The following is a 57671-nucleotide window of genomic DNA, read 5'->3' on the forward strand; positions in this document are numbered from 1 at the left end:
ATGGTCGCCGACCGCTTCCAGCAGGCTGCAGCCCTCCACCGTCAGCGTGACGCCGCGTGGACCGCGCTCGAACAAGCGCCGTTCAAGGCGATCCTCCAGCTGGCGCATCTGGTGACTCAATGCGCTCACTGTGAGATTGGCCTGATCGGCGGCGCGCGAGAGATTGCCCAATCGCGCCACCTGCACGAATTGCTGCAACAGACTGAGCGGCACCCGACTCATCTTGAATATCCCTCAAACCTGGCTTGCGAATATATCGCTTTTGCGTGCCGGGACCGCCCATTACCTTGAGCACACCCCAACCCGACTAGGAACCTGCCATGCGCTCGCCATGGGTAGATCTGTTGTTCCTGCACGGCCACGCCAGCCCCGGCACGCTCAAATGGTTGCCCGACGAAACCGCCGCCTGCCGCTGCCAGACCGAACAGGTGCAGGTGGACGTGGCCCTGCTGCCCTTGCCGGCCTGCACGGAACATCGCGCGGACTGCGACCCCTGCTCGGCTTGATTCCCGCGCTGCGCGACCCAAGTGGGAAAGATCACGCATCATCCGAGGATCTTTCCCATGCAGCATCGCCTACTCGGCCGCTCCGGCCTTTCCGTCGCGCCGCTCGCTTTCGGCGGCAACGTGTTTGGCTGGAGCGCGGATGAAGCGCGCTCGTTCGAGCTGCTCGATGCCTTTGTCGAGGGCGGCTTCAATCTGATCGACACCGCCGACGTCTATTCGGCCTGGGCGCCGGGCAACCGCGGCGGCGAATCGGAAACCATCATCGGCAAGTGGCTCAAGCGCAGCGGCAAGCGCGCGCAGGTGGTGATCGCCACCAAGGTCGGCAAATGGGTCGAGCACAGCGGTCTTTCGCCGGTCAATATCCGCACCGCCGTCGAAGGTTCGCTCAAGCGCCTGCAGACCGACCATATCGATCTGTACCAGGCACATGCCGACGATGCCAGCGTACCGCTCAGCGAAACGCTGGGTGCCTTTGCGCGGCTGATCGAGGAAGGCAAGGTACGCGCGATCGGCGCGTCCAACTACAACGCCGACCGGTTGGCCGAAGCGCTGAAGGTATCGCAGGAGCATCGGCTGCCGCGCTACGAAAGCCTGCAGCCGGAATACAACCTGGTCAGCCGCAAAGGCTACGAGCAAGCGCTGGAAGCGCTGATCCGTGCGGAAAACATCGGCGTGATCGGCTATTACTCGCTGGCCAGCGGCTTCCTCAGCGGCAAATACCGCAGCGAAGCGGATTTGTCCAAGAGCGCCGCGCGCAGCGGCGCCGTGCGCAAATATCTCAACGACCAGGGACAGCAAGTATTGGCGGCACTGGACCAGATCGCGGCCGCGCACCAGGCCACACCGGCGCAGGTGGCACTGGCGTGGTTGATCGCACGCCCCGGTGTCACGGCACCGATTGCCAGCGCTACCAGCGTGACGCAATTGCAGGAATTGTTCGGCGCGGCAAAGCTGTCGCTCAGTGCAGCCGAGCTAGCGGCGCTGGATAGCGCCAGCGCGGCGTTCTAGCGCGCCGGCCATGCCGGCGGCTTGCGCAGGCGCACAGCCGCGTCATACGCCGCGTTGATTTCCTTGCAGCGGGCTTCCGCCAGTTGCCGGATGTCGTCGCCCATCTGCGCCACCTTGTCCGGGTGGTATTGGCTGACCTTGACGCGGTAGGCGCGCTCGATCTCTGCCAGCGCAGCGTTTTCCGGCACTTCCAGCACCACATACCACGGCGGAGTATCCGGCAGGCGCTCGGGCTGCCGCGCTTCCTCATGCAGCGGTTCCGTGGAGGGAGCCCCGTGCGGCGAGAGGTAATTGCTGACCAAGCGATAGCCGAACAGCAGGCCGGCGGCGATCACCACGATATCCACGGCGGTCATCGATGCAGTTCCTCGAAAGCGGCCAGGTAAGCCGTCAAAGTATGGGTCGCTGCGTCGCCAGGCTCGACGAAGCCCAAGCTGGTATGAATGCGCTGGCGCAGAATGACGGTCAGCTCGGCCAGGGCCGGCGCCGGCAGGCTTTTCGCAACCGTGCGCAAATCCACATCGAGCTTTTGGCGCAGGCCGATCTTGCGCACGATGTTCAGCGCGAACGGTGCGCACAGCAAGGCGTCCAGCGCGATCGCCGCCACCGCCCGGCCGGATAGATTCAAAGCTTTGCGATGGCGGTAGACCTGCAGCAACGCCAGCACGATCACGGCATAGACCAGCGTGATCCATGCCAGCAACACGTCGAGCCGGCCCGACACGAACAACACGCACGGCAGGCCGGCGCCGAACAGGATCAGCAGCACCAGCACCCATGGCGCCACCGCTGTCAGACCGATCCGCACACGGCGATTACGCATGGATTGCGGCTCGTGCGCATACACACCTTGTTGCGGCCAGCTCAACCGGAACAGCGGCTGATGCGGCAGCCAGGGCGATGGCAGCAACACATGCCGTCCGCCCAGCTCGAGCCCCGATCCGGCCGAAACCCGATAGCTGCCGCCCGCTCCGATCAACACAATCTCGTTGTGATAGAGCAGCAAGGCGGAGTCGTACAGATACAGCGCGACGACTCCGCCCAGCAACAGCAGCCCATCGTGCAGGCTCATCGTGCCTGCGGCTTTTTCTTGAACAGATTCTTGAACCAGGCCGTCAGCGCAACAAAGCCGGCCAGCACAAATTTCCACGCCGCCACCAGGAAGCCGCCGATCACCGTGAACAGGCCCTTCTTGGCCGCCACCGCCAATGCGCCGCCGGTAATCAGTGCCGCCAGCCCATACTCGGCCACGCGGTCGCCAGCGCGGTATTCGGCATAGCTCTCGCCTGCGGCGTATTGGAAACCGGGCAGCGCGCTCTTGAAGTCCGCGATCGAGGTTGCAAGCCGCTGCGGCTCCGTCACCACCACCACGTCCATCACGCCATGGCGGCCCAGCAGGCGCGTGTTGTAATTGACGACGTGCTCGTGCGTCTGCGCGTCTTCCAGCAGGATCGACCAGGCCAGCGATTTGATCTGCGTGTCGTATTCCGGCTTGGCGCTCCAGCCGAGCACGTTCAGCTCGGACCAGCCGCGCTCCCTGCGCTGCTTGTTGCCGGATTCGGTGCCGTCGCGATACGACTGCAGGATCGCATCCGGATCGAGCTTTTCATCGTCCTTGACGTAGCCGATGTCTTCGTAAGAAAAAAAGGCGATCCAGGCCAGGTTCTTCGGCGCCAGCGTATAGACGTCCGCATGCACCGGCGGATTGTGCAGAATTTCATTGAGCGAGCGGCTGCCGGCCGGCCCCAGAAAGGCGTAGCCATCCGGGACATTCAAGCTTGCGCGATCGCCGAGCTTTACCGTGTCGGGCCCCATCTGCCAGGGCAGCGAAGCCAGCGGATTGCGCTGGGCCGGTTGCGGTTGCTCCTGCGCCCACAGCGTTTGAGCGGCGCATGCCAAAAGCAGCGCCGTAAGCGCCATCAAAACCTTCTTCATTTCCTTCCCCTATGCCGAGTGGTTCCGTGCACCCCACGCCACTCTAGCAGGCCGCCAAGACGGCGTCAGGGCTACTGCTCGTCGGGTGCCTGCACCGTGTAGCCCTTGGCTTTCAGGTCGGCCAGATAACCGTCGGGTGCCAGCACTTCACCCATCGGCAGCAGGGCAAAACTCTGGGTGTTGTCGGCCAGCGCCTGCTGCGCGGCAGCCAGCCAGCTGCCCTCGATCCGCTGCGGCAGATCGTGCAAGCCCAGTTCCTCGGCGAAGTCGGCGTTCACCACCGCCACCACGCAGGACTCATGGCGATCGCGCAGGGCAAGTCGCTGCAACGTTTCCACATCGCCGGTCGACCAGGCATTAGCGCGCTCGGCGAGGCCGCCCATGTCGTTCTGCACCAGGTCCAGAGTCTGGTTGAAACAGCTGATATCGTGCAGGTTGGTCTGCTTGATCTTGTTCAAGGCATCGCGCGGATGCTCGATCACCAGCCGGTATTTCACCGACTCGTGCCGCACGCCGTGCGCATCGGCCATCTTCTCCACCGTCTTGCCGATATCGTTGGCATTGGTAAGGCCGGACTGATCCAGCGCCTTTTCATACAGCTTCAGCGCCACGAACAACGGGCGCCAGTATTCGATGCCACTGTCATGCCCGATGTACTTCTGTTTCAACGCCTGCCATTGCGCATACATCGCCGGCGGCAGGATCTGCTGCAAATCGGCCCCATCCGGATTCTTGCGCGCGCTATAGGCCGACGGCAGCAGCATCAGCTTGCCGAAAAAACCTACGTCCGCCTTGACGTTCGCCCCCGGCAAGCCCAGCAGCACCTGCGAATGCGCCAGCACATCCTCCACCTGCGCCGAATGCCACTCCATATGCTTGGGCAGCGGCGTGACCGTGCCCAGCACCCACATCACATGATCGCCCTTGCTCACCTTCCACAGGCCCGGGCCGGGCTGTACGCCGGTGACGGTTACCGCTTGCAGCAGGGGCGCGTGAATGCTCGACGAGGAGGGTGGTGCCGATTGCGCCCAGGCAGGCGTCACCGTCAGCAGTAACAGCAAGCCAGCAGCCATGGGAATGCGCATACGGAACTATTCCTCGCCTTGATCCGAAAACAACTGATTAGTTGGTTAGCCCTTATGGACCGCATCGTCAGGCCATAGTTGCGCCTCGTGCAGGACACGCAGCAGGCGCACCACGTCCTCGATCAGTTTATAGATAACGATGTAAGGGGTGCCTGGATGACCAGTTCACGTGTTCCACGTACCCGACCGGCCCGGCCGCTCTGAGGAAATCGGGCAAGCTGCTTGGTTTGTTTCTCTATCCGCTCATCGACGGACACCGCTGCATGGGGGGTTATCCGCTTCGATATAGCTGAAGATGCTATCGCGATCCATCGCGGCCAACTGCGTCCATTCAAGTCTCACACCTACCCTCGTCGTTTCTTGCGCAATGCCGCCGCTCGACGCTTGGCAAAGTGAGCATCCACATCCGCTGCCTTGATCGCCGGGCGCGGATCGTTCAACGCCTCCAGCACCTTGGCACGAAACCACGCATCATGCACTGACGGATCGATCGAAAAATCGAACGGCAAGGCACCTTCATTGGCCACTCGTGTAAGCAGAATGCGCACCGCGTCGGATACGGTCAGCCCCATGCTGTCGAGCACAGCCACCGCACGCGCCTTTACGTCAGCGTCAATTCGCGTCTGCACCAGCGCATTGGAAGCCATCACCGTTCTCCGTGACATGGGTCTTGGCAATTGTAATGCACTTGCATGACAACTCAAAAATCACAGCGACGATATCCCGCGTAATTCGCCGAAGCCGTGCCGCAAATGCAGTTGCGCACTGGATCGGCGATACAAACGAAAACGGGACCTTGCGGTCCCGTTTTCGCGCTCACCTGAAATCCGCCGACTTACAGCGCAGCCAGCGCCTGGTTGAAGGTCTCGCTCGGCCGCATGGCATCGGTCACCAGCTTGGTATCCGGATGGTAGTAGCCATGGATATCGTTGACCTTGCCCTGCGCGCCGTTAAGTTCGCCGACGATCTTCGCTTCGTTGTCGGTCAGCGCCTTGGCCAGCGGGGCGAACTTGGCCTTCAGTGCGGCATCGTCGTTCTGCTCGGCCAGGGCCTGGGCCCAGTACATGGCCAGGTAGAAGTGGCTGCCGCGGTTGTCGAGTTCGCCGACTTTGCGCGCGGGCGACTTGTTGTTGTCGAGGAACTTGCCGTTGGCCTGGTCCAAAGTCTTGGCCAGCACACGCGCCTTGGCGTTGTCGTAGCGGTTGGCCAGGTGTTCCAGCGACGCGGCCAGGGCGAGGAATTCGCCCAGCGAATCCCAACGCAGGCAGTTTTCTTCCAGGAACTGCTGCACGTGCTTGGGCGCGGAACCGCCGGCGCCGGTTTCGAACAGGCCACCACCAGCCATCAGCGGCACGATCGACAGCATCTTGGCGCTGGTGCCTAGTTCCATGATCGGGAACAGGTCGGTGAGGTAGTCGCGCAGCACGTTGCCGGTGACCGAAATGGTGTCCTGGCCCTTGCGGATGCGTTCCAGCGAGAACGTGGTGGCCTCGACCGGCGACAAGGTGCGGATATCCAGGCCGCTGAGGTCGTGGTCCTTTAGGTAACGCTCGACCTTGGCGATCACCTGTGCGTCATGCGCGCGCTGCTTGTCCAGCCAGAACACGGCCGGGGTATTGCTCAGGCGCGCGCGGGTGACGGCCAGCTTCACCCAATCCTGCACCGGTGCGTCCTTGGTCTGGCACATGCGCCAGATGTCGCCGGCTTCCACGTTCTGCTCCAGCAACACCTTGCCGTCGGTATCGGTGACGCGCACCACGCCATCGGCGGCGATCTGGAAGGTCTTGTCGTGCGAGCCGTATTCCTCGGCCGCCTGCGCCATCAGGCCCACGTTGGGCACGCTGCCCATGGTGGCCGGGTCGAAGGCGCCATGCGCCTTGCAGTCCTCGATCACCGCCTGGTACACGCCGGCGTAGCTGCGATCCGGGATGACCGCCTTGGTGTCCTGCAGTTTGCCTTCGGCATTCCACATCTTGCCGGAGTCGCGGATCATCGCCGGCATCGAGGCGTCGATGATCACGTCGCTGGGCACGTGCAGATTGGTGATGCCCTTGTCGGAATTGACCATCGCCATATGCGGGCGCTTGCTGTATTCGGCATCCACGTCGGCCTTGATTTCGGCCTGCTTGTCGGCCGGCAGCGCGCCGATGCGCGAGTACAGATCGCCGATGCCGTTGTTCGGATTGAAGCCGATGCTCTTGAGCGTGTCGGCGTGCTTGGCCAGCACATCCTTGTAGAACTCGGTCACCACCTGACCGAACATGATCGGGTCGGAGACCTTCATCATGGTCGCCTTCAGATGCAGCGAGAACAGCACGCCCTGCTGCTTCGCATCTTCGATCTGTGCGTCGATAAAGCTGGCCAGCGCCTGCTTGCTCATCACCGCGGTATCGATGATTTCACCGGCGGTGAGCTTGGTCCTTTCCTTCAGCACGGTGCTGCTGCCGTCCTTGCCGAACCATTCGATCTTGGCCACGGTGGGCTGCGCCACCACGGTGGATTTCTCGCTGCCGTAGAAATCGCCGCCGGCCATCTGCGCCACATGCGTTTTGGAATCGGCCGACCAGGCGCCCATCTTGTGCGGATGCTTGCGCGCGTAGTTCTTGACCGACGGCGGCGCGCGGCGATCGGAATTGCCTTCGCGCAGCACCGGGTTCACCGCACTGCCCTTCACCTTGTCGTAGCGGGCACGCACGTTCCAGTCGCTGACGTCCTTGGGTTCTTCGGGGTATTCGGGCAGCGCATAGCCCTGGGCCTGCAGCTCCTTGATCGCCGCCTTCAGCTGCGGCATGGAGGCGCTGATATTGGGCAGCTTGATGATGTTGGCGTCCGGCGTGGTGGCCAGCTCGCCCAGTTCGGTGAGGTCGTCGGAGATCTTCTGATCGTCCCGCAGGATGTCCGAAAACTGCGCCAGGATGCGGCCGGCGAGGGAAATGTCGCGCGTTTCCACACTGATGCCGGCGGTGCTGGTGTAGGCATTGATGATCGGCAGCAGGGAATGCGTGGCCAGATACGGGGCTTCGTCGGTCAGCGTGTAGATGATCTTCGGCGTTTGGGACATGGTCTGCATGGGCCTCTATGGCTACGGCATTCAAGGGGTATCGCGGCCGCGACGAACCGGGCGAAGGCGCCCGCGAAAGCTGCCCATTGTCGCGTTTTCAGCCCAAGGACGAAAGCGACACGGATCTGTCATGGAGAGCTTCCAGCATGGTCACCGCGCCGGCCAGGCCGGACGATATGGCGACTGGATCTTGGGACAGGCGCGCAAAATCCAAGTGCTTGCCCGGCTATCAGCGGCAAACGTACGCTTGCGTAGCGGCTCTCGCGGCGGCCCACTCACTCATCCAGAGGATCAGCATGTCCAAGCGTCTTGTCAGGATGGTTACCGTGATCGGCCTGGGCGCGCTGGCCGGGTGCGCGGCGCAGACCGACGTTCGCGGGGTCGCCTCGGCCCAGGTCATCGTGGCGCCGGCCAGCGATCATCCGGGCAATCGCGCGCTGAGCAGTGCGCAGGTAGCGGCGCTGTCGGCATGGATCAATGCGCGCGACGACTGGTCGGGCTATACCGCGGATATTCCGGATCATCCCATCCTCGAGGTGCAGATCCAGGGCGCCGATGGGCAAAGTTCGAATCTGATGGTCTATCAGCGCGACAGCGGCAAGATCACCGCCTATCTCTACCGCGGGCATCGCATCGCACCGATGGCACGGCATCTTTCGCCGGACGATCTGACGACACTGCAGTCGATCGTCAACAGTCCGTAATCTGCGCTGTCTTGTCGCGGCGTGCTGCGCATCCCGGACATGCGCCGGTGCATCGCGCTAGTATTCCGGCGCTATGCCTCGGAGGGGAGCCGCCATGAACGGATTGAGCCAGCGCATTGTCGACTACATCGCCGAACTGACGCCGCTATACACCTTCCAGTTCGCCGACGGCTGCGATTGCGCACTCTCGCTCAGCGACGGCACGTTGATGATGCCGGTGGACGAATCGTCCACCGCACGCGAGGAAGGATGGGTAGCCGTGCTGTGGCAGGGCGATGCGCAACGGCGCTCCGAAGTGCCCGGCCCCTTGCTGGCCTACCAGGCCGCGCTGCGTTGTGCCGAGCTGCACGGCATCGGCCGCCTGCCCGCCGAGGTGGCCGCACGCCGCCACCTGCTGCTGACCCGCCTGGGTGATATCTGCGGCGACCTGCTGCACATCGAAGCCGCCGTCCAGTTCTGAGCGCAGCAGAAACCTGCGAGCCGACATCCTGAACTTGCGCCGGCGGCAAGAAGCTGCGTGCGCAGCTGCTGCTGTGTCCGATTTTTCCAAGGCCAATAGAAAGACAGCCAAGCGTCAGCCAATAACCGGCGGCGTGACGTTTGTTCTATGCCTTTTGATATACCAAAACTAAATGGCGGATTAATTTCCTGCGTTTAACTTTCTTCTGGCTGACAAATACGTCCGCAATTAAAAAATTTCCGTCAATAAATAATAAATTAGATCTTTAGACACTCGATTTCGCGCGCCAGCTCGTATATCACTCATGCTCGAGTGCGGCGTTTATGTTCGTCGCCTTCACGTCAACGCAGCTTGGACTGCTTCACATGGCGTTGACGCTTGATGCACGTAACGAATGACTCACTTGCACGTAACTTACGGGCATAACTTTCTGATTTTCGTTTCGAATTTTCTTTACCAGCAACGAAAATCCTTACTGCTCGATTTTATGTGTGATTTTCGTGTATCAAGCACTTTACGGATTGCGGCAAACCCACATTGACGCAAATCCGGGGCAGTAAAAAACGGGGCAGGGATAAGCACACGTGTAATCACCATCACGTAAACCTGGGGAGTACGAACTTGAAAATTCAGCAGCAGAAAATCACACATGCGATACGCATGGCGTTGGTGTTGGGCAGCTATGGCTTGATATCCGTTGCGGCAGCGCAGACTGCCACGCCCGATCAACAAACGTCCCCCGCCGCGACATCGCAGCCAGCCACCCAATCGCAACCGCCCGCACCGCAAAACGGAACGCAGCCGGCGCCCAACAACAAGACCGTGACCCTGCAGGGCGTCACCGTTACCGGCTCGCTGATTCGCAGCGTGGACGTGGAAACGGCCCAGCCGGTCACCGAACTCTCGCATGAGGCGCTGCAGCAGCAGGGCTTCGTCAGTGTCGGGCAGATCCTGCAGAACGTGCCTTCGGTCGGCTCGGCCGGTACCAGCAACCAGAGTTCGCTGGGCGATATCGTCGGCCAGTACGCCAGCCTGCGTGGCCTGGGCGCGTCGCGCACCCTGATCCTGGTCGACGGCCAGCGCTACACCACCGACATCTTCGGCCAGACCGACCTCAGCACCATTCCCAGCTCGCTGATCGACAGCGTGGAAATCCTGCAGGACGGTGCCTCGTCGATCTACGGTTCAGACGCTATCGCAGGCGTGATCAATATCCACACCAAGAATGTGGATGGCCTGTACCTGGACACGTACAACAGCACCTATTCGCCGGGTGACTACGGCAGGCAAACGCAGTTCAGCCTCACCGGCGGCAAGAAGTTCTCGCGCGGCTCGTTCACCTTCAACATGACCGTGCAGAACATCAACCAGATCATGTCCAGCGACGGCTGGTTCAGCCATTACGGCTACGGCAGCTTCCCGCAGTATCCGCAGTCCATGCAGGCGTCCGACTTCGGCACCATTACCAGCGCCGTCAATGCCGCGGGCGGATCGCCTGCCGCGCTGGCCAATGGCCCGATCACGGTCAACGCCGGCCAGAACGGGATGAATATTGCGAACTACCATCTCAATACGTTCGGCGTGCAGTATCCGAGCCCGTATTTCAATAATGACTACGCCAATTCGGCGGGCCTGGAAACGCTCGAACCGGACAATCGCCTGCGGTCGTACACCTTGAAGGGTGACTTCAAGGTGACCGATCACATCACGGCGAACTTCACCGGCACCTACAACACCAACAATGCCACCGACTATATCGGCGGCTATCCGCTGAGCTCGCTTACGCCCGCCAACGGCGTGAACCTGGCCAATGCGCTGGGCCTGCCGGCCGGCAGCCTCGGCAGCGCGTGGTTCCCCACGCTGTCGCCGAACGCCTATTACAACCCGCTGCCCGGCTACAACACGTCCTTCAGCCTGCCACTGCAGGATCCCAACCGCGTGACCGTCAACAACATCAAGCAGTACGGCTTCCGCGCCGGCCTGCAGGGTGACTTCACGCTGGGCGAGAACGAGTTCAACTGGGATGCGGGCTATAGCGACTACCACTACATCCAGGACATGGGCGGTGGCGGCAACCTCAACCTAGTGCATCTGTACAACGCCATCGGGCCGTCCTTCATGAGTGCTGGCGGCCAGGTGCTGTGCGGCACCCCGGGCAATGTCATCGCCGGCTGCGTACCGCTCAATCCGTTCTCCGGCTCCGGCGGCCTGACCCCGGCCGAGATCAACTATCTCAACTACGACTTCTTCACCCACTCGCAGAGCCAGCAGCGCCAGATCCAGGCGAACATCAGCGGCGACATGTTCACCCTGCCGCAGTCGCTGGGTGAAGGCGACGCCACCTTCGCCTTCGGCGTCGACCATCGCGACGTTTCCGGCAGCGTCACGCCCGATATCTACACACAGGAAGGCTTGAACACCAACCTGCAGCAGAATCCGGGCGAAGGCTCCTACGGCATCAACGAAGCCTATGCCGAAGTCAACCTGCCGCTGCTGAAGGATCTGCCCGGCGCGCAGCTGTTCGACATCGACATCTCGCACCGCTTCTCGCACTACAGCAACTTCGGCACCACCAATAACAACTCGTACAAGCTCTCGTACAAGCCGATCGACGACTTGCTGGTACGCGCCAGCTACGGCACGGGTTTCCGCGCCCCGTCGATTTCCAACCTGTACGGCGGCACGATGCAGAGCTTCACCAGCTACACCGATCCCTGCGACGTGACCTACGGCTACACCTCCAATCCGGTGGTGGCGCATAACTGCGTGGCCGGTATCGACGGTATTCCCGGCGTCGGTGCGAACTTCCATCAGCTCAATGCGAACGGCGTGCCGGTCTCCGGTCCGTTCTCCACCAGCACCACGCCGTATTTCACCGGTGCCAACCCCAACCTGAAGCCGGAAACATCCAAGAGCTACACCGCGGGCATCGTCTACAGCCCGAGCTGGTTCAGCGGCTTCAACGTGACGGTCGATGGCTACCGCATCCGCGTCAACAACATCATCACCCTGCCCTCGGCCGAGAGCATCCTGCTCAACTGCTATCAGTTGAACGAAGCCGACCAGTGTTCGCAGTTCGAGCGTTCCGGCGCCAACGGCCAGGTGATCAACCTGCTGCAGGCGGTGGTGAACGAGGGCTTCGTGGATGAGCGCGGCACCGACGTGGGCTTGAGCTACCTGTTCCCGGATACGCCGGTAGGCAAGTTCAAGATCGATACCACCGGTACTTACATCAGCTCGCTCAAGGAAGAGAGCTCGCCAGGCAGCCCGGTCTCCTGGAATCTGGGCACCTACGATCCGATCCTCGGCCCGGTCTGGCGCTTCCGCGACACCACCAACCTCAACTGGAGCTGGAACAACTTCAGCGCCACCTGGACGGTGCGCTACTTCTCGTCGCTGCAGGAATCCTGCCACGGCGACAACGCGGACTTGCAGATGTACTTCCCGTGCACCGATCCCAACGGCAACGTGCAGGGCGCATCAAGCGGCCTGTATCGCCAGGGTGCGCTCGCTTTCAACGACCTGCAGGTCAGCTGGAAGGCACCGTGGAAGGGCCAGATCTCGTTGGGTGCCACCGACGTCTTCAACCGGCATGCCCCGCTGACCTACACCGGTGCGGAAAGCGTGATCGGCCCGCTGGGCCCGACCGGCACGGACGGCTATACGGCGTTCGCCTACAACCCGCAGTACGACATCGGCCGCGTGGTGTATCTGAAGTACTCGCAGCAGTTGTTCTGAGCAACCGGCTTCGGCCGGACCGCCCGATGATCGAGAACCCCGGCTACGCCGGGGTTCTTTTTTTGCGGCCGGGACCGGCAACAGCTGAATTGGCACTGCGAAATTCCGCGCAATTGGTGCTCGATTCCGCCTAGGTCCCGCGTATATCAAGGATTCAAGCTGCGGCGCCCCCACCACCGCAGCCAGGGGAACGTGCGCCCGAAAACCACGTGGTGCAGGCGTGAGCCGCACCTAACAACATCGGGAGACCACCGTGAATACACCACAGCTCAAGATCGCGCTGGCGATCCGTACCGCTTTGGCGCTGGCCGGGCTTGCCCTGACTGCCACCTCCACCGCACAAACCACGCCTGCGGCTCCCCCGCAAAGCACACCGCAGCAACCGGCCACGCCACCGCCGCCGCCCAACAAGACCGTCACCCTGCAAGGCGTTACCGTGACCGGTTCGCTGATTCGCAGCGTCGATGTGGAAACCTCGCAGCCGGTGACCGAACTTTCGCATGAAGCCTTGCAGCAGCAAGGTTTCATCAGCGTCGGCCAGATCCTGCAGAACATCTCCTCGGTCGGTTCGGCCGGCACCAGCAACCAGAGCGTGCTGGGCAATATCGTCGGCCAGTACGCCAGCCTGCGCGGGCTCGGCGCACCGCGCACGCTGGTGCTGGTGGACGGGCAGCGCTGGACTACCGACATCTTCGGCCAGACCGACCTGAGCACGGTGCCAAGCTCGATCATCGATCATGTGGAAATCCTGCAGGACGGCGCCTCGGCCATCTACGGCTCCGACGCGATCGCCGGCGTGATCAACATCATCACCAAGAAAGATTTCGACGGCGTGCAGCTGGATACGTACAACAGCACCTATGCGCCGGGCAACGACGGCAAGCAAAGCCAGTTCAGCCTCACCGGCGGCAAGAAGTTTTCGCGCGGCTCGTTCCTGGTGAACATCACCGTGCAGAACCAGGACGCACTGAATGCCAACGATCGCTGGTACAGCCAGTACGGCATTGAAAGCCTGGGGCCGAATTATCCGCAGACGCAGGGACCGTCGGACTACGGCCAGATCATCGGCGCCATCAATCCGCTGACCGGCGCGGCAGAGAACCTGCCGCAACTGCAAAATGCGCTGGGTGCGCCGATGATCGTGAATCCTGGCGGCGACGGCCGCAATATCGGCAACTTCCATCCCGATACCTTCGGCATCCAGTATCCCTCGCCCACCTTTGCACAGGACTACACCAACGCCGCGGCGATGAATACGCTGGTGCCGAACAGCCGCCTGCGGTCGTACACGCTGAAGGGTGATTACAAGCTCACCGACCACATCAGTGCCAACTTCACCGGCACCTACAACACCAACGATTCCACCGTGATGATCGGCGGCTATCCGCTGGGTTCGAACACCGTGGTCAACGGCAACAACCTCGCCGCGGCGCTGGGACTGCCTGCCGGCACCTTCCCGCAGAGCTATCTGGAAAGCCTGTCCGCGCAGAGCTATTACAACCCGCTGCCGGGCAACAATCTGCAATTCCTGCTGCCTTTGATCAGCCCCAATCGCGTGGCCGACAACAAGATCAAGCAGGCCGGTTTCCGCGTCGGCCTGGAGGGCGACTTCGCCCTCGGCGAGCACTTGTTCAATTGGGACGCCGGCTATAGCGATTATCGCTACGACCAGTCCAGCTTCGGCCCGGGCAATCTCAATATGGTGCATGCCTACCTGGGCTTGGGACCGTCCTTCATGGACGGGTCCGGCCAGGTGGTATGCGGCACGCCCGGGCATGTGATCGCCGGCTGCGTGCCGATCAATCCGTTCTCCGGTGCGGGCGGATTGTCGCCGGCGGAAATCAATTATCTCAATATCGTGGCCGGCACCCGTTCCTTCAGCCAGGCGCGCAATCTCAGCGCCAACCTCAGCGGCGACATGTTCACCTTCCCCGATGTGCTCGGCGCGGGCGATGCGACCTTTGCGGTGGGCGCGGACCACCGCGATATCTCCGGCGGCGCCACGCCCGACTTCTATTCGCAGCAAGGGCTCAATACCAATCTGCAGCAGAACGCCGGCGAGGGCTCGTATGGCATCAACGAGGCGTATGCGGAAGTGAACCTGCCGCTGCTGAAAGACATGGCTGGCGCGCAGTTGCTGGACCTTGACCTGGCGCATCGCTTCTCGCACTACAGCAACTTCGGCGATACCAACAACAACCAGTACAAGCTGTCGTGGAAACCGGTCGACGATCTGCTGGTGCGCGCCAGCTATGGCACCGGCTTTCGTGCGCCCTCGATCGCCAATCTCTATGGCGGCACCATGCAGAGCTTCACCAGCTATACCGACCCCTGCGACGTGAACTTCGGGCTTACCGGCAATTCGGCGGTGGCCGCGCGCTGCGTCAACGGCTACGGCGGCATTGCCGGGGTCGGCCCCGGCTTCACCCAGCTCACCGCCGGCGGCGCACCGGTATCCGGCGCCAACGCGATCGCCGCCACGCCGTTCCTGGCCGGCGCCAATGCGGCGCTGAAGCCGGAGACCTCCAAGAGCTACACCGCCGGCTTCGTGTACAGCCCGAGCTGGTTCGACGGCTTCAACATCACGGCGGATTTCTATCGCATCCGCATCGACAATGTGATCACCCTGCCCACCGCCAGCAGCATCCTCGACAACTGCTACCTGCTGGGCATCACACAGCAGTGCACGCAGTTCCAGCGCAATGGACAAGGCCAGGTAGTGAATCTGGTGCAGGCACTGATCAACGAGGGCTTCGTGGATGAGCGCGGCGAAGACATCACGCTGAGCTACCTGTTCCCCGACACGCCGGTCGGCAAATTCAAGATCGATACCAATGGCACCTACATCAATTCGGTACGCGAGCAATCCGCAGCCGGCGGCCCGGTGGTTTCCAACACGCTGGGCAGCTACGACACCGTGCTCGGCCCGCTGTGGCGCTTCCGCGACACCACCAATATCACCTGGCATTACGGCAGCTTCGGCGCCACCTGGACGATCCGCTACTACTCCTCGCTGACCGAATCCTGCCGCCAGGCCAATCCGTCGATGGACCTGTACTTCCCCTGCAACATGCCCGACGCAGACCTGGTCGATTCACCCACCGGCCTGCAGCGACAGGGTGCGCTGGCGTTCAACGATCTGCAGCTGAGCTGGGATGCGCCGTGGAAAGGGCATATCGCCCTGGGCGCCACCAATATCTTCAACCGGCGCGCGCCGCTGTCGTACCTGGGCGTGTTTTCCATTGCCGGGCCGCTGGGGCCGACCGGGACGGATGGCTATAGCCAATATCCGTACAACCCGACGTATGACATCGGGCGGGTGGTGTATTTGAAGTATGAGCAGAAGTTTTTCTAGGCGCGATCTGCCCCCTCCCCTACGTGTAGTAGAGGAGGGCTGGGGTGGGGTGAAGCCCACACACTCGCGGCAAGCTCGGACAACCCCACCCTGGCCCTCCCCTGCCTACGCAGGGGAGGGAGCAAGCGGCTCCTTACGATTCGCGCACCAGCGCCGGCTGATGCGGCTTGCGATGGCGATTGCGCCACGCGGCCCAGCGCTCGCTCAGGCAGGAGAAGATCACATACAGCGCCGGCGTGCTGAGCAAGGTCAGGCTCTGCGAAATCAGCAGGCCGCCGATCAGCGCGATACCGAGCGGACGGCGCAAATCGGAGCCTTCGCCCAGGCCTACCGCGATCGGTACCGCCGCCAGGATCGCCACCATGGTGGTCATCATGATCGGGCGGAAGCGCACCAGGCTGGCCTCGCGTGCCGCCTCCAGCGGCGACTTGCCGTGTTCGCGCTGCGCCACCAGGGCGAAGTCGATCATCATGATCGCGTTCTTCTTCACGATGCCGATCAACAACACCAGCGCGATCTGCGCAATCACCGACAGATCGGTATTGGTGAACCACAGTGCCAGCAGTGCGCCCACGCCCGCCGCAGGCAGGGTGGACAGAATGGTGACCGGATGGATCAGGCTTTCGTAGAGAATGCCCAGCACGATGTAGACCACCACGATCGCGCCGAAGATCAGCAGCAGTCCACCAGACTGCGATTGCTGAAAGCGGCGGAAATCGCCGCCGATGTCGAGCTTGATGTCACCCGGCATACGCATATTGTCCGCGGTCGCCTGCACCACCTGCAGCGCCTCGCCCATGCTGATGCCGGGGGCGAGATTGAAGCTCAGGTCCATGGTGGTGTACTGGTTCATGTGCGACACCTGGGTCGGCGCCAGCCCGGGCTCCTGATGCGCAAAGGCCGATAGCCGCACCATCTGGCCAGTGCTCGACGGCACCAGCACCTCGTCGATCGAACGCGGCGTGGCGGTCTGGCCCGGCAGCGCGTTCACCACCACCTTGTACTGGTTGAGATCGGAATAGATGGTGCTGACCTGGCGCTGGCCGAAGGCGTCGTAGAGCACCGAGTCGATGCCGCCGATATTGACCTGCAGGCGCGCCGCCTTGTCGCGGTCGATCACGATGTTCTGCTGCAGGCCGGCGTCGTCCAGGTCGCTGCCCACGTCGCGCAGCTTGGGGTTCTTGCGCAGCTCGTCCACCAGCTTGGGCAGCCATTCCTGCAGCTCGGTGGTGTCGTTGCCCTGCAGCGAGATCTGGTATTGCGCGCCCTGATTGGTACCACCGCCGCCGAAGCTGGGCAGGTCCTGGATCGCACGCAGGCGCACGTTCAAATCCGGATAGCGCGCCGCCTTCTTGCTCAGCCGGGTAAGCACGGCGAAGGTGTCGTCGGTGCGCCCTTCCGCATGCGTCTTCAGCTGGATGTCGAAGGTGCCGGCAGCGCCCTGGCGCGTGCTGCCCAGGCGCGAGCCGACCACGGCCACATCGTGGTCGTGCAGCAGCATGTTGATCAGGCGCTGCTGGCGGTTGGCCGAATCCTGGAACGATACCGTCGCGCCCGAAGTGGCGCGTCCGCGCAGCAGGCCGGTGTCCTGCGCCGGGAACAGACTGGTCTTGATCTGGCCGGACATGGCGATCAGCACTGTCAAACCGATCAGCAATAGCGGCGTCAGCGAGAACAGCAGCGCATGGCGCAGCGAGAAATCCAGCGACACCTGGTACAGCTTGAGCATGCCTTCGTGGAAGCGCTCCAGCGCCGCGCCGAAGCGCGACGGCTTCGCATTCGCCTCATCGTGGCCGCGCAGGAAATGCCCGCACAGGGACGAGGTCAGGGTCAGCGACACCAGCGCGGATACCACGATCGCCGCCACCAGCGTCAAGGTGAATTCCTTGAAGAACATGCCGGTGATGCCGCCCATGAATAGCAGCGGGATGAACACCGCCACCAGCGAAGCGGTAATCGACACGATGGTGAAGCCGATTTCGCGCGCACCGGCCAACGCAGCCTCCATGCGCGACATGCCCTGGTCGATATGGCGGATGATGTTTTCGATCACCACGATCGCATCGTCCACCACAAAGCCGATCGCGATCACCAGCGCCAGCAAGGTGAGATTGTTCAGCGTGAAGCCGAGCGCATACATGATCACTGCCGCGCCGGCCAGCGACAGCGGCACCGCTACCGCGGCGATCAGCGTCGGTGCGAGCCGGCGCAGGAACATCGCCATCACCAGCACCACCATCGCCAGGCTGATCAGCAAGGTGGCCTGCACTTCGTGCAGCGAGGCGCGGATGGTGGGCGTGTCGTCGAAATACGGCGTGAGTGTGGTGCCCGGCTGCAGGAAGCTGCGCAGCAACGGCACTTCGGCTTTGACGCGGTCCACGGTGCCGATGATGTTGGCGTTGGACTGCTTGTACACGTACATCAGGATCGCCGGCTTGCCCTGGAACCAGGCCGCCTGGTATGCGTCCTGCTGGCCGTCGTAGACATTGGCGATGTCCTTCAGCCGCACCGGCACGCCCTTGCCGTTGGTGGCGATCACCAGGTTGGCAAAATCGTCTGCGCTGTGCAGCGCATCGTTGGCCTGCACCGCCATGGTGGTCTTGCCGTCGGACAGGAAGCCCTGCGGTTCGAACACATTGGCGGCAGTGAGCGCATTGCGCAGCTGGTCGGGCGAAATGCCCATCGCATTGAGCGCGCGCACGTTCACGTCCACGCGCACGGCCGGCGTGGCGGCGCCGAGGATATCCACTTCCGACACGCCCTCCAGCTGGCGCAGGCGCTGCGCCAGCAGCGAGTCGGCCACGTCGTAGAGATCGCGCGCGGATTGCGTTTGGGAGGTGAGCGCGAAGGCGATCACCGGGTCGTCGTTGGGATTGGCCTTCTCGTAGCTGGGCGGGCTGTTCAGGCCGGTCGGCAGATCCGGCTGCGCGGCATTGATCGCCGCCTGCACATCGCGTGCGGCATCGTCGATATTCCGGCCGCTTTCGAACATCAGGAAGATCTGCGTGCTGCCCAGCGAGCTGGACGAACGCATGGTGTCGATGCCGGGCACCTGGCCGAGGTGGCGCTCCAGCGGCGCGGCCACGGTGGCGGCCATGTTGTCGGCGCTGGCGCCGGCCTGGCTGGCGGAAACGAAGATCACCGGGAACTGCATGTCCGGCAGCGCCGAGACGCCAAGCAGCGAGTAGCAGATCACGCCGATTACGAAGACCCCCATCGCCAGCAAGGAGGTGCCGATCGGGCGACGGATAAAGGGGCCGGAGATATTCATGCCTGGATCAACGTGCGAAGGGCGGATTGGTTGAGGCTTTTCCCTTCTCCCCGCTGGGGAGAAGGTGGCCCGAAGGGTCGGATGAGGGGCCAGTCTTGCGCAGACGGCGCCCCGAAGCACGCTCCGGATGCAAGCCGTCGCGAGCGTGCCCCCTCACCTCGGTCCTCTCCCCGGCGGGGAGAGGAAGACAGGCACGCCTCACGCCCGTGAGGCATGCCGCAGCTCGCGCCGTTCGCGGCGCTCGCGCAGCCAATCGGAGAAGCGCTCCATGTACAGGTAGATCACCGGCGTGGTGTACAGCGTCACCAGCTGCGAGAGCAGCAGGCCGCCGACGATCGACACGCCCAGCGGCCGGCGCAACTCGGCGCCGATACCGTTGCCCAGTGCCAGCGGCAGCGCACCCAGCATGGCGGCGGCGGTGGTCATCATGATCGGGCGGAAACGCAGCAGGCAGGCGCGATGGATTGCCTCGCGCGGCTTCATGCCGGTGCGCTGCGCCTCGATCGCGAAGTCGATCATCATGATCGCGTTCTTCTTCACGATACCGATCAGCAGCACGATGCCCACGATGCCGTCCACCGACAGGCTCATATTGCACAGGATCAGCGCCAGCAGCGCGCCCACGCCGGCCGGCGGCAGGGTGGAAATGATCGTGATCGGGTGGATGTAGCTTTCATACAGCACGCCCAGCACGATGTAGATCACGATCACCGAGGCCAGCAGCAGCAGCGCTTCGTTGCTGAGCGAGGAGGAGAACTCCGCCGCCTTGCCGATGAACTGCCCGCGTACCTGCGGCGGCGCATTGACCTGCTGTTCCGCCGCATGGATCGCGGTGACCGCCTCGGACAGCGAATAGCCCGGCGCCAGGTTGAACGAGATGGTGATCGCCGGCAGCTGCTGCTGATGGCTGATCACCAGCGGCGCGGTGGTGGTCTGCGCATTCACCAGCGAGGCCAGCGGAATGGTACCGCCCGCGCCGAGGATGATGCCGGTATTGGCCACACCGATGCCGGTGGTGGTGGAGGAGTTGCTCGAGGTCGCCTGGCCGAAGGTGGTGGCATTGCTGCCCGTCAGCGCGCCGCTGCCGTTGCTCTTGACCGTGATCTGGTTGAGCAGCGCAGTGCTGGAGCGGAATTGCGGCTCCACCTCCAGCACCACGCGGTACTGGTTCAACTGGGTGAAGATGGTGGAGATCTGGCGCTGGCCGAACGAATCGTACAAGGTGTCGTCGATGGTCTGCACCGGTACGCCCAGGGTGCTGGCCTTGTCGCGGTCGATGTCGAGCTTGAGCGCATTGCCCTGGTTGGCCAGGTTGTTGTCCACGTCGGCCAGTTCCGGCCGCTGGCGCATGGCCTGGGTCATCTGCGTGGCGTACTGCGCCAGCTCGTCCGAGTTCACGTCGGACATCGAGTACTGGTATTCGGTGGCGGCCACGCGCGTATCCAGCGTCACGTCCTGCACCGGCTTCAGATACAGCGCCACGCCCGGGATATTCGCCGCGGCGTTCTGCAGGCTGGCCACTACGTCATCCAGGCTGCCGCGCTTGCTGCGGTCCTTCAGCACGATGCTGAGCTGGCCCTGGTTGAGCGTGGGGTTGATCGAGCCGGCGCCGATAAAGGCGGCCACGCCGGCGACGTTGGGATCTTTCTGCAACGCATCGGCGACAGCCTTGGTGCGTTGTTCCATCTGCGGGAAGGCGACGTTCTGGTCGGCCTGCACCACACCGGTGATCATGCCGGTGTCCTGCTCGGGCAGCAGGCCCTTCGGGATCACGATGTACAGGAACACCGTGACTACCACGGTCACCAGCGCCACGAAGATCATCACGCGCTGATGATCCAGCACCCAGTCCAGCGAGCGTTCGTACAGCGCCACCGTGCGACCCCACACGGTGCGCTTGCCGGCGGCGGCGTGGCGCTCGTGCGCATCGTCGCCTTCGGGCAATGCATCGGGGCGTAGCAAGTAAGCGCACATCATCGGCGTCAGGGTCAGCGACACCAGCATCGAGATCACCACCGCGGTGGCCAGCACCCAGGCGAACTCGTGGAACAGACGGCCGGTAACGCCGGGCATCAGCAGCAGCGGCAGGAACACCGCGATCAGCGATACGGTCAGCGACAGCACGGTGAAGCCGATTTCCTTGGCACCGATCTCCGCCGCTTCCGGACCGCTCTTGCCCTGCTCGATGTAGCGCACGATGTTTTCGATCATCACGATCGCATCGTCCACCACGAAGCCAGTGGCGACAGTCAGCGCCATCAGCGAGAGGTTGTCCAGCGACATGTTGGCGAACGACATCACGCCGAACGTGCCCAGCAGCGACAGCGGCACCGCCACCGACGGAATGATGGTGGCCCACAGCCGGCGCAGGAACAGGAAGATCACCGCCACCACCAGCGCGATGGTCAGCAGCAGGGTGAACTGCACATCCTGCACCGAGGCGCGGATGGTGATGGTGCGGTCGGCGAAGATGTCCAGGTGCACATCGGCCGGCAGCACACTGCGCAGCTGCGGCAGGATCTGGCGGATCTGCGCCACCGTCTGCACGATGTTCGCGCCCGGCTGGCGGCGGATATCCAGCAGCACCGCCTGCTTGCCGTTGGCCCAGGCAGCGAGCTGGTCGTTCTCGACACCGTCCACCACCTTGGCCACGTCGGACAGACGTACCGGCGCATTGGTGGTGCTGTTATAGGAAATGATGGTGTTCTTGTATTCGGCCGCCGTCGCCAGCTGGTCGTTGGTGGAAATGGTGTACGACTGCGTCGCGCCGTTGAGCGTGCCCTTGGGTGCGTTGACGTTGGCCTCGGTGAGCGCGTTGCGCACGTCTTCCATGGTCAGGCCGAGATTGGCCAGCGCCGCCGGATTGACCTGGATGCGCACGGCCGGGCGCACATTGCCGGCGATCGACACCAGGCCCACGCCCTGCACCTGCGACAGCTTCTGCGCCAGGATCGAATCGGCCAGGTCGTTCACGTCGCGCAGCTGGCGGCTGCCGGAGGTGAGCATCAACGTTATGATCGGCGCATCGGCCGGATTCACGCGGTTATAGACCGGCGGATACGGCAGCGTGGTCGGCAAGGTGCCGCGCGCCTGATTGATCGCCGCCTGCACGTCCTGCGCGGCGATGTCGATATCGCGGTCCATATTGAACTGCAGCACGATGGTCGACAGGCCCGCGGACGAGTCGGAAGTCATCATGTCCAGGCCGGAAATCTGGCCCAGGTTGCGCTCCAGCGGCGTGGTGACCAGCGAGGCCATGGTCGCCGCGCTGGCGCCCGGATACTGCGTGGTCACCACCAGGCTGGGCGCTTCGATTTCCGGCAGCGCGGAGACGGGCAATTCGCGATAGCCCAGCACGCCGAGCAGCAGCACCGCCACCATCAACAAGGCGGTGGCAATGGGGCGGCGGATGAAGAGTGAAGAAAATCCCATGAGGAATACCGTCCAGCTAAATAGCAGCTCCCTCTCCCCTCCGGGGAGAGGGTTGGGGTGAGGGGCCGGGCTTGCCACGAGCTACATGGCATCCGGCGTTCGTTCGACCTTTTAGTTTTACGAAGGCATACATCGCGCGAGGTTGTCCCCTCACCCTGCCCTCTCCCCGGCAGGGAGAGGGAAAGGCATCGGTCGCATCAGCCGCCACCGCCGCCATTACCGCGACGGCCGCCGCCCTGTTTCTTCCACTTCTGCTTGTCGGCATCCGACGGCGCCGGCGCAGCCGGCACTTCGCCCGGCTTCAGCGCCTTCACCTTGCTGCCCGGCTTCAGGCGGAACTGGCCTTCGGTAACCACCTGGTCGCCATCGTCCAGACCCTTGCTGACCATCACGTGGCTGTCGCCGACTTCGCCGGCCACCGTCACCGGCTGCATGGCGACGGTCTGGTCGGACTGCAGCTTGTACACGTAGTCGCCATCCGGACCGCGCTGCACTGCCTGCGACGGAATCACCAGGCCGCCGGAGACCGTCTTCACGCGCAGCTGCACGTTGACGAACTGGCCCTGCCACAGCTTGGTGTTGGGATTGTCGAACTGCGCGCGCAGCTTGAAGGTGCCGGTGGCGGTGTCGATCTGGTTATCAACCACCTGCAGGAAGCCGGTGGTATCCAGCGGATGCGCATCGGTGCGGTCCAGCGCGATCACTTCCAGTTTGTTGGCGCCGTTCTGGAACGCATCGCGTACCGATTCCAGATTCTGCTCGGGCAGGCTGAAGATCACGTAGATCGGCTGGATCTGCGTGAGCGTGACGATCGAGGTGGTGGTGGTGACCACGTTGCCCGGATCGACATTGCGGATACCGGCCACGCCGTCGATCGGCGAAATGATCTTGGTGAAATCCAGCTGCACCTTGGCCGAGCGCGCGCTGGCTTCATCGGCGATCACGGTGGCCTTGAGCTGGGCCACGTTGTTGCGGTAGGTGTCGATGTTCAGCGCAGCCACATAGCCCTTGGACACCAGCTGCTGGTTGCGGTCCAGCGTGCTGATGGCGGTGGCCAGCGAAGCTTCGTCCTGCTTCTGCTTGGCCACGGCCTGGTCGTAGGCGGCCTGGTAGGTGCGCGGATCGATCTGGGCGATCACGTCGCCCTTCTTCACCGACTGGCCTTCCTTGAAGTTGATCGTCCACAGCTGGCCGCCGATCTGCGGATTGATGGTGACATTGTTGAGCGCCGTCACCGTGCCCAGTGCGGTGAGATAGACCGGCACGTTCTGCTTGGTCGTGGCTTCGACCGTGACCGGCACCGGACCATTGTCCTGGCCTGTGCCATTGCCCGACTGATCCGACTTCGCCCCCTCGCCATTGCCCTGGCCGCCCCGGTGATGGGCATAGCCGGCCGTGGCCTCGGGTTTGTGCAGCAAGCGGAATGCAACCCCACCCACTATCAACACGGCGATCACGATCAACGCGATCTTCCAAAAACGCGACATGTGAAACTCCTGAGATAGAACGGGGGGCCCACCCGACCCCGCCGTGCAAACAATGCACTGGCCTTACGCACTGGCCCTAAGTCTTGCGTGCAAGCATAGGGTTGGATCAACGAGGTTGGACAATGCCGGTTGACATAGGTGCCTTATGACCGATGGCAGGGTCCGCAATGACCAATCCGCGTTTCCGGCGCATTTCGCGGCACGACGCCGGATACACCAATGGGCAAGCGTAGCAGGCAAGCATGACTGCTTGCCTGCATCAGTCCACGGCAGCGGCCTGCATACCACTCCACATTAATGAGGCGGACTGCAGCGGCCAGCGGACCGGGTTTCAAACTTTCGGCGAGCTTCGTCTATACTCCGGGCTTCTTGTCCGCGGGGGCTCAATGGACCGCGGCGCATGGTCGCCCAGGGGGGCGGCAAGGCAGCTGCGAGGGGTCGCGGCGGCTTTCCAGACTAATCATTAGATGACTGGAGTATTGCGTGAGCGGTTCCATGAGCAAGTCCGATCAGAGTTTCCTGCGCCAGTTCTCACTGCTTATCGCCGGTCTCGGCGTCCTCACCCTGGTACTGATCTTCACCGCCTGGACGATCTACGAGCACGAGCCCCAGGAAATCGATCCGAACGCCGCACAACACCTCTCCGCCAGTCTGGCCCCGAATGGCGCCGTATATGCCGGCAACACCGGCCGCGCCGCGATGGAAGCGGCGCAAGAAGCTGCGGCAAAAGCTGCCGCCGCACAGGTCGCCTTCGGCGGCTCCACCGACGGCAAGACCATCTTCAACGGCGTCTGCACCAGCTGCCACACCGCCGGCGTGCTCGGCGCGCCCAAGCTCGGCAGCAAGGAAGCATGGGCGCCGCGCATTGCCGAAGGCATCAATACGCTGGTGGAACACGCGATCAACGGCTATCACGGCCCGGATGGCAACACCATGCCGCCGAAGGGCAACTATCCGAGCTTGAACGATGCGCAGGTAAAGGCCGCCGTGAGCTGGATGGTCGACCAGTCCAAGTAAGCCGCCGCATCGTCGCCGCATCCGCAACGCCGCCTCCGGGCGGCGTTGTCGTCTGTGCAGCCTGCGGCAAAACCGCGCAGTACGGCAGCCGGTTATCATGCTGCGCATGACTAACACCGCCCTCCCCGCTCCGAGCCAGTTCCCCGACCAGCTCGCCGAATTCACCCTCGCCGGCCCGGCCGGCGCGCTCGAAGCAATCAGCGACCTCGCCGAACGTCCCGGCGCACGCCGTGGCACCGCCGTGATCTGCCATCCCAATTCCAAGGACGGCGGCACCATGCGCAACAAGGTGGTGACCATGCTCGAACGCAGCCTGCGCGAATCCGGACTGGACACGCTGCGCTTCAATTTCCGCAGCGCCGGCGAATCGGCGGGCGCGTACGACAACGGCATTGGCGAAAGCGAAGACCTGGCGGCCGCCGTCGCCTGGGTCCGCAAGATGCGCCCCGACGATGCGTTGTGGCTGGCCGGCTTTTCGTTCGGCAGCTACGTAACCCTGCGCAATGCCGTGCGCCTGCAGGCCGATGCGCTGATCAGCATCGCGCCGCCGGTAGGCCGCTGGGAACACGAAACACTGGCGCTGCCGCAATGTCCCTGGCTGGTGGTGATGGGCGAGGAAGACGAGATCGTCGAACCGCAGGCGGTGTTCGACTGGATCGACGGCCTCGAACAACCGCCCGAACTGGTGCGCATGCCGGAGACCGGACATTTCTTCCATCGCCGGCTGATGGACCTGCGCGGCGCAGTGAAGCATTGGGTGCAGGATCACTTGCCGCCCGAACGCAGCTGATCCAATACGTACGTAGGTTGGGTTAGCGCAGCGTAACCCAGCAAATCTCCATCAAAGCGGCAAAACATTGTTGGGTTACGCTGCGCTAACCCAACCTACGCGCTGTGCTTTCGCATGCATACGCCGGCGAGTGCATGCCTTCAAGGTTCAAGCATCCCCATGACCAACATCTCCCCCAGCGCGCGCTACCAGGAAGGCGTCACCGCTCACCGCTGGAATTCCGATCCCGCGCAGCTCGCCGTGCTGCCCGAATTCGACCGCATGCAGACCGCGCTCTGCACCGGGACGGATAACGGCAGCAGTCTGTTCGGCCGTCTGAAATCCCTGCTCGGCGCGGAAGAGCGTCAGGCTGTGCCGGGTCTCTACCTGTGGGGCAGCGTCGGCCGGGGCAAAACCTTCCTGATGGATCTGTTCGCCGCCAGCCTGCCGCATGGCGTGGCGCTGCGCCGTCATTACCACCGCTTTATGGGCGAGGTGCACGAGCGTCTGCGCGAACTGGGCGAACGGCAGGATCCGCTGGTGGAAGTGGCCGCCGGCATCGCGGCGCGCTGCCGCGTGCTATGCCTGGACGAATTCCTGGTCAACGACATCGGCGATGCGATGATCCTGGCCAATCTGCTGACTGCGCTGTTTGCGCGCGGCGTCACCCTGGTCACCACCTCGAACACCGCGCCTGCCAATCTGTATAAGGATGGCCTGCAGCGCGCGCGCTTTTTGCCGGCGATTGCGTCGATCGAAGCGCACTGCCACGTGGTGGAAATGATTTCCTCGCACGACTGGCGGCTGCGCGCGCTCACACATGCGCCGGTGTATCACACGCCGCCGGGTGCCGAGGCCGAACGCGAGCTGGCGCGCATCTTCGCCAGCCAGGCGCAGGGCGAGGTGATCGACGGCGGCGAGCTGATCATCAACGACCGGCCGATTCCGGTGCGCAAGCGTGCCGACAATATCCTGTGGTTCGATTTTCCGGCGCTGTGCGACGGTCCGCGCGCGGTGGCCGACTACATCGCGCTGGCCAAGGCCGGCCCGGCGGTGATCGTTTCCAACGTGCCGCAGTTCACCATCTACAGCGAAGATCCGGCCAAGCGCTTTATCCAGCTGGTGGACGAGTTCTACGACCGCCACGTCAAGCTGATCCTGTCCGCCGGCGCGCCGATCACCGAGCTCTACGACGGCGAACGGCTGCGCGCGGAATTCGGCCGCACCGAGTCGCGCCTGATCGAGATGCAGAGCGAGGAATACCTGGCCCTGCCGCACCGGCCGGAATAAGCCGCTTCACGCTGCGCCGCCGCTGCTGCTACGGTGTCGCTACTCCTCGACCGTGGACTAGCCCATGCTGACCGTAATCGCCCTTGCGCTGTTGGCCGGCGCCCAGCCTGCCGCTGCCGGCGACACCTTCGCCGAGCGTGTGCAGCGCGCCAAGCAATTGGAAACCACGGACGGCGGCCCGGCCTACCAGAAGCAGTTCTGGAACAAGACCCGCCAGCCGATGATCGACACCCTGCGCGGCTGCATCACCAGCAACGCGCCAGCGGACAAATCGCCGTTCACCCTGGTCGCCGACATCACGCCCGACGGCCACCCGCTGAAGGTGGAAGTGCGTTCGCCCACGCCGGTGGCGCGCTGCCTGGCCGGGCAGTTCTCGCTATGGATATTCCCTGCGCCGCCCAAGACATCCGGTTCGATCGACTATCCGATCGAAATCGACGTAAGCATGTAAGCGCCGACACATGGCCAGGGTCCTGATCCCGCTACCGCATCTGGACTACGACCCCAGCGAGGTCGCCGTGCCATGGCGTGTGCTGACGCAAGCCGGGCATCGCGTGGTGTTTGCCACGCCCGATGGCGATGTCGCCAGCGCCGATCCGATCATGCTCAGCGGCATCGGGCTCGATCCATGGGGTTGGATCCCGGGATTGCGCCAGCTGCGCGTGTTCGGCCTGCTGCTGCGCGCAAACCGCGATGCACGGCGCGCGCACGCCGCGCTGGTGCAGGACCCGGCATTCCGTGCACCGCTGCGCTGGGATGCACTCGACGCCCATGCCTACGACGCGCTGCTGCTGCCTGGCGGCCACTGCGCGCGCGGCATGCGCAGCTATCTGGAAAGCGGGCTGCTGCAGGCGCAAGTCGCCGCCTGCTTCGAGGCCGGCAAACCGGTGGCGGCAATCTGCCATGGCGTGCTGCTGGCCGCGCGCAGCCGGCGCGCCGATGGCCGCTCGGTGCTGTATCAGCGCCGCACTACCGGCCTCACCTGGGCCCTGGAAAAGTCGGCGTGGTCGCTGACGCGCATCACGCGCTTCTGGGATCCACACTACTACCGCACCTATCGCGAACAGCCCGGACAGGCGCCCGGCTACATGTCGGTGCAGCAGGAAGTGACGCGCGTACTGGCTTCCCCCGACGATTTTCTCGATGTGCCCGCCAACGCGCCGCAGCAATGGCACAAGACCTCCGGCATGGTGCGCGACCGCGACCGCGACGAACGGCCGGCCTTCATCGTGCGCGACGGCAATTACCTGTCCGCGCGCTGGCCGGGCGATGTGCATCGCTTCGCACATACGTTTGCCGACATGCTTACGGCGCAGGATCAGGCTCGCACGTGATGGATAAGGTCGCGCCCGCGTGACGGCTGCAAGGATTTACCGATGACGCACACCGCAACACCCCGCTCCCGTAGCGACAGCTTCAAGGCAATCATCCGCGTCGTCAGCGGCAATTTCCTGGAGATGTACGACTTCATGGTGTACGGCTACTACGCGCCGGCGATCGCCAAAGCGTATTTCCCCAGCCACAGCGCCTATGCCTCGCTGCTGCTCACGCTGCTGGCGTTTGCAGCAGGCTTCGTGATGCGGCCGGTGGGCGCAATCGTGCTCGGCGCCTATATCGATCACCACGGACGCCGCCGCGGCCTGATCCTTACCCTGGGCCTGATGGCGGTCGGCACCTTGCTGGTCGCCGCCGTGCCCAGCTATGCCGCGATCGGCGTCCTGGCGCCCGTGCTGGTGGTGGCCGGCCGCCTGCTGCAGGGCTTTTCCGCCGGGGTGGAGCTGGGCGGCGTATCGGTGTATCTCGCCGAAATCGCCACGCCCGGGCATCGCGGCTTTTATTGCGCCTGGCAATCGGCCAGCCAGCAGGTGGCGGTGGTATTCGCCGCCCTGCTCGGCCTGCTGCTGCAGTACTGGCTGCCGCCGCAGGCGATGACCGACTGGGGCTGGCGCATACCGTTCCTGATCGGCTGCGTGATCGTGCCGTTCCTGTTCCTGATCCGCCGCTCGCTGCAGGAAACCGAAGCCTTTCTTGCCCGGCACCGGCCGAGCGTCAGCGAGATCTATCGCTCCATGCTGGCCAACGCACGCGTCGTGCTGGTGGGCATGGCGATGGTGATGATGACCACGGTGTCGTTCTATCTGATCACCGCCTACACGCCGACCTTCGGCGGCGAAGTGCTGAAGCTGTCGCAGGTCGATGTGTTCGTGGTGACGCTGTGCGTGGGCGTGTCGAACTTCGTCTGGCTGCCGCTGATGGGCACGCTGTCGGACCGCATCGGGCGCCGCCTCTTGCTGCTGGCCTGCACCGCGCTGGCCTTGCTCAGCGCCTATCCGGTCTTGCACTGGCTGGTTGCCGCGCCGGATTTCGGCAAGCTGCTGTGCGTGGAGCTGTGGCTGTCCTTTATCTATGCCAGCTACAACAGCGCGATGGTGGTGGCGCTGACCGAGATCATGCCGGCGGACGTGCGCACCACCGGCTTCTCACTGGCCTACAGCCTGGCCACCACGGTGGGTGGCTCCAGCCTGGCGATCTCGCAGTGGCTGATTCATACCACCGGCAACAAGGCGGCGCCGGGGTTGTGGCTGTCGTTTGCCGCCTTGTGCGGCCTGGTGGCCACCCTGATCGCATTTCGCGACCCGCGTAGCCGGCTGCAGCACCGCCAATAATTGTGCGGGCGCGGCTTGGTTACTCCGGACTTGGATCCGGTGCGGCCCGATCGACTTCATCGGATTGGCTTGGCGGCGTTGGGTTACGCTGCGCTAACCCAACCTACGTTCCTCGCTCGGGGGCTGGCATGCGCGCACCTACTGGTTCGGTCGTCGGGCTTTGCTCCGCCTCCGCCACCCTGTCGGCCATGGGCATGGCCTTTCTCGGCTATTGGGGCATCCACGAACCGGCGCACTGGGGCTGGGCCGACAGCCTGGTGGTCGGCCTGGTCTTTCTCAGCTTCCTGGCCCTGGGCTCGACGATCTGGCTGATCACCACCCCGGTCGCCGAGGACGGCTGCGAGCGGATCGTGCCGGCCCGCCGCACCTTCGCCGCAGGCATGGCCCTGATGTGGCTGGCGATCGCCATTTCGGTGATTGCGTAATCGGGCCGATGCGCGGAAATCACGAAATTCCCGCAGCCCGCATCGGGGCGGGCTTCGTGCCGCTTATCCACCGGCTTATCCACAAATTATTGGGTTGACCGGGCCACGTTACCCCGATATGTTGTGTCCCGTCGGTCGCCACAGTCGAACTAATTCGAATCAGTGGCTTGAGGGAATCCGGTGCGAAGCCGGAACTGCCCCGCAGCGGTAAGCGGAAACGAAAGCCCATCGTGCACTGGCTCTGGGGCCGGGAAGCAGGGCGATTAGGCGGGTCGCGAGGCCCAAGTCCGCAAGTCCGAAGACCTGCCGACACGGTATCGCCGGAGTGTGATGCCGAACGTGACAGCCTCCGCGGGGAGGAGTCGCATGACGCGGACGTCAGTCTCTCGTGTCATGTGATCGGCCGCGGCGACCGCCACATCAGCCCTGCGCGCGGGAGCAGGCGGTTGAGATCGTGAGCCTGTCCCGTACGAACCGGACCCGAGAAGTCCGGCCCGGACAGGTTCCACAGCCTGGAGTGCCTGCCATGCAACCTATCGATACCGAATCGCGCGAGCGCAGCGACGCCCGCGCGGAGTCGTCCGTCTTTTCCGCCGACGCCGATCCGTCCACCACTGCCAGCCACGTAACAATGTCCGCTACCGCCGAAGCACCGTTTGCCCTTACTCCGCCGCACAACCCCGGCCAGATGCGCGTGACCAAGCGCAACGGCGGCCAGGAGATTGTCGACGTCAACAAGATCGTGCGCGCGGTGACACGCAGCGCCGAAGGCCTGCACGCGGTGGATCCGCTGCGCGTGGCGCTGAAGACCATCGGCGGCCTCTACGACGGCGCCAGCACGCAGGAGCTGGATCAGCTCTCGATCCGCACCGCCGCCGCACTCACCGCCGAAGAGCCCGAATACGGCCAGCTAGCTGCACGCCTGCTCGGCGCCTTTATCGACAAGGAAGTGAGCGGGCAGGAAATCCAGAGCTTCTCGCAATCGATCGCCCGCGGCGCCGAGCTCGGCATCGCCAACGCACGTCTGCGCGACTTCGTCGCGGCGAATTCGCGCAAGCTCAACGATGCGATCGATCCGCATGCCACGCGCCGCTTCGAATACTTCGGCCTGCGCACCGTGTACGACCGCTACTTGCTGCGCCATCCGCAGCTGCGCAAGGTGATCGAGACGCCGCAGTATTTCTTCATGCGCATCGCCTGCGCGCTGGGCGGCGGCGACATCGGCGAGACGCTGGAGCTGTATCGCCTGCTCTCCTCGCTGGAATACATCGCCAGCTCGCCCACCCTGTTCAATGCCGGCACCGCGCATGAACAGCTCAGCTCCTGCTTCCTGCTCGACTCGCCGACCGATTCGCTGGAATCGATCTACGAGAAGTACGGCGACGTGGCCAAGCTCAGCAAGTTCGCCGGCGGCATCGGCCTGGCTTATTCGCGCGTGCGTTCGCGCGGCTCGCTGATCAAGGGCACCAACGGCCATTCCAACGGCCTGGTGCCGTGGCTGAAGACGCTGGACGCCTCGGTCGCCGCGGTGAATCAGGGCGGCAAGCGCAAGGGCGCAGCCTGCGTGTACCTGGAGCCGTGGCATGCGGATATCGAGGAATTCCTCGAACTGCGCGACAACACCGGCGACGAAGCACGCCGTACGCACAACCTCAACCTGGCCAACTGGATTCCCGACGAATTCATGCGCCGCGTGGAGCACGACGGCAACTGGTCGCTGTTCGATCCCAAGATCGTGCCGCACTTCGTCGACAGCTGGGGCGAGACGTTCGACCGTGCCTATCACCAGGCCGAGGCCGATGGCCTGGCCGTGAAGACGGTGAAGGCGCGCGAGCTGTATGCACGCATGCTGCGCACGCTGGCGCAGACCGGCAACGGCTGGATGACCTTCAAGGATCGCAGCAACGCCACCAGCAACCAGACCGCCAAGGCCGAGAACGTCATCCACCTCTCCAATCTCTGCACCGAGATTCTGGAAGTGACCAATGCCGGCGAAACCGCCGTGTGCAACCTCGGTTCGGTCAACCTGGCGCGCCATGTGATCGACGGCGCCTTCGATTTCGCCAAGCTCGCCAACACCGTGCGCACCGCGGTACGCCAGCTGGACCGCGTGATCGACCTGAACTTCTATCCGATCGACACCGCCGCCACCGCCAACCGCAAGTGGCGTCCGGTGGGCCTGGGTGTGATGGGCTTGCAGGACGTGTTCTTCAAGCTGCGCCTGCCCTTCGACTCGACCGAGGCGCTGGAACTGTCCACGCGCATCGCCGAGGAGATCTACTTCAACGCGCTGTCGCAGTCCAATGCGCTGGCCGAACAGCACGGTCCGCATCCGGGCTTTGCCGAAAGCCGCGCGGCCAATGGCGAACTGCAGTTCGATTACTGGTCCAATGCCAAGCCGAACGACCGTGCACGCTGGGATGCGCTGCGCGAATCGATCAAGGCCAACGGCCTGCGCAATTCGCTGCTGATCGCGATCGCGCCCACCGCCACCATCGCCTCCATCGCCGGCTGCTACGAGTGCATCGAGCCGCAGGTCAGCAACCTGTTCAAGCGCGAGACGCTGTCGGGTGACTTCCTGGTGGTGAATCGCTACCTGGTGGAAGAACTGAAATCGCTGGGCCTGTGGACGTCGGAAGTCCGCGATGCGATCAAGCTGGCGGAAGGTTCGATCCAGGGCATCGCCGCCATTCCGGAACGCCTGCGCTCGATCTACCGCACTGTGTGGGAGCTGCCGCAGAAAGCACTGATCGAGCTGGCCGCCGCACGCGGTGCGTACATCGACCAGAGCCAGTCGCTGAACCTGTTCATGGAAAACCCGAACATCGGCCAGCTCAGCTCCATGTACATGTACGCGTGGAAGGCCGGGGTGAAGACCACCTATTACCTGCGTTCGCGTCCGGCAACCAAGATCGCCAAGACCACCGTAACGGCCGCACCGGCCGACAAAGCGGCACCGGTGGTGGACCAGGAACAGGCGACGGCGGCGGTGTTCTGTTCGCTGGAGAATCCGGAGTATTGCGAGGCTTGTCAGTAAGCGCACACATCCCGTCACCCCGGCGAAGGCCGGGGCCTAGTGACTTGAGCACTGAACGGCAAAGTCTCTGGGCCCCGGCCTTCGCCGGGGTGACGGGATGGTGGATCACAAGGGTGGCGGGAAGTTAGAGGAGAGTTTGAAAAAGGTCATGCCAGTAGGGATTGCTGCTTTCAATCAGATTGAGCTTCCAATCCCGATGCCATTTCTTTAGCAACTTCTCTCGTCTTATTGCCGACTCCATCGTGTCATGCGCTTCATACCAAACCAGCTGATGCACCGCATGCAATCTCGTAAAACCCCCGATCGCACCACTCTGATGCTGCCAGATACGCTGTACCAGGTCAGATGTAACACCCACATACAAAGTTCCATTTCGCTTGGTGGCGAGCATATAAACGCAAGGCTGTCGTGAACGCATGCTACTGACCGAGCAAACGGCGAATCTCGATCGTCACAGTTCCAGGTGCGCCGGCACATCGTTCCGCGCCCTCCAGCTCTGTCATCCCGGTGCAGGTCGGGACCCAGTGACTTCCTACACGCCATAAATCGAGGACATCATGTCGAGCAGCTCAAACAACCACCACATCCTCGACCCCGGTTTCGAACTCACCCTGCGCCCGATGCGCTACCCCGAGTTCTACGAGATGTATCGCAACGCGATCAAGAACACCTGGACGGTGGAGGAAGTGGATTTTTCGCTGGACGTTACCGACCTGAAGTCGAAGATGAGTGATGCGGACCGCCATCTGATCCATCGCCTGGTCGCCTTCTTCGCCACCGGCGACACCATCGTGGCCAACAATCTGGTGCTGAACCTGTACCAGCACATCAATGCGCCGGAAGCGCGCATGTACCTGTCGCGCCAGCTGTACGAGGAAGCGCTGCATGTGCAGTTCTACCTCACCCTGCTCGATACCTATATCCCTGATCCGAACGAGCGCAACAAGGCGTTCTCGGCACTGGAAAACATTCCCTCGATCCGCCAGAAGGGCGCGTTCTGCTTCAAGTGGATCGATTCCATCCAGAACCTGCAGCGCCTGGAAACGCGCGAACAGCGCCGGCAGTTCCTGCTCAACCTGATCTGCTTCGCCGCCTGCATCGAAGGCCTGTTCTTCTTCGCCGCGTTCGCCTACGTGTACTTCCTGCGCTCGCGCGGCCTGCTGCACGGCCTGGCGTCGGGCACCAACTGGGTGTTCCGCGACGAGTCGGGCCACATGGCGTTCGCCTTCGAAGTGGTGCGCAAAGTGCGTGCGCAGGAGCCGGAGCTGTTCGACGAGGAGATGCGTACGCAGGTGGAAGCGATGCTGGAAGAAGCCATCGCCTGCGAAACACAGTTCGCCGAGGACGTGTTGTCCGGCGGCGTGGCCGGCCTGTCGGTCAAGGACATGCGCCAGTACCTGGAATACTGCGCGGATCAGCGCCTGGTCCAGCTCGATCTGCCGAAGAAATACGGCGCCAAGAATCCGTTCGACTTCATGGATCTGCAGGACGTGCAGGAAGTGACCAACTTCTTCGAGCGTCGCGTTTCGGCTTACCAGGTTGGCGTGCAGGGCGAAGTGTCGTTCGACATGGCGTTCTGATCGATGGACGCGCCGCAGATCGTGCTCACCGATGAGCCGGAAGCCGGCGAACTGGAAGCGATCCGGCGCGGTCTGGATGCCTTCAATCTGGCGGCCAGCGGCATCGACGACCGGCGCGTGATCGCGTTACTGGTAAAAGATCCGGCGACCGGACAAGTAGCGGGCGGCCTGAACGGCCGTACTTCGCGCGGCGTGCTGTTTATCGACGTGTTCTTCCTGCCCGCGTCGATGCGCGGCCAGGGGCTGGGCAGCCGGCTATTGCAGATGGCGGAAGACGAAGGACGGCGGCGCGGCTGCCGCACCGGGCTGTTGCATACCAATAATTTTCAGGCGCCGGAGTTCTACAAAAAACACGGCTGGCGCGAATACGGCCAGTTTCCCAGCGACCCGCCCGGCACCAGCCGCATTTTCTTCAGCAAGGAACTTTGATCCGGGGCAATCCAGCCCGCGATCCATGCAAAAACGCCCGGATCATCCGGGCGTTTTTATTTGCTCACGTCCAGCTGCTGCTGTCGTCGTCGAAATTGCCGTCGAAGTTGGCGTCATCGAAGCCGGTGGAGGAAAAATCACCACCACCACCACCGCCGCCGCCGCCGCCGCCGCCGTTGGAAAGATTGCCGTCGTCGAAGAAATTGTTCTCGGTGACGTTCTCGATCACTTCCGGCTGGCCGCCGCCGAAGAATCCGCCGCCGCCGTGGTGGCCCAGCAGATCTTCGATGCCATTGAACAGAAACATGCCGCCGGCCACACCCGCCGCTGTAGTGGCGGCGCTGGCAAGGAAGCTGGGCGCGGCGCTCTGCGGCGCAGCCGGAGCGCCACCGAACAGACGCTCGCGCCAACTCGGCGCGGCGGCCTGCGCAGGCGGCATCGGCGGTGGTGCGGAGCCCCAGCCCTGCTGCTGGCCACCGAGGAAGCTGCCGCCGCCCTGGCCGTTCATCTGGGCCTGCAGTTGCGCGATCTGCGCTTTGGCCGCATCCAGCGCGTGCTGCTGCAGCAGGCTGCGCTGCACCAGCAGGTATAGCGCATCGGGCTGGCCGGCCAGGCGCTGGCGAATCAGCGCATCGGCCTGGGCATCCTTGGCCGTGCCGCTGACGGCGGCCAGGCGTTGAAGGAAATCGTCGAGTAGCAGTTGTTCCTGGGGCGTCATGGGGTCTCCGAAGCGCGAAAGTCAGGTGCCGGCTCAAGGCCGAACGTGCTGGAAATATGCACGGCTTGTGTGACCTCAAGAGCTGCGTGCGGTGCCGTGCCGTTGGTCATGCCAAGGAGGTTCAGTTCATACCCGGCTATGCGAGGCCCGACGACCTATTGACTACACGTGTAGTCAGGGAGTAGCTTGACTACACGTGTAGTCACGAGTGTGCCAAGTCTATGTCCAAGCCAAGCATCGGGGATCAGGAGTTGGCGCTCCTGCAATATCTGGCCGAACACGAACGCGCATCGGTGGGCGAGGTGGCTGCCGGTTTTGGCGAGTCGCGCGGCCTGGCCCGCTCCACCGTGCTGACCATGATGGAACGCCTGCGCGCCAAGTCGTTTCTCAAGCGCCGCCAGGTCGACGGCGTCTACCGCTACAACACCGCGGCCGGTCCCGGCGAGGCGATGCGCAATGCGGTGGGGCAGTTCGTGGAAAAGACCTTGTCCGGTTCGCTCTCGCCGTTCGTGGCCTGGATGGCCGAGAAAGGCGAAGTCAGCGACAACGAGCTGGCCGAACTGGAAGCCCTGGTGACGAAACTGCAATCGCAGCGGAAGGAGCCTTGAAGATGGATACCTTATTCGATCTCGCCGACAGCATCTTTCTGCGCCTGGCCTGGGCCGCTGCGCAGGCCACCGTGCTGATCGGCGCACTGTGGCTGCTCAGCCGCTGGGTGCCGCGCCTGTCGCCGGCGATCCGCTGCATGCTGTGGTGGCTGGTGGCGGCGCAGCTGATCGTAGGCATGACGGTGAACGCGCCGATCGAGCTGCACTGGCTGCCAGCGCAACATGTCACGGCAGTGGTGACGCATACCGCCATGCCGGCGACGGGTACCGGCGCCAGGGTGTCGGCGGTCATGACGACGGTCGCCAATGACGATGGCGCGGAAGATCTGCCGGCCTGGTCCTGGCAGCGAAGCCTGGTCGTGCTGTGGCTGCTTGGCGTGCTGCTGCAGGCGTTGTTCGCGCTGCGCCAATGGCATGCAAACCGGGCCCTGGTGCGCGCATCGCAGCCGCTGCGCGATGCATCGCTGCAACTGCTATGCGCCGAGCAGGCACATGCGCTGGGCTTGCGCCACGTGCCGCATCTGCGCATCTCGGCGGCTATCACCTCGCCGCAGGTCACCGGCTGGTGGCGTCCGCTGGTGCTGTTGCCGGCCCAGCAGAACCTGTCTTCCGAAGAACTCGGCATGGCGCTGGCGCATGAGCTGGCGCATCTGCATCGCGGCGATCTGTGGCTGGGCTGGGTACCGGCGATCGCGCAGCGGCTGTTCTTCTTCCATCCGCTGGTGGTGTGGGCGATGCGCGAATACGCGATCTATCGCGAGGCGGCCTGCGATGCGCAGGTCGTGCAACACCAGCACGCCGCGCCGCACAGCTACGGCCATTTGCTGCTGCGCCTGGGCGTGGCGCATCCGCCGCATGCCGGCCTGGCCGGCGCATCCTCGACCTTCCAGAACCTCAAGCGCCGGCTGACCTTGCTGCAGCAGAGCGACGCGATGCCGCGCACGCATGGCTGGCTGCTGGTGGGCTTGATCGCGGTGATCGGCATCCTGCCTTATCGCGTCACGGCGACGAGCGTCGTGCAGGATGCTGTCTACACCGCGCCACCCGCGCCGCCGGCACCTCCGGCAGCACCCGCGCTCCCCGCAGCACCAGCACCCGTGGCGCCGCTGGCTGCCGCCGCCATACCGGCGCCGCCTGCGCCGCCCCCGGCTCCGCCAGCACCGCCGGCCCCGCCCCATGCCTTCGGCTTCGCCCGCCATGTCGATATCGACACCACCGCCAACGCCAGCCAGGGCATCGCGCTGTTCGACGGCGACACGGTGATGATCAATGGCAGCGACGCCGATGAGGCCACCGCACAGCGCCTGCACAACAGCGGCAATCCGCTGCTGTGGTTCCGCCGTGGCAACCGCGCCTATGTCGTGCACGACGACGCACTGATCCAGCAGGCCAAGCGCGCCTACGTACCGATCGCCGAGATGGCCCGCGCGCAAGGCGAGCTGGCCGGCAAGCAAGGTGAGCTGGCCGGCCAGCAAGGCGGCATCGCCGCGCGCCAGGGCGCACTGGCCAATCGCGAAGCGCAGGTCGCCGACCGGCGTGCGCAGCTCGAAGCGGCGCGTGCCTCCGCGCAAGCATCGCAAGAGGCAGGACGCGAAGCCGGCTTCACTGGCCAACTTGCCGGCATCACCGCGGAAGAGCAGGAGATCAGCCGCGAGAACCGCGAGCTCGAGCAAGAGGCCGCGCAGATGTCCAAACGTGCCGAAGCGCTGGCCAAGCAGCAGACCGCCTTGTCGGCCCAGCAAGAGGACGCAAATCGGCGCGCCGAGCAGGAGCTGGACAAGGTGCTGGACAAGGCCATCGCCCAGGGCCTGGCTCAACCCGCAGCGCGCTGAACGCACGGATCGGAGCGCAGCCGCTCCGATCCGCATCACCCACCGATGACCACGCAAACGCCTGCAGACATGCAGGCGCCGGGACCGCTTGCGTCCGCTTTGAGGGAGTTCCCACGCATGTTCGGCTACTACTTTTGGCTGGCGATCCATGGCCTGAAGCGCAACCGGATCATCACCACGCTGATGATCCTCGCCATCGGCCTGGGCATCGGCGCCAGCATGACCATGATCACCGTGTTGCATGTGATGTCCGGCGATCCGCTGCCGGGGCGCAGCCAACATTTGTACGTGCCGGTCATCGACGCCAAGCCCGCACACGAAAACCTGCCCAAGCGCGCCACGCCGGACGACGACCTGACCTGGCCGGATGCGATGTACCTGCTGCATGCCGCGCGCGCCGAACGCCAGGCCGCGATGGCCGCAGGTCCGTTGCCGGTGCATCCGGAGAATGCCGCCCAGCATCCCTTCTTCGAACGCGGACACTACGTCACCGCCGATTTCTTTCCGATGTTCGACACGCCGTTCCTGGCCGGACGCGGCTGGACCCACGACGACGATGAAGCGCACGCACGCGTGGTCGTGCTCAACGCCACGCTCAGCCAGAAACTATTCGGCAGCGCCCCGGCCATCGGCCGCAGCGTGCGCCTGAAGAACGTCGACTTCCGGGTGATCGGCGTGCTGGATCACTGGCAGCCGCAGCCTACGTTCTATGCCTCGATCGACGAGCGCTCGTTCGGACGCACGGACCAGTTTTTCCTGCCGCTGCAGACAGCGATGGAATTGAAATTCGACGTCGACGGCCAGCTCTCTTGCTGGAGCAGCGGCGGCGATGCGCGCAGCAGCGACCATTGCAGCTGGCTGCAGTTCTGGGTGCAGCTGAGCAACCCGGCCAGTGTGCAGACCTATCGCGATTTTCTCGCCGACTACTGGCGCGAGCAGCAGGCACACGGCCGGTTTCCGCGCCCGGTGGATCCGCGCCTGTATGCCTTGATGGACTGGCTCAGCTACCAGCACGTGATTCCTGACGACCTGCGTCTGCAGCTGTGGCTCGCGCTGGGTTTTCTCGGCGTCTGCACGGTGAATATCGTCGGCTTGCTGCTGGCCAAATTCTTGCGTCGCAGTGGCGAACTCAGTGTGCGCCGCGCGCTCGGTGCACGGCGGCGCGATCTGTTCCTGCAGCTCGGCGTGGAAGCGGCCGTGATCGGTGTGGCCGGCGGCGTGCTGGGCGTGCTGCTGGCCGAATTGGGTTTGTGGAGCGTGCGCCAGCGGCCGGACGGCTATGCGCAATTGGCGCAAATGGATCCGGCAATGCTGGCCGGCACCTTCGCCCTCGCGGTATCGAGCAGTGTGCTGGCTGGCCTGCTGCCGGCCTGGCGTGCCTGCAATATCACCCCTGCCTTGCAACTGAAAACCCAATGAGGCCCCGCATGTCGCTTCCGCCCGTCATCGCCAGCCTCAGCCGCCACAAGCTCACCGCCTTGCTGCTGGTGCTGCAGGTAAGCCTGACCTGCGCCATCGTCTGCAATGTCGCCTTCATGATCATCCATCGCAGCGAACAGCTGCATCAGCCCAGCGGCGTGGCCGAAGACGAGCTGGTGATGATCGAGAGCAGCGATCTGGATCAAAACGCGCAGCCGCTGGTACGCCACACCACCGACCTGGCGGCATTGCGGGCGATTCCCGGCGTGACGTCGGTGGCCGCCATCGACGCGCTGCCGTTCAACCGCAACGACTGGAGCAATGGCATCGCGCTGTCGAAAGATGGCACCGCCATCACCAGCGCCACCGCCTTCAACGGTACGCAGGACGAACTGGCCACGCTTGGCCTGCATCTGATCGAAGGCCGCCATTTTCTGCCTGACGAATACATCCCGCTCGACAGCGCGCACGACTGGGCCGGCATCGATCACGTCTCTGCCGCGATCGTGACGCGCGCATTGGGCCAGAAGCTGTTTCCGGGCCAGGATCCGCTGGGCAAGACCATCTATGCCGGCGACGGGCCGACGCGCATCGTCGGCGTGGTCGATCGGCTGACCCGCCCGCATACGCACGAAGACGACAGCAACGATTACGCCACGCTGTTCCCGATGCTGCCCGACACCAACGAAATCATTTATGTACTGCGCACCGCACCGCAGGAACGCGAGCGCGTGCTCAAGCAAGCAGCCAGCGTGCTCAACCGGCTGGATGAAAATCGCATCCTGCAGCACGCGCAAACCTTCACGCAGCTGCGTGCGCAGTATTTCCAGCACAACCGCACCATGATCAGCCTGCTGGTGGCGGCGGCGCTGGGGCTGTTTGCGGTAACCGCGATCGGCATTGGCGGGCTGGCCAATTTCTGGGTGCAGCAGCGGCGGCGCAGTATCGGCGTACGCCGTGCGCTGGGCGCCACGCGCACCGATATCCTGCGCTACTTCCAGGGCGAGAATCTGCTGATCGTCAGCGCTGGCATCGTGGTGGGTGCGGTGCTGGCCTATGCGCTCAACCTCGCCCTGATGGAGTACTACGAACAGGCGCGGTTGCCGCCGGCTTATCCGCTCGCCTGCGCGTTGTCGCTATGGCTGCTGGGCCAGCTGGCCGTGCTGGGACCGGCCTTGCGCGCGGCCGCGGTGCCGCCAGTGATCGCGACGCGCTCAGCCTGACGCGTCGGCCGCCGCCAAGCTGCGCAGCGCAGCCATCACCTGCGTATCGGCCTGCGCGGGCGTCCAGGCGGCGATACGTGCAAGGCTGTTGTGCCGGCGCAGATAACGGATCACCTGCAGGCCGAGCCAGTAGCCGCTGCGGTTGGGCAGGCCTTGCTGATACGGCTGTCTGGCGGCATTGAACCAACGCTTGAAGACTTCCGGATGCGCAGGATCGATTGCCTGCGCGCGCGCATCGGCCAGGAAGCGTCGCGCAATCTCCGGCAGGCGACTGGCCGGCAGCGTGCCGAGCTCCGCCTGCAGCAGCAGCTCGCCGTCGTCGTGCCCGCTTGAAAGCTGGCTGCTGACGTAGGTAGCCAGACCTTCCTCGAACAGCGGAATGGTCAGCGGCACATCCGGCATCACGCCATCGTTGCGAAAGCCTCGGTGCCGGGCGTGATAAAGATGGAACAGCTCGTGCGGCACCACGATATCGAGCTGTGCCTGTTCCAGCGCCAGGCTGTCTACGGCAAACGCCAGCACCGGACTGCCGTCGGCGAGCACACCGCTTTTTGCATCGAAGTTCGGCGCCAGCAACAGATAGACAGGCGGCTTGGCGTCGGCATCCGGAAACCATTGGCGAAAGCGCGGCAGGGTCTGCTCCAGCATGTGCTGCAAGGCCGCCGCTTCAGCAGGAAGCCCGCGAGCGATGCCCGGATACTCGGCGAAACGCTGCTGCAACAGGCGCTGCCTGGTCTGCCGCCAATCCGGATGCAGCGCCGTTTCCCATACCACCGAGGCATACAGGCTGCGCTGCGGGTCTTCGACCGCGCGATCCCAGGCCTGCAGTTGCTGCGCAAAGGGTTGCCCTTGCGCAGCGGTCCAGAAGCTTGCAAAAGATGCCGTAATCGCGGGCGTCGGCGTGGCGCACCATGCCGGCATCGCCACCGCGGGCAGCAACACGCTCAAGAGCCGTATTGCTGCGCGCGGAAGCACGCGGCTCAGCGCCAGGGCCAGGGCTTGAGCGCGTATTCCTTCGGCGGCGTGTCGCCGGCGAGGTTATGCACGAAGTAGTCCCAGCGGCGACGGGTGACATACGGCGTATCGTCCGCATAGCCGTGATGCTCGTTGGGCAGGAACAACATGTCGAAGTCCTTGTTCGCCTTGATCAGCGCATTCACCACCAGCAAGGTGCTGTACGGCGGTACGTTGTCGTCGATCGAACCGTGCACCAGCATCAGCTTGCCCTTGAGGTTCTTGGCGATCAGCTGGTTGGCCTGGTTGTCGTAGCTGGTGGTGCCGTCTTTGTTGACGGTGAGCAGGCCCTGCCACTTCTCGGCCCAGTCGTCTTCGTAGATGCGGTTGTCGTGATTGCCGCTTTCGGCCCAGCCGACCTTGAAGAAGTCCGTATAGGTGAACATCGCATCCGCGGTGGCATTGCCGCCGCCGGAATGGCCCCAGATGCCGACGCGGTCCAGATCGATCCACGGATAGCGCTGGCCCAGCTGCTTGATCGCCGTCACCTGGTCGGGCAGCGTGTTGTCGCCCATCTGGCCGAACCACTCATCGTGGAAGGCCTTGGAACGCCACGGCGTACCCATGCCGTTGATCGCCACCACCACAAAGCCCAGCTCGGCGAGCGACTGGTTGTCGCCGTGCGAAGGCAGGAAGCCGAAGGTGAACACCGAACCGGTCTGCGGTCCCGGATAGATGTAGTCGACCACCGGATATTTCTTCTGCGGATCGAAATGCGTGGGCTTGAACATCAGGCCGTACAGTTCGGTCTTGCCGTCGCGCGCCTTCACCGTGAACGGTTCCGGCGGCTGCCAGCCGGTGGCGACCAGGCGCGACACATCGGCCTTGGCCACCGTCGCGACAGTGTGGCCGTCGCCGGCATCGCGCAGCACCGTGACCGGTGCGGTGGTGGTGGTGGAATAGCTGTCGACGAAGTACTTGCCGTCGTCGGACAGGGTGATGCGGTGATCGGCCGGTTCCGGCGTCAACAACACCGGCTCGCCGCCGTCCAGGCTCACCTTCCAGAACTGCTCGTAATAGGGATTCACGCCCGGCGTGCGGCCTACGCCGCGGAACCACACGGTGCGCGTCTTGGCATCCACCTTCAGCACTTCGGTGACATTGCCTTCGCCGTTGGTGATCGCGTGCTTGAGCTGGCCGTTACTCAGGTCGTAGAGATACAGGTTGCCCCAGTTGTTGCGCTCGCTGAACCAGATCGCTTCATGCGTATCCGGCAGGTAGCGCCAGTTCACCATGCCGTTGCCGCTTTCGTAGTAGGTCGGCACGTCTTCGTGGAACACGGTGCGCACGGCGCCGGTCTTGGCGTCGGCGTTGCGGAAGGTTTCGTGCTTGTGGTCGCGCGAGGTGGAGACGAAGGCCAGCGTCTTGCCGTCCGTCGCCCACTTCACATCGTCCCAGCCGCCGTCCTCGCCACAGCTCACGTCATCGCACAGGCTGGAGCGATGCTGGTCGGCCGGCATCTTCAGGCGCACCAGCTTGTGCATCGGCACGTCGACGATCACGCGCTCGATCATGCTGACGTGCTGATCGCCCGGCAGCGGATATTTCCACGACTGCAGCTCCGGATGGCCGGCGCGCGTGGTGACCAGGTACATGTCGCCGTCCTGGCGCTGGTCCTGCTGGAAAGTCGCGATCTGCTTCGAATCGGGCGACCACTCCAGGATGGCGTTGTCGGTGTGCTTCCAGCCGGCGTTGTCGGTGGCGTAGCCGAAATTTTCCACGCCGTCGGTGGTGAGCTGGGTTTCCTTGCCGGTGGCGACATCGCGCACCCACAGGTTCCAGTTGCGGATAAAGGCTTCCTGCTTGCGGTCGGGCGAGAGCACGCCCGGCTCCTTGCCTTCCTTCACCGCGGTGCAGTTGCCCGCGTCCTTGAGGTCGCACAGATAATGCTTGGCGCCGACTTCGATCTCGGCGCGGCCGTCGGCGGCCACGCGGTAATCGCTCACGCGCAGCTTGTCGGCTTTTGCCGTGGCGTCGCCGGCCTTGTTCAGGGCGGCGGCGAGTTTGGCCTGGTCGAGCAGCGGCGATGCGCTACCGCCGGCAGCATCCATCTGCATGTAATGGTCGCCGCTGGCGTCATGATCGACGTACCAGAAATGCGTGCCGTCCAGCCAATGCACCGTGCTCACCGCGTGGTCCACCAGCGGCGTGGTGTTGTAGGCCATGAAACGTTCGGCCTGCGCATAATCTTGCGCCGTCAACGTGCGGCCGTCGGCCAGCGCGCTGCCAGAACCCGCTGCCGTAAGCAGCCCACACACCAGTGCGCCGTAAAGGCGCGACGTGCCGATTGTCGAACGCATGTCTGCTCCCAATAAAAACGTGTGCAACACAGCCACCCTATCGTTAGCACGGCTGTCCCCAACCTGTCATCGTAAACCCGCCCGGCATCCCCCACCCCTGCCAAAGGTATCGAGCGCCGGCTCCCTACGGATGGCGCGCCGCCCGGGCCGGCCTTATTGTGTGCGTCCCTACCTGCCCCCGATACCCCATGAGCAACGATTTTCACGAAGCACGCCTGCTGGAAATGGTTTTCCCCGATCACACCAACCACCTGGGCACCCTGTTCGGCGGCCAGGCACTGGCCTGGATGGACAAGGCGGCCTTTATCGTCGCCTCGCGCTATGCACGCCGCACGGTGGTCACCGCGCGCTCGGAGGAAGTGAATTTCCGCGTGCCGGTGCGCAAGGGCCAGCTGGTGGAACTGGTGGCGCGCATCGTCGGCACCGGCCACAGCTCGATGAAGGTGGAAGTGGAAATGACCGCGGAAGACCCGCTCACCGGCGACCGCCGCGTCTGCACCACTGGCCGCTTCGTGATGATCGCACTCGATTCCAACGGCTCGCCGACACCGGTGCCGCCGCTGGCTGGCGCCTGACGACCATGTCCCAGCCATTGACCGTTATCGGCAACTACCTTTCGCCTTATGTGCGCAAAGTGCTGGCCTGCCTGGAACTGAAAGGCATCGACTACCGCATCGATCCGATCACGCCCTTCGTCGGCGATGAGCAGTTCTCCCGCCTGAGCCCGTTGCGGCGCGTGCCGGTGCTGCTCGACGGCGAACTGGTGCTCAACGACTCCAGCGTGATCTGCCAGTACCTGGAAGACAAATACCCCGCACCGTCGCTGTATCCGGTCGATATCGTGCAGCGTGCCAAGGCGCGCTGGCTGGAGGAATACGCCGATACGCGGCTGGCCGACGTATTGGTGTGGCGACTGTTCTATCAGCTCGCCGTACTGCGCTACGTATTCAATGAGCCGACCGACGAAGACATGGTGCGCAAGGCGCGCGAGGTGGATATTCCCGCGGCGCTCGACTATCTGGAAACGCAGCTGCCGGCGGAAGGCTTTGTGTTCGACGAGCTGTCGATCGCCGATATCAGCCTCGCCTCCTATTTCCGCACGGCCGCGTTCGTGCGCTACACCGTCGATGCGCAAAAATGGCCGCGCGTAGCAGCGCTGCTGCAGCGAACCCAGGCCCTGCCGGCGTTCCAGAAACTGGCGCACTTCGAAGACAGCATGCTGCGCATGCCGCTGGCGCAGCAGCGCGAGGCATTGGCGGCAGCAGGAGCGCCGCTGACACCGCAGACGATGGCCACCAACGTCGCTCGCCACGGGCTGCCAAGAAGCTGAGCGCAGGTTGGGGTGCCCCGGACTTGATCCGGGGGTAACCCAACGATGTCGCTACGAAGAAAGATTGTTGGGTTACGCGGTGCTAACCCAACCTATAACTGCTTGCTCATCACATCCACCATCCAATCCACGAATACCCGCAGTCGCGCCGGCAGCTGCCGATGCGGCGGATACAACACCGTTACCGGCAAGGATGGCGGCGGCATAGCCGGCAGGATCTGGCGCAAGGTGCCGTTGGCCAAGGCCTCCGCCACGCGATAACGCGGAAACTGCGCAATCCCCAGCCCGTGTTCGCAACAAGCCAGGTACGCCTCCACGCCGCTTACCGCGACAAACCCGGGCATGCTCACCTCGCGCCGCTTGCGCCCCACCATGAATTCCAGCGGTTCGTTGCGATGGGTGGTGGGCGAGGTCCAGTTCACGGCGTAATGCCCGTGCTGCAGATCGGCCAGCGTCTGCGGCGCACCGTGCTTGCGCACATAGCTGGTGCTGGCCACCGTCAGCTGTTCCAGCATGCCGACGCGGCGCCCGACCAGGCCCGAATCCGGCAGCTTGCCCACGCGCAGTACGCAGTCCACGCCTTCGCGCAGCAAGTCGACGAAATGGTCGCCGGTGCCGATATCCAGTTCCAGCAGGGGATAGCGCGCGAAGAACGCCGGTAGCGCCGGAATCAGCCACAGGCGTCCCATTTGCGCCGGCACGTCGATGCGCAGACGGCCGCGCGGCTGCACATTGGCTTCGCGAAAATCCGTTTCGACTGCATCCATCTCGGCCAGCAGGCGCACGCAATGGCTGTAATACGCCTCGCCATCGCGAGTGGTCTGCACGCGCCGCGTAGTCCGCCGCAACAGCTGGGTACCCAGCCGCGTCTCCAGCCGCTTGATGCTATGGGTGACGGTGGCGCGCGGCAGGTTCAGGTCATCGGCGGCGGCGGTGAAGCTGCCCAGTTCGACGATCCGCGTAAACAGGCGCATGGCATCGAGGCGGTCCATGGATTGTTGATCCAGATGGAATGGTGATGCCCATTATTGAGTATTTATCGCAGGCCCGCATGCACTGAAGATGCGCTATCCCCCGCCCCCACCATGAGACTCATCATGCAGACACGCACACTCGGCAAGCACGGTCCGGCTGTCTCCGCCCTCGGCCTCGGCTGCATGGGCATGAGCGATTTCTACGGCAAGCGCGACGACGCCGAATCGATCGCCACCATCCAGCACGCGCTGGACCGCGGCATCACCCTGCTCGATACGGCCGACATGTACGGCCCCTTCATCAATGAAGAACTGGTCGGCAAGGCGATCAAGGGCCGCCGCGAGGATGCGTTCCTGGCCACCAAGTTCGGCATCGTGCGCGATCCGAACGATCCGGCCAAGCGCGCCATCAGCGGCCGTCCGGAATATGTGCGCGCCAGCTGCGACAACAGCCTCAAGCGCCTGGGCGTGGAGCGCATCGACCTGTATTACCAGCACCGCGTGGATCCGAATGTGCCGATCGAGGAAACCGTCGGCGCGATGGCCGAGCTGGTGGCCGCGGGCAAGGTGCGTTATCTGGGCCTGTCCGAAGCCTCGGCGCAGAACATCGAGCGTGCCAGCAAGGTGCACCCGATCAGCGCACTGCAGAGCGAGCTGTCGCTGTGGACGCGCGATCCGGAAGAGAACGGCACGCTCGCCATGTGCCGCAAGCTGGGCGTGGCACTGGTGGCGTATTCGCCGCTGGGCCGCGGCTTCCTGACCGGATCGATCACCCGGCCGGAGGATTTCGAGGCCAACGATTTCCGCCGCACCAATCCGCGTTTCGTCGGCGAGAACTTCGCGCGCAACCTGCTGCTGGTCGAGCAGGTCAAGACCATGGCCCTGGAAAAAGGCTGCACGCCGGCCCAGCTCGCGTTGGCCTGGGTACTGGCGCAAGGCCCCGACGTGCTGGCCATTCCGGGCACCAAGCAGCGCGCGCGCCTGGATGAAAACCTCGGCGCGCTGGAGGTGCAGCTGAGCCAGGAAGACCTAGCCTCAATCGAGCGGATTTTCCCGGTGGAAGCCGTATCCGGTGCGCGCTATACCGAAGCCGGCATGGTGCATATCAATAAATAAGCCAGCGGCAGCGCATGCCGCGCAGTAAAATGCGCGGCATGAGCACTCCCGAACACTCCCCGCTCGGCAAGCACACCGTCTACGCCGACCGCTACGATCCCAGCCTGCTGTTCCCCATTCCGCGCCAGGCCAAGCGCGACGACATCGGCGTGCAACAGCCGCTGCCGTTCCACGGCGTGGATATCTGGAACGCCTACGAGCTGTCGTGGCTGGACATGCACGGCAAGCCGGTGGCGGCCGTGGCCGAATTCCACGTGCCGGCGACCTCGCCGAACATCATCGAATCGAAGTCGTTCAAGCTGTATCTCAACGGCTTTGCGCAGGAACCGCTGGCCAACGCCGCTGCGCTGAACGCCCTGCTGCAGCAGGACCTTTCGCGTGCCGCCGGCGCGCCGGTGATGGTGTATATCCGCGAACCGCGCGCGGCCAGGCATGTTTTTGCCGATCTCGAGGGCGAATCGATCGACGCGCTGCCGGTCGCCATCGACCACTACGGACCGCCCAGGCCCGACTATCTGCGCGCCGACAGCAACGGCAGCACCGTCGAGGAAATGCTGGTCTCCGACCTGCTGCGCTCCAACTGCCCGGTCACCGGCCAGCCCGACTGGGGCAGCGTGCAGATCGCCTACCGCGGCCATGCGCTGGATCGCGAAGGCCTGCTGCGCTACCTCGTGTCCTTCCGCACGCACAACGAATTCCACGAGCAGTGCGTGGAGCGCATTTTCGTCGACCTCATGCAGCACTGCCGCCCGGAGCGGCTGAGCGTGTATGCGCGCTATACGCGTCGCGGCGGCCTGGACATCAACCCCTTCCGCAGCAGCGAAGCCGGCCTGCCGGCGAATCTCCGCGGCGCGCGGCAATAGCCGCCAGGCCGCTCCAGGCACGGACGGCTACACGGCTTTCCGCCTGCTGCTCGGGTACACTCTGCCGCCCTGCTGGTCATCGGCACTTCAGATCGAGGGCGCTAGCCTTGCCAGCTGCTCCAAGGTCGTTGGCCTTACGGCTTCTCCCGCACTATCAAATTTCGGAATTCCGCCCATGAAACTCTCCGCACGTTCCGCCGCCCTCTACAGCGTCACGTTTGCCGGCCTGCTGGCGCTCAGCGCCTGCGGCAAGAACGAGCAGCAGCCGGCGAACCAGCCTGCCGCGTCGAGCACGGCGCCGGCCCCGGCGGCAGCGGGCACCGCCGCCAAGCCGGCGGCGACCAGCACCGCACCGGCCGCACCGGCGCCGGCCCCGGCCAGCACCGCCACGGCTCCGGCGCATGCCGCCACCGCAGCGGCTGCCGCCCCGGCCACGGCTGACAACAGCGGCTTCCAGGTCAGCGGCGTGACCCTGGGCGATGCGGTCACCCCGGACCACAAGGTGAAGAAGGACATGACCACCTTCTCGCCCAGCCAGAAGACCATCTACGTCAGCGTCGACACCAGCGGCAGCACCGCCGGTGCCACGCTCAACGCCAAGTGGAGCTACCTGGAAGGCAGCAGCCAGCTGGTCACCAGCACCAGCCAGTCGATCATCGCCGACGGCCCGGCCACCACTACCTTCCGCGTGCAGAACCCGAACCTGTGGCCGGAAGGCAAGTACAAGGTGGATATCTCGCTCGACGGCAAGCAGGTGCAGAGCAAGAACTTCGAAGTCAAGAAGGGCTGAGCTGCATCGACATGATGTAAACCGGGGCGCCCCGACGGGCGCCCTTTTTCTGTTGATGGCATGGCGTTGCGCAAGCTGTATTTGATCCGGCGCATGTCGCGCACCACACACACATCGTTGCAAAAGGCGTCGCAGGTTATTAACTGCAATGGCCAGTGTGGCACCATCAACAGGCTGGGGAATCGAGAGAGTCAGTAGCGTGGAGCAACAAGGCGGGGCCGAAGTCCTTAGCCAGGAAGATGCCTTGAGCCGGCAGGGCCCGGTGTGGTTGCGCCGGTTCGCAGGCCCGGTGCTGTCGGTGATGATGCTGGGCCTGGCCTTGTGGGCGCTGTACCGGCTGGCCGGCGAAGTGAGCTATCACCAGGTGGGCGAATACATGCACCGCCTGCGGCGCGGGCGCATCGGCCAGGCGATCGTGCTTACCGCGCTGGGCTATGCGGTGATGCCGCTGTACGACCTGTTCGCGCTGCAGAGCATCGGCCGCAAGCTGCCGCGCTCGCGCGTGGCGCTGATCTCCTTCATCAGCTACGCCTTCAGCAACACGCTGGGCATGGCGATGCTGGTTTCCGGCTCGATCCGCTATCGCTTCTATATCCAGGCAGGCCTGTCTACGCTGGAAGTGGCCAAGGTGGTGCTGTTCTGCACGATCAGCTTCTGGCTGGGCCTGTTTGCGATCACCGGCACCACGCTGCTGCTGGTGCCCTTGCCGCCCGGCCTGCCGCTGACGCATGCACGCGTGCTGCTGGGCATCTGCCTGTGCGCCATGCCACTGCTGTGGCTGCTCGGCGGCAGCGTGTTGCGGCGGCCGTTCCGGGTGTGGCGTTGGGCGGTGAAAATGCCGCCGGTAACGGTGGGATTGCGCCAGGTCTTCGTCGGCGCGCTGGACTGGGGCCTGGCCGCAGCCGTGCTGTATGCGCTGATGCCGGATGCGATGGACCTGCACTTCGGCTCGTTCCTGGCGATCTTCGCGCTGGCGCAGATCGCCGGCCTGATCAGCCACGTGCCGGGCGGCCTGGGCGTGTTCGAAGCGGTGATGCTGGCCGGCTTCGGCGCCGCCGGCAACCAGGCGCATTCGGCGCCGATTCTCGGCGCGCTGGCCGCCTATCGCGGCGTCTACTATTTGCTGCCGCTGTGTGCGGCGACGGTGGCAGTGGTGATCCGCGAAGCACGCGGCGTGCGCCAGGCGGCGCTGCTGTCGCCGTGGTTCAACGGCATCCTGCCGCCGTTCTTCGCCGGGCTCACCCTGGTCTCCGGTGCGGTGCTGCTGTTCTCCGGCGCCACCGCCGTGCTGCCGGGCCGTCTGGAATTGCTCAGCGATCTGCTGCCGCTGTCGGTGCTGGAGGTATCGCACTTCCTCAACAGTGTGATCGGCATGTCGCTGCTGATCCTCGCGCGCGGCCTGCAGCGCCGGCTCGATGCGGCCTACTGGCTGACGTTGGTGCTACTGATCGCGGGTGCGGTGGTATCGCTGCTCAAGGGCATCGACTACGAAGAAGCGGGCCTGCTGATCCTGCTCGCGGTGGCGCTGGCGCCCGCGCATCGCCTGTTCTATCGGCGCGCCTCGCTGTTCGACATCACCTTCTCGTTCGGCTGGCTGCTGGCCTGCGCCACCGTGCTGGGCTGCACCGTGTGGCTGGTGTTTTTCAGCTACCAGCACGTGGAATACAGCAGTGACCTGTGGTGGCAATTCAGTTTCTATCACGGCAACGCACCACGCGCGCTGCGTGCGCTGGTCGGCGCCACCGGCGTGGCCTTGCTGTTTGCGCTGACCTCGCTGATCCGCTCGGCGCGCTCGCGCCCTACACCGCCGAACGAAGCGGAACTGACGCGTGCATTGCCGCTGATCAAGCAATTCCATTCGGCCCAGGCGCACCTGGCCCTGATGGGCGACAAGAGCCTGTTGTTCGACCCGGCCGATACCGCCTTCATCATGTACAGCATCGAAGGCCGCAGCTGGGTGGCGATGGGCGATCCGGTCGGCCACAACGATCGCGCACGGCAGGAGCTGGTGTGGACCTTCCGCGAACGCTGCGAGCGCGCCGGCGGCTGGCCGGTGTTCTACCAGGTGGCACCGGCCGACCTGGATCTGTATCTGGATGTGGGCATGAGCCTGCTGAAGATCGGCGAAGAAGCACGCGTGCAGCTGGCGCAGTTCAATCTCGACGGCAAGTCGAAGAAGACCTTGCGCGGTACCGTCAACAAGCTCAGCCGCGAAGGCCTACGCCTGGAAATCGTGCCGACCGCCGACGTACCGGCGCTGCTGCCGCGCCTGAAGCCAGTCTCCGATGCGTGGCTGCGCGACAAGCGCGTGCGCGAAAAAGGCTTCTCGCTCGGAGCCTTCGACGAAGCCTATCTGGCCCGCATGCCGATGGCGGTGGTGTGGCAGGACGACAAGCCGATCGCCTTCGCCAACATGTTCCTGTGCGAAAGCATGGAAGAAGCCTCGGTGGACCTGATGCGCCAGCTGCCGGACGGGCCGGCCGGGCTGATGGACTACCTGTTCGTGGAACTGATGCTGTGGGCCAAGGCGCAGGGCTATCGCTGGTTCAACCTGGGCATGGCGCCGCTGTCCGGCCTGCAGAGCCGGCGCCAGGCGCCGCTGTGGAACCGCTTCGGCGCGCTCATCTTCGGTCGGGGCGAGCGCTTCTATAATTTTCAGGGCCTGCACCGCTACAAGGACAAGTTCGACCCCGAATGGGAGCCGCGCTACATGGCGGTGCCGGGCGGCATCGCCTTGCCGGTGGTGCTCACCAATGTTGCCAGCCTGATCTCGGGCGGCCTTACCGGAGTCGTGCGTCGATGAAGTTCCGCATTTTGGCAGTGGTGGTATGCGTAGCCATCGTGGCCGCGCTGATCATCTTCAAACCCCTGCCCCGTCCCAGCATGGAAGACGCCACGGTGAAGCTGCAGCCCACCGCTGCGCCGCCGGCTGGCCACGACGATGTGCTGGCGGTGTTTTTCTCCGGCGACGGCGGCTGGCGCGATCTGGACCAGCAGCTGGGCAACCGCCTGGTCGCGCGCGGCGTGCCGGTGCTGGGCGTGAGCTGCCTGGACTACTACTGGCGCAACCGTTCGCCGGAACAGTCCGCGCAGGAACTGGATGCGCTGATCACCAAGTACACCGCGCAGTGGCACAAGCAGAAAGTGTGGCTGATCGGCTTTTCCTTCGGCGCCGACGTGCTGCCGACCATCGTCAACAAGCTCAGCCCCGCCAATCGCGCGCGCCTGCAGCAGATGGTGCTGCTCTCGCCCAGCCAGGACGTGAACTTCGAGGTGGAGCTGGAAGGCTACATCATGGTGCGCGAGAACTGGCTCAAGACGCATCTGAAGGAAATCATGCAGTCGATCAACCCGGTGCCGCACTATCCGGCACTGCCGCAGATCGACGCACTGCAAAACCGGCCGCCGCTGGTTTGCTACTACGGGCATGACGACAGCGACGACACCGTCTGCGTCGACCCCAAGCTGCCCAAGTGGGTGAAGGTCTACGAAATGCCGGGCGACCATCATTTCGACTACAACTACGACGGCCTTGCCGCACGCATGATCGGCGACCTGCCGCCTGCCGCAGCTGCCGCGTCCACTGCCGCCAGCACGCCATAGCAAGCGCGTCCGGCTTAATAAGCTGCACACGCGCCCATCACGCCGGCGCCGCCTGGCGGCGCGGTACGCCGGTTGCACGCGCCGCCATTCATCCGCGCAGCCAAAGTCGCTTTACGAAGCTGGTACAGGCGGTTTACGCCAGCGGTGCTGAAATCGCTCATTGCGCAGGACACACATGTCCTGCGCCAATCCCTTGAGCGAAAGAGGTGCGGTCATGAACGAAAACATGCTCAGCGACCAGTGGAAATCGCTTGCGCCGAATATCCGGCAACACTGGAACAAGCTCACCGAGCAAGACCTGCAAGTGAGTGCCGGCAGCGAAAGCTATCTGATCGACAAGGTCGAGAAGCGCTATGGCATCAGCCACTCCGAAGCCGAGAAACAGGTTCGCGAGTTCGAGCAGCAAATGAGCAAGCACAGCAAGTCCAAACACTGACCCCGTAACAACCATCCCGCACTGGCATCACCGTCGCGCAACGAGCGCAGGCTGGTGCGGGATGCATGTGCATGGCGCCCGTTATCGCATCGAAGCTGTCGGCGCAAGCCACCCGAACCGATTGCCAACATCGCATCGACGCAGCATCAACAAATCGTGGCCTGAGCGTTCATCTCGCTTAACCGCGGCGTGACAGCGGAACGGATTGTTCACACCTGGCTTGTTCGAATCGTTGCGCCGGATCCAGATATCCCGGCGTCCCAGTCGATATATGCGGAGGTATTGACCATGAACAACGACACGATCAGCGGCCAATGGAAGCAGGTTGCCGGCCAGATCAAGAAGCAGTGGGGCAAGCTGACCGACAACGATCTGAAAGTGATCGAAGGCAATGCCGAAATGCTGTCCGGCCGCCTGCAGGAACGCTATGGCATCGCACGCGACGAGGCCGAACGGCAAGTCCACGAATTCGAGCGGGAGCTCAACCAGAGCCGGCACGACACCAATCCCAGGCCCCACTGATCTGTAGCGGGGGGCGGGCTGGCCCGCTTCCAATCCAGCCGCAAGAGCCATTCATCCACGGGAGATCGCCATGCTTTACTGGGCTGCCGTATTTTTCGTTATCGCGATCATCGCTGCCGTCTTCGGCTTCGGCGGCATTGCTGCCGGCGCGGCGAGCATCGCCAAGATCCTGTTTATCGTGTTCATCGTGCTGTTCGTGCTGTCGCTGATATTCGGCGGCATACGCCGCGGACCGCGACTATGACATCGGCCTGATATTCATAGGCATCCAAATGCCGCGGCGCCTTGGCACCGCGGCATCTTTATGGGGACTCTGGGTAGATCAGGCCCGATTGCTGTGAAATAACGCGATCCGATCACTGCGCAGCACACCTTCCGGCTGCAGCCAGGACGCACCTGCCACCACCGCCGTACACGGACCCAGGGTGCACACGCGAATACGTCGTTCCAGCGCCTGCTGCTCCAGGCGGTCAAGCACATTGCGCAGCATGTCGCCGGTAAACGGCGTGTATAAATAGAACACGGAAGCAGCGGACAGATCGGTCGCGCGCGCATCCTGCCGTAAGAAATTCAAGCTGCCGAGCTGCAGGGTCCGCGCACACTGCTGTGCGCAAGTTACGTAGGCGTTCTCCCATTCCACCCCAATGCAAGGCGCGCCGGTGCAGATCGACACCACCAGCGGCACATGCCCCAGTCCGGCGCCCAGATCCATCAGCACGTCGCCGCGATCCAGCGGCACGCGCCGGATCAGGTCGAAAATATGGCGTGCCGGCGTCGGCTGATAGAACACCATGTCCGGCGCCAGCGCGGCGATCTCATCGCCCGGCTCCGGCCACGGCAGCACGCCGGCAAGCAAGGCATCGAGATAGTCGTATTGCTCCCCATTGCCAGCGAACCCCGCCGCCTGGTCGAACAAGCTTGCGGGTACCCACTGCATCAAGCTCCGCGCACCGTGGCCGTGGCGGATATCCGCACGGATCTGCGCATAGATGCCGCGATTGATCGTCTCCAGGCTCTCGTACAACGCCTTTGCGCGCGACAGCAGCAGCGTATCTGTGGCGACTGCGGATGCATCGAGCAGTGCCTCTTCCAGGCGATCGAGCAGATCGACGCGCTCGCGCAGGCACTCCGGTTGATAGAGCGAGCGATCGTCGTGTCCCTGGTCGAGCAGCCACTGCAAGCTGTGTGTCATGCGGATCGAACGTCCTTCGTCGTGCGCGGCACTCGCGGCGCTGCGCGCATTTCATCATCATGGCGCGGATCCCACCTGTGCCATGACGGAAGCAAACCATGCCGAAAACCATCACCGTGCGTCCGTTCGCGCGCAGCGACTTCGCTGCATGGAAGCCGCTGTGGGAAGGCTATAACGCTTTTTACGGGCGCCACGGCGACACCGCGTTGCCGGAGGACATCAGCCGCACCACCTGGTCGCGCTTCTTCGATACCTACGAGCCGGTGCACGGACTGCTGGCCGAAGCTGGCGGCGAGATGCTCGGCATTGCGCATTATCTGTTCCATCGCAGCACCATCCAGATCGAGCCGGCCTGCTATCTGCAGGATTTGTTCACCGCCAACGAAGCGCGCGGGCAAGGCGTGGGCCGCGCCCTGATCGAAGCGGTATCCCAGCGCGCTGCCGATGCCGGCTGCAAGCGCGTCTATTGGCATACCCACGAAACCAATGCCACCGCCATGCGCCTGTACGACCAGGTCGCGGATAAGTCCGGCTTCGTGGTGTACCGCAAGCTGCTGCCCTAAGCCGTGGCCGAACGCCGCAGCCACTCGGCCAGCCGCGCCAGCACCTGATGGCGGCCGGTCTCGGTTTCGTTGAACAGCTCGTGGAACAGCGTGTCGAAAAAGCGGCTGGTGAGCTGTTTCGTGGCCCATGCGCCATCGGCGAAGGCACGGCTGCCGGAGGGGTCGACCAGCTTGTCGCTGCCGGCTACCAATAGCAGCGTGGGCACACTCAGGCGCCACGCATCGGCAATGCTGGTGGCGCCCGCGCGGAAGATGAAATCAGCCATGCGCGGCGTGATCGCACCACCGCACAGTGGATCGTTGCGGTAGTCCTCGATCACCTGCGGATCGTGCGAGAGCCCGTCCAACGCCAGGCCGCTGCGCAGGGGCAGATTCGGCAACACCCGCGCGAGCACCGCCGCCAGCCGGCGCAGCCAAGGCGCTTCGAAGGTGCGCAAGGCCGGTGAGGAAAGCACCAGCGCCGGCGGCGCCACCCGGCCATCCAGCACAGCGCGCAGCGCTACCGCGCCGCCCATGCTGTGGCCGAGCAAGAGTGGCGGCCGCCCCTGCTGGATGGCGTACTCGTGGTAGACCACCGCCAGATCGCGCAGCAGATCATCGCCATGCCTGAGCGCCGCGCGCTGGCCGCTGGTATGGCCATGCCCGCGCTGGTCGTAGCTGCGCACCGCATGGCCGCGGGCCAGAAACCACTGCGCCAGCTGTTCATAGCGGCCGCTGTGCTCGCCCAGGCCGTGCACGATGAGCACGGCTGCATGGGCCGCAGGATGCGGCCAGTCGCGCACGTACAAGGATTGCCCGTCGGGCATGACCGACCATTTCGCGCCGCCGCCATCCGCTGCATGGCCCCGGCCCGCCACCGAATGCATGTGTTCTTTTCCCTGCATACGCCCCCCTAGCCTGCGTACCTTACCCGCGCCATGCCGGGGCGGGAAGCAGGCATCGATCCGGCGTGACCGCCGTCACATCGAATGGGCCAAGGGCATGGCCGCCGGATACGTCCCACGGATCGTCGTGCACATCGGTATCGGTGTCCAGGCGGGAGCACATCGCCCGACAGCGCAACGCCTGCATCGCATGTATTCGATCCTGGCTACGCGTGCATACCTTGCACAGCGTTCGGCGTGCATGCGTGGCATTTGCATGCAACACATGCCGACGGATGATTCTCACCCATGAAACACCGAGCCCCCGCTAAATCTTTTGCAATAACTGCAGCACGCCATCCATAAGCACGCTTGCGCAAGCCTGACGATATTTATCGCAACTCTTATCTGTTTAAGCGATTAATTCATGCCGATTAGTTTGCAAACATCGAAACACGCTTAATCAGCTGTAAATAATCCTGTAATTCAGCCGTATTTTACGGATGGAAACAATCTGTGAAGACGAATTTCACGACACACAGACGCGCCCCAGACGCCGCACTCTCACAATAAACGACGCGTTAATAGTGATGTCAGAGGCCAGCAAAAAAGCACCGTTTTATTCACGTCAATAAAACCAAAGCGTCATGAAGTGCGGATGGATTCATTGAACCTTGGCGATGTTTGCCAAGTTACGTGTGTTTGCCGAGAGGCTACCGGCCACATGAGGCCGGCGGCGCTTGCTCCTCCCCCGGACAGGCGTCGATATCACATATAAGAGGAGACACCTCATGAAACATAGGAATTTGTACTTCCTGATTGCTCTTGCTTTGGGCGGCGCGGGTGTCGTGCATGCGCAGGACAATACTTCGACTGCTCCCCCAGGCAGCTCGAGCGGCGACGTATCCAGCACCACGTACGACGATCGCTGGTATGTCGGACCGATGGTCGGCTGGTATCACAACGACACCAAGCGCCTGACCAATCACAACCAGATTTATTACGGCCTGGATCTGGGCAAGTTCATTTCGCCGAACGTGTCGATCGACA

Annotated in this window: 49 protein-coding genes and 1 riboswitch (2 of these 50 running past the window's edge); of the genes, 32 read left to right on the forward strand and 17 right to left on the reverse strand. The window is 63.8% G+C overall.

Annotated elements, in window-relative coordinates; all coding sequences use genetic code 11:
- Positions 1-222, reverse strand: the beginning of a protein-coding gene (locus IGX34_RS03390) for a LysR substrate-binding domain-containing protein (RefSeq protein WP_192554240.1). Its footprint begins 702 nt before the window's first position; the window shows 222 of its 924 coding nt (coding positions 1-222); its start codon is at positions 220-222; its stop codon lies off the left edge, out of view.
- A gap of 98 nt (positions 223-320) precedes the next feature.
- Here IGX34_RS03390 and IGX34_RS03395 point away from each other — a divergent pair, with 98 nt between their 5' ends.
- Positions 321-506: a hypothetical protein gene (locus IGX34_RS03395; RefSeq protein ID WP_192554241.1), complete on the forward strand. Its 186-nt coding sequence runs from the start codon at positions 321-323 to the stop codon at positions 504-506.
- 57 nt (positions 507-563) lie between these two features.
- Positions 564-1514: an aldo/keto reductase gene (locus IGX34_RS03400; protein WP_192554242.1), complete on the forward strand. Its 951-nt coding sequence runs from the start codon at positions 564-566 to the stop codon at positions 1512-1514.
- Here IGX34_RS03400 and IGX34_RS03405 read toward each other — a convergent pair.
- The 6 genes from IGX34_RS03405 to IGX34_RS03430 form a co-directional block, all read right to left on the reverse strand.
- On the reverse strand, positions 1511-1870 hold the full coding sequence (locus IGX34_RS03405) for a J domain-containing protein (protein WP_192554243.1): 360 nt from the start codon (positions 1868-1870) through the stop codon (positions 1511-1513). The two genes, IGX34_RS03400 and IGX34_RS03405, sit on opposite strands and share 4 nt — an antisense overlap.
- A complete protein-coding gene (locus IGX34_RS03410) occupies positions 1867-2586 on the reverse strand; it encodes a hypothetical protein (protein ID WP_192554244.1) in 720 nt (239 codons plus the stop codon). The genes IGX34_RS03405 and IGX34_RS03410 overlap by 4 nt, the downstream gene beginning before the upstream one ends.
- Entirely contained in the window at positions 2583-3449 is an 867-nt protein-coding gene (locus IGX34_RS03415; protein ID WP_192554245.1) for a DUF2167 domain-containing protein, read from the reverse strand. Before IGX34_RS03415 ends, IGX34_RS03410 begins: the two co-directional genes overlap by 4 nt.
- A gap of 71 nt (positions 3450-3520) precedes the next feature.
- A complete protein-coding gene (locus IGX34_RS03420; protein ID WP_192554246.1) occupies positions 3521-4534 on the reverse strand; it encodes a TraB/GumN family protein in 1014 nt (337 codons plus the stop codon).
- A gap of 344 nt (positions 4535-4878) precedes the next feature.
- Complete coding sequence (locus IGX34_RS22315) at positions 4879-5181, reverse strand: type II toxin-antitoxin system RelB/DinJ family antitoxin (RefSeq protein WP_192554247.1); 303 nt, start codon at positions 5179-5181, stop codon at positions 4879-4881.
- 188 nt (positions 5182-5369) lie between these two features.
- Positions 5370-7595, reverse strand: a complete 2226-nt coding sequence (locus IGX34_RS03430; protein ID WP_192554512.1) for an NADP-dependent isocitrate dehydrogenase — start codon at positions 7593-7595, stop codon at positions 5370-5372.
- A gap of 296 nt (positions 7596-7891) precedes the next feature.
- Here IGX34_RS03430 and IGX34_RS03435 point away from each other — a divergent pair, with 296 nt between their 5' ends.
- From IGX34_RS03435 to IGX34_RS03450, 4 genes are all read left to right on the forward strand, one after another.
- Entirely contained in the window at positions 7892-8299 is a 408-nt protein-coding gene (locus IGX34_RS03435; RefSeq protein ID WP_192554248.1) for a hypothetical protein, read from the forward strand.
- 94 nt (positions 8300-8393) lie between these two features.
- Positions 8394-8759 (forward strand): hypothetical protein, encoded by a 366-nt coding sequence (locus IGX34_RS03440; RefSeq protein WP_192554249.1) that lies wholly within the window; start codon positions 8394-8396, stop codon positions 8757-8759.
- 621 nt (positions 8760-9380) lie between these two features.
- Complete coding sequence (locus IGX34_RS03445) at positions 9381-12497, forward strand: TonB-dependent receptor plug domain-containing protein (protein ID WP_192554250.1); 3117 nt, start codon at positions 9381-9383, stop codon at positions 12495-12497.
- Between the two features lie 253 nt (positions 12498-12750).
- Entirely contained in the window at positions 12751-15852 is a 3102-nt protein-coding gene (locus IGX34_RS03450) for a TonB-dependent receptor domain-containing protein (protein WP_192554251.1), read from the forward strand.
- Between the two features lie 133 nt (positions 15853-15985).
- Here the strand turns inward: IGX34_RS03450 and IGX34_RS03455 are convergent, their stop codons facing one another.
- From IGX34_RS03455 to IGX34_RS03465, 3 genes are all read right to left on the reverse strand, one after another.
- Positions 15986-19123 carry an efflux RND transporter permease subunit gene (locus IGX34_RS03455; protein ID WP_192554252.1) on the reverse strand — a complete coding sequence of 1046 codons (3138 nt, stop codon included), beginning with the start codon at positions 19121-19123 and terminating at the stop codon, positions 15986-15988.
- 198 nt (positions 19124-19321) lie between these two features.
- On the reverse strand, positions 19322-22555 hold the full coding sequence (locus IGX34_RS03460) for an efflux RND transporter permease subunit (RefSeq protein ID WP_192554253.1): 3234 nt from the start codon (positions 22553-22555) through the stop codon (positions 19322-19324).
- Positions 22556-22752: 197 nt separating this feature from the next.
- Complete coding sequence (locus IGX34_RS03465) at positions 22753-24042, reverse strand: efflux RND transporter periplasmic adaptor subunit (RefSeq protein ID WP_192554254.1); 1290 nt, start codon at positions 24040-24042, stop codon at positions 22753-22755.
- 495 nt (positions 24043-24537) lie between these two features.
- On the opposite strand from IGX34_RS03465, the gene IGX34_RS03470 reads away from it, so the two are divergent.
- The 8 genes from IGX34_RS03470 (at position 24538) to IGX34_RS03505 (ending at position 33246) form a co-directional block, all read left to right on the forward strand.
- Positions 24538-25059 (forward strand): c-type cytochrome, encoded by a 522-nt coding sequence (locus IGX34_RS03470; RefSeq protein ID WP_192554255.1) that lies wholly within the window; start codon positions 24538-24540, stop codon positions 25057-25059.
- A gap of 106 nt (positions 25060-25165) precedes the next feature.
- Entirely contained in the window at positions 25166-25849 is a 684-nt protein-coding gene (locus IGX34_RS03475) for an alpha/beta hydrolase (protein WP_192554513.1), read from the forward strand.
- A 159-nt stretch (positions 25850-26008) separates the two neighbouring features.
- Positions 26009-27118, forward strand: a complete 1110-nt coding sequence (zapE, locus tag IGX34_RS03480; RefSeq protein ID WP_192554256.1) for a cell division protein ZapE — start codon at positions 26009-26011, stop codon at positions 27116-27118.
- A gap of 64 nt (positions 27119-27182) precedes the next feature.
- Positions 27183-27569 (forward strand): peptidase C13, encoded by a 387-nt coding sequence (locus tag IGX34_RS03485; RefSeq protein ID WP_192554257.1) that lies wholly within the window; start codon positions 27183-27185, stop codon positions 27567-27569.
- Between the two features lie 10 nt (positions 27570-27579).
- Positions 27580-28452 carry a type 1 glutamine amidotransferase domain-containing protein gene (locus IGX34_RS03490; RefSeq protein WP_192554258.1) on the forward strand — a complete coding sequence of 291 codons (873 nt, stop codon included), beginning with the start codon at positions 27580-27582 and terminating at the stop codon, positions 28450-28452.
- 42 nt (positions 28453-28494) lie between these two features.
- The gene (gene tcuC / locus IGX34_RS03495) at positions 28495-29784 is read left to right on the forward strand and encodes an MFS transporter (protein ID WP_192554259.1); all 1290 of its coding nucleotides are present in this window, start codon (positions 28495-28497) and stop codon (positions 29782-29784) included.
- 128 nt (positions 29785-29912) lie between these two features.
- The gene (locus IGX34_RS03500) at positions 29913-30209 is read left to right on the forward strand and encodes a hypothetical protein (protein WP_192554260.1); all 297 of its coding nucleotides are present in this window, start codon (positions 29913-29915) and stop codon (positions 30207-30209) included.
- A gap of 115 nt (positions 30210-30324) precedes the next feature.
- A riboswitch (cobalamin riboswitch) is annotated at positions 30325-30534 on the forward strand.
- A 201-nt stretch (positions 30535-30735) separates the two neighbouring features.
- Entirely contained in the window at positions 30736-33246 is a 2511-nt protein-coding gene (locus IGX34_RS03505) for a ribonucleoside-diphosphate reductase subunit alpha (RefSeq protein WP_192554261.1), read from the forward strand.
- A 124-nt stretch (positions 33247-33370) separates the two neighbouring features.
- On the opposite strand, the gene IGX34_RS03510 is transcribed toward IGX34_RS03505, so the two are convergent.
- On the reverse strand, positions 33371-33664 hold the full coding sequence (locus tag IGX34_RS03510; protein WP_192554262.1) for a GIY-YIG nuclease family protein: 294 nt from the start codon (positions 33662-33664) through the stop codon (positions 33371-33373).
- A 139-nt stretch (positions 33665-33803) separates the two neighbouring features.
- Here IGX34_RS03510 and IGX34_RS03515 point away from each other — a divergent pair, with 139 nt between their 5' ends.
- Positions 33804-34826 (forward strand): ribonucleotide-diphosphate reductase subunit beta, encoded by a 1023-nt coding sequence (locus IGX34_RS03515; protein ID WP_192554263.1) that lies wholly within the window; start codon positions 33804-33806, stop codon positions 34824-34826.
- Positions 34827-34829: 3 nt separating this feature from the next.
- On the forward strand, positions 34830-35255 hold the full coding sequence (locus tag IGX34_RS03520; RefSeq protein WP_192554264.1) for a GNAT family N-acetyltransferase: 426 nt from the start codon (positions 34830-34832) through the stop codon (positions 35253-35255).
- Between the two features lie 64 nt (positions 35256-35319).
- Here IGX34_RS03520 and IGX34_RS03525 read toward each other — a convergent pair whose 3' ends face one another.
- Positions 35320-35973: a DUF2076 domain-containing protein gene (locus IGX34_RS03525; RefSeq protein ID WP_192554265.1), complete on the reverse strand. Its 654-nt coding sequence runs from the start codon at positions 35971-35973 to the stop codon at positions 35320-35322.
- Positions 35974-36194: 221 nt separating this feature from the next.
- On the opposite strand from IGX34_RS03525, the gene IGX34_RS03530 reads away from it, so the two are divergent.
- From IGX34_RS03530 to IGX34_RS03545, 4 genes are all read left to right on the forward strand, one after another.
- On the forward strand, positions 36195-36581 hold the full coding sequence (locus IGX34_RS03530) for a BlaI/MecI/CopY family transcriptional regulator (RefSeq protein ID WP_192554266.1): 387 nt from the start codon (positions 36195-36197) through the stop codon (positions 36579-36581).
- 2 nt (positions 36582-36583) lie between these two features.
- Positions 36584-38413, forward strand: a complete 1830-nt coding sequence (locus IGX34_RS03535; RefSeq protein ID WP_192554267.1) for a M56 family metallopeptidase — start codon at positions 36584-36586, stop codon at positions 38411-38413.
- A 117-nt stretch (positions 38414-38530) separates the two neighbouring features.
- Positions 38531-39832 carry an ABC transporter permease gene (locus tag IGX34_RS03540; RefSeq protein WP_192554268.1) on the forward strand — a complete coding sequence of 434 codons (1302 nt, stop codon included), beginning with the start codon at positions 38531-38533 and terminating at the stop codon, positions 39830-39832.
- Positions 39833-39840: 8 nt separating this feature from the next.
- On the forward strand, positions 39841-41055 hold the full coding sequence (locus tag IGX34_RS03545) for an ABC transporter permease (protein WP_192554269.1): 1215 nt from the start codon (positions 39841-39843) through the stop codon (positions 41053-41055).
- On the opposite strand, the gene IGX34_RS03550 is transcribed toward IGX34_RS03545, so the two are convergent.
- The gene (locus IGX34_RS03550; protein WP_192554270.1) at positions 41047-42003 is read right to left on the reverse strand and encodes a DUF2268 domain-containing putative Zn-dependent protease; all 957 of its coding nucleotides are present in this window, start codon (positions 42001-42003) and stop codon (positions 41047-41049) included. The genes IGX34_RS03545 and IGX34_RS03550 overlap by 9 nt on opposite strands.
- Before the next feature lie 32 nt (positions 42004-42035).
- A complete protein-coding gene (locus IGX34_RS03555; RefSeq protein WP_192554271.1) occupies positions 42036-44369 on the reverse strand; it encodes a S9 family peptidase in 2334 nt (777 codons plus the stop codon).
- Between the two features lie 188 nt (positions 44370-44557).
- On the opposite strand from IGX34_RS03555, the gene IGX34_RS03560 reads away from it, so the two are divergent.
- Together IGX34_RS03560 and IGX34_RS03565 are read left to right on the forward strand one after the other, a co-directional pair.
- Positions 44558-44944 (forward strand): acyl-CoA thioesterase, encoded by a 387-nt coding sequence (locus IGX34_RS03560; protein WP_192554272.1) that lies wholly within the window; start codon positions 44558-44560, stop codon positions 44942-44944.
- A gap of 5 nt (positions 44945-44949) precedes the next feature.
- On the forward strand, positions 44950-45699 hold the full coding sequence (locus IGX34_RS03565) for a glutathione S-transferase family protein (RefSeq protein ID WP_192554273.1): 750 nt from the start codon (positions 44950-44952) through the stop codon (positions 45697-45699).
- Positions 45700-45791: 92 nt separating this feature from the next.
- Here IGX34_RS03565 and IGX34_RS03570 read toward each other — a convergent pair whose 3' ends face one another.
- The gene (locus tag IGX34_RS03570) at positions 45792-46691 is read right to left on the reverse strand and encodes a LysR family transcriptional regulator (protein WP_192554274.1); all 900 of its coding nucleotides are present in this window, start codon (positions 46689-46691) and stop codon (positions 45792-45794) included.
- A gap of 105 nt (positions 46692-46796) precedes the next feature.
- Between IGX34_RS03570 and IGX34_RS03575 the strand changes: the two genes are divergently transcribed.
- From IGX34_RS03575 to IGX34_RS03610, 8 genes are all read left to right on the forward strand, one after another.
- Positions 46797-47789, forward strand: a complete 993-nt coding sequence (locus IGX34_RS03575; RefSeq protein ID WP_192554275.1) for an aldo/keto reductase — start codon at positions 46797-46799, stop codon at positions 47787-47789.
- Positions 47790-47827: 38 nt separating this feature from the next.
- Positions 47828-48652, forward strand: coding sequence for an NADPH-dependent 7-cyano-7-deazaguanine reductase QueF (gene queF, locus IGX34_RS03580; protein ID WP_192554514.1), 825 nt, complete (start codon positions 47828-47830; stop codon positions 48650-48652).
- Between the two features lie 175 nt (positions 48653-48827).
- Positions 48828-49442: a hypothetical protein gene (locus tag IGX34_RS03585; protein WP_192554276.1), complete on the forward strand. Its 615-nt coding sequence runs from the start codon at positions 48828-48830 to the stop codon at positions 49440-49442.
- A gap of 244 nt (positions 49443-49686) precedes the next feature.
- Entirely contained in the window at positions 49687-52245 is a 2559-nt protein-coding gene (gene mprF, locus IGX34_RS03590; protein ID WP_225737161.1) for a bifunctional lysylphosphatidylglycerol flippase/synthetase MprF, read from the forward strand.
- Positions 52242-53045: an AcvB/VirJ family lysyl-phosphatidylglycerol hydrolase gene (locus IGX34_RS03595; protein ID WP_192554278.1), complete on the forward strand. Its 804-nt coding sequence runs from the start codon at positions 52242-52244 to the stop codon at positions 53043-53045. Before mprF ends, IGX34_RS03595 begins: the two co-directional genes overlap by 4 nt.
- A 214-nt stretch (positions 53046-53259) precedes the next feature.
- Positions 53260-53481 carry a CsbD family protein gene (locus IGX34_RS03600; RefSeq protein ID WP_192554279.1) on the forward strand — a complete coding sequence of 74 codons (222 nt, stop codon included), beginning with the start codon at positions 53260-53262 and terminating at the stop codon, positions 53479-53481.
- 288 nt (positions 53482-53769) lie between these two features.
- Positions 53770-54003 (forward strand): CsbD family protein, encoded by a 234-nt coding sequence (locus tag IGX34_RS03605; protein WP_192554280.1) that lies wholly within the window; start codon positions 53770-53772, stop codon positions 54001-54003.
- A 70-nt stretch (positions 54004-54073) separates the two neighbouring features.
- A complete protein-coding gene (locus IGX34_RS03610; RefSeq protein WP_192554281.1) occupies positions 54074-54247 on the forward strand; it encodes a DUF1328 domain-containing protein in 174 nt (57 codons plus the stop codon).
- 78 nt (positions 54248-54325) lie between these two features.
- On the opposite strand, the gene IGX34_RS03615 is transcribed toward IGX34_RS03610, so the two are convergent.
- Positions 54326-55195, reverse strand: a complete 870-nt coding sequence (locus IGX34_RS03615) for a hypothetical protein (protein ID WP_192554282.1) — start codon at positions 55193-55195, stop codon at positions 54326-54328.
- Between the two features lie 98 nt (positions 55196-55293).
- On the opposite strand from IGX34_RS03615, the gene IGX34_RS03620 reads away from it, so the two are divergent.
- Positions 55294-55758, forward strand: coding sequence for a GNAT family N-acetyltransferase (locus tag IGX34_RS03620; protein WP_192554283.1), 465 nt, complete (start codon positions 55294-55296; stop codon positions 55756-55758).
- Here IGX34_RS03620 and IGX34_RS03625 read toward each other — a convergent pair.
- Positions 55755-56624, reverse strand: a complete 870-nt coding sequence (locus tag IGX34_RS03625; protein ID WP_192554284.1) for an alpha/beta hydrolase — start codon at positions 56622-56624, stop codon at positions 55755-55757. The genes IGX34_RS03620 and IGX34_RS03625 overlap by 4 nt on opposite strands.
- Before the next feature lie 788 nt (positions 56625-57412).
- Between IGX34_RS03625 and IGX34_RS03630 the strand changes: the two genes are divergently transcribed.
- Positions 57413-57671 carry the start of an OmpA family protein gene (locus IGX34_RS03630; protein ID WP_192554285.1) on the forward strand. The gene runs 875 nt beyond the window's last position, so 259 of the gene's 1134 nt are visible here — the first part of the coding sequence; its start codon is at positions 57413-57415; its stop codon lies beyond the right edge, outside the window.

The sequence above is a fragment of the Dyella acidiphila genome, assembly GCF_014863405.1.
In the GTDB taxonomy this organism is placed as follows: domain Bacteria; phylum Pseudomonadota; class Gammaproteobacteria; order Xanthomonadales; family Rhodanobacteraceae; genus Dyella_B; species Dyella_B acidiphila.

Bases quoted from the DNA above. Each gene is read 5' to 3' on its own strand.
- IGX34_RS03575 (WP_192554275.1), top strand. From the start codon at position 46,797: ATGCAGACACGCACACTCGGCAAGCACGGTCCGGCTGTCTCCGCCCTC.
- IGX34_RS03520 (WP_192554264.1), top strand. From the start codon at position 34,830: ATGGACGCGCCGCAGATCGTGCTCACCGATGAGCCGGAAGCCGGCGAA.
- IGX34_RS22315 (WP_192554247.1), bottom strand. From the start codon at position 5,181: ATGGCTTCCAATGCGCTGGTGCAGACGCGAATTGACGCTGACGTAAAG.
- IGX34_RS03515 (WP_192554263.1), top strand. From the start codon at position 33,804: ATGTCGAGCAGCTCAAACAACCACCACATCCTCGACCCCGGTTTCGAA.
- IGX34_RS03485 (WP_192554257.1), top strand. From the start codon at position 27,183: ATGCTGACCGTAATCGCCCTTGCGCTGTTGGCCGGCGCCCAGCCTGCC.
- IGX34_RS03595 (WP_192554278.1), top strand. From the start codon at position 52,242: ATGAAGTTCCGCATTTTGGCAGTGGTGGTATGCGTAGCCATCGTGGCC.
- IGX34_RS03610 (WP_192554281.1), top strand. From the start codon at position 54,074: ATGCTTTACTGGGCTGCCGTATTTTTCGTTATCGCGATCATCGCTGCC.
- IGX34_RS03585 (WP_192554276.1), top strand. From the start codon at position 48,828: ATGAAACTCTCCGCACGTTCCGCCGCCCTCTACAGCGTCACGTTTGCC.
- IGX34_RS03540 (WP_192554268.1), top strand. From the start codon at position 38,531: ATGTTCGGCTACTACTTTTGGCTGGCGATCCATGGCCTGAAGCGCAAC.
- IGX34_RS03420 (WP_192554246.1), bottom strand. From the start codon at position 4,534: ATGCGCATTCCCATGGCTGCTGGCTTGCTGTTACTGCTGACGGTGACG.
- IGX34_RS03525 (WP_192554265.1), bottom strand. From the start codon at position 35,973: ATGACGCCCCAGGAACAACTGCTACTCGACGATTTCCTTCAACGCCTG.
- IGX34_RS03490 (WP_192554258.1), top strand. From the start codon at position 27,580: ATGGCCAGGGTCCTGATCCCGCTACCGCATCTGGACTACGACCCCAGC.
- queF (WP_192554514.1), top strand. From the start codon at position 47,828: ATGAGCACTCCCGAACACTCCCCGCTCGGCAAGCACACCGTCTACGCC.
- IGX34_RS03625 (WP_192554284.1), bottom strand. From the start codon at position 56,624: ATGCATTCGGTGGCGGGCCGGGGCCATGCAGCGGATGGCGGCGGCGCG.
- IGX34_RS03455 (WP_192554252.1), bottom strand. From the start codon at position 19,123: ATGAATATCTCCGGCCCCTTTATCCGTCGCCCGATCGGCACCTCCTTG.
- IGX34_RS03460 (WP_192554253.1), bottom strand. From the start codon at position 22,555: ATGGGATTTTCTTCACTCTTCATCCGCCGCCCCATTGCCACCGCCTTG.
- IGX34_RS03620 (WP_192554283.1), top strand. From the start codon at position 55,294: ATGCCGAAAACCATCACCGTGCGTCCGTTCGCGCGCAGCGACTTCGCT.
- IGX34_RS03560 (WP_192554272.1), top strand. From the start codon at position 44,558: ATGAGCAACGATTTTCACGAAGCACGCCTGCTGGAAATGGTTTTCCCC.
- IGX34_RS03570 (WP_192554274.1), bottom strand. From the start codon at position 46,691: ATGGACCGCCTCGATGCCATGCGCCTGTTTACGCGGATCGTCGAACTG.
- IGX34_RS03555 (WP_192554271.1), bottom strand. From the start codon at position 44,369: ATGCGTTCGACAATCGGCACGTCGCGCCTTTACGGCGCACTGGTGTGT.
- IGX34_RS03510 (WP_192554262.1), bottom strand. From the start codon at position 33,664: ATGCGTTCACGACAGCCTTGCGTTTATATGCTCGCCACCAAGCGAAAT.
- IGX34_RS03615 (WP_192554282.1), bottom strand. From the start codon at position 55,195: ATGACACACAGCTTGCAGTGGCTGCTCGACCAGGGACACGACGATCGC.
- IGX34_RS03605 (WP_192554280.1), top strand. From the start codon at position 53,770: ATGAACAACGACACGATCAGCGGCCAATGGAAGCAGGTTGCCGGCCAG.
- IGX34_RS03470 (WP_192554255.1), top strand. From the start codon at position 24,538: ATGAGCAAGTCCGATCAGAGTTTCCTGCGCCAGTTCTCACTGCTTATC.
- IGX34_RS03415 (WP_192554245.1), bottom strand. From the start codon at position 3,449: ATGAAGAAGGTTTTGATGGCGCTTACGGCGCTGCTTTTGGCATGCGCC.
- zapE (WP_192554256.1), top strand. From the start codon at position 26,009: ATGACCAACATCTCCCCCAGCGCGCGCTACCAGGAAGGCGTCACCGCT.
- IGX34_RS03405 (WP_192554243.1), bottom strand. From the start codon at position 1,870: ATGACCGCCGTGGATATCGTGGTGATCGCCGCCGGCCTGCTGTTCGGC.
- IGX34_RS03530 (WP_192554266.1), top strand. From the start codon at position 36,195: ATGTCCAAGCCAAGCATCGGGGATCAGGAGTTGGCGCTCCTGCAATAT.
- IGX34_RS03545 (WP_192554269.1), top strand. From the start codon at position 39,841: ATGTCGCTTCCGCCCGTCATCGCCAGCCTCAGCCGCCACAAGCTCACC.
- tcuC (WP_192554259.1), top strand. From the start codon at position 28,495: ATGACGCACACCGCAACACCCCGCTCCCGTAGCGACAGCTTCAAGGCA.
- IGX34_RS03475 (WP_192554513.1), top strand. From the start codon at position 25,166: ATGACTAACACCGCCCTCCCCGCTCCGAGCCAGTTCCCCGACCAGCTC.
- IGX34_RS03400 (WP_192554242.1), top strand. From the start codon at position 564: ATGCAGCATCGCCTACTCGGCCGCTCCGGCCTTTCCGTCGCGCCGCTC.
- IGX34_RS03600 (WP_192554279.1), top strand. From the start codon at position 53,260: ATGAACGAAAACATGCTCAGCGACCAGTGGAAATCGCTTGCGCCGAAT.
- IGX34_RS03435 (WP_192554248.1), top strand. From the start codon at position 7,892: ATGTCCAAGCGTCTTGTCAGGATGGTTACCGTGATCGGCCTGGGCGCG.
- IGX34_RS03505 (WP_192554261.1), top strand. From the start codon at position 30,736: ATGCAACCTATCGATACCGAATCGCGCGAGCGCAGCGACGCCCGCGCG.
- IGX34_RS03410 (WP_192554244.1), bottom strand. From the start codon at position 2,586: ATGAGCCTGCACGATGGGCTGCTGTTGCTGGGCGGAGTCGTCGCGCTG.
- IGX34_RS03440 (WP_192554249.1), top strand. From the start codon at position 8,394: ATGAACGGATTGAGCCAGCGCATTGTCGACTACATCGCCGAACTGACG.
- IGX34_RS03465 (WP_192554254.1), bottom strand. From the start codon at position 24,042: ATGTCGCGTTTTTGGAAGATCGCGTTGATCGTGATCGCCGTGTTGATA.
- IGX34_RS03430 (WP_192554512.1), bottom strand. From the start codon at position 7,595: ATGTCCCAAACGCCGAAGATCATCTACACGCTGACCGACGAAGCCCCG.
- IGX34_RS03565 (WP_192554273.1), top strand. From the start codon at position 44,950: ATGTCCCAGCCATTGACCGTTATCGGCAACTACCTTTCGCCTTATGTG.
- IGX34_RS03500 (WP_192554260.1), top strand. From the start codon at position 29,913: ATGCGCGCACCTACTGGTTCGGTCGTCGGGCTTTGCTCCGCCTCCGCC.
- IGX34_RS03395 (WP_192554241.1), top strand. From the start codon at position 321: ATGCGCTCGCCATGGGTAGATCTGTTGTTCCTGCACGGCCACGCCAGC.
- IGX34_RS03535 (WP_192554267.1), top strand. From the start codon at position 36,584: ATGGATACCTTATTCGATCTCGCCGACAGCATCTTTCTGCGCCTGGCC.